The 55560-nt window shown below is 71.8% G+C and carries 54 protein-coding genes, 2 tRNA genes and 1 pseudogene (1 of these 57 only partly in view); 35 read left to right on the plus strand and 22 right to left on the minus strand.

Annotated features, from left to right (window positions below; translation table 11 throughout):
- From EDM22_RS19550 to EDM22_RS10155, 4 genes and pseudogenes are all read left to right on the plus strand, one after another.
- Nucleotides 1-332, plus strand: a pseudogene (locus EDM22_RS19550) (ABC transporter ATP-binding protein); the annotation flags it as partial.
- Nucleotides 333-606: 274 nt separating this feature from the next.
- Nucleotides 607-1500 carry a MetQ/NlpA family ABC transporter substrate-binding protein gene (locus tag EDM22_RS10145; RefSeq protein ID WP_122936941.1) on the plus strand — a complete coding sequence of 298 codons (894 nt, stop codon included), beginning with the start codon at nt 607-609 and terminating at the stop codon, nt 1498-1500.
- A 139-nt stretch (nt 1501-1639) separates the two neighbouring features.
- Nucleotides 1640-2668, plus strand: coding sequence for a methionine ABC transporter ATP-binding protein (locus EDM22_RS10150; protein WP_122936942.1), 1029 nt, complete (start codon nt 1640-1642; stop codon nt 2666-2668).
- The gene (locus tag EDM22_RS10155; protein ID WP_122936943.1) at nt 2668-3327 is read left to right on the plus strand and encodes a methionine ABC transporter permease; all 660 of its coding nucleotides are present in this window, start codon (nt 2668-2670) and stop codon (nt 3325-3327) included. The genes EDM22_RS10150 and EDM22_RS10155 overlap by 1 nt, the downstream gene beginning before the upstream one ends.
- Nucleotides 3328-3516: 189 nt before the next feature.
- Here the strand turns inward: EDM22_RS10155 and EDM22_RS10160 are convergent, their stop codons facing one another.
- Nucleotides 3517-4008, minus strand: coding sequence for a MarR family winged helix-turn-helix transcriptional regulator (locus tag EDM22_RS10160; protein WP_122936944.1), 492 nt, complete (start codon nt 4006-4008; stop codon nt 3517-3519).
- A 129-nt stretch (nt 4009-4137) separates the two neighbouring features.
- Between EDM22_RS10160 and EDM22_RS10165 the strand changes: the two genes are divergently transcribed.
- From EDM22_RS10165 to EDM22_RS10185, 5 genes are all read left to right on the plus strand, one after another.
- Nucleotides 4138-4209: transfer RNA gene (locus tag EDM22_RS10165), tRNA-Gln, on the plus strand.
- Nucleotide 4210: 1 nt separating this feature from the next.
- Nucleotides 4211-5653, plus strand: a complete 1443-nt coding sequence (gene glmU, locus EDM22_RS10170) for a bifunctional UDP-N-acetylglucosamine diphosphorylase/glucosamine-1-phosphate N-acetyltransferase GlmU (protein WP_122936945.1) — start codon at nt 4211-4213, stop codon at nt 5651-5653.
- 35 nt (nt 5654-5688) lie between these two features.
- The gene (locus EDM22_RS10175; RefSeq protein WP_122936946.1) at nt 5689-6666 is read left to right on the plus strand and encodes a ribose-phosphate diphosphokinase; all 978 of its coding nucleotides are present in this window, start codon (nt 5689-5691) and stop codon (nt 6664-6666) included.
- Nucleotides 6666-8372: a long-chain-fatty-acid--CoA ligase gene (locus tag EDM22_RS10180; RefSeq protein ID WP_122936947.1), complete on the plus strand. Its 1707-nt coding sequence runs from the start codon at nt 6666-6668 to the stop codon at nt 8370-8372. Before EDM22_RS10175 ends, EDM22_RS10180 begins: the two co-directional genes overlap by 1 nt.
- 1 nt (nt 8373) lies before the next feature.
- On the plus strand, nt 8374-8847 hold the full coding sequence (locus EDM22_RS10185; RefSeq protein ID WP_122936948.1) for a hypothetical protein: 474 nt from the start codon (nt 8374-8376) through the stop codon (nt 8845-8847).
- A 30-nt stretch (nt 8848-8877) separates the two neighbouring features.
- Here EDM22_RS10185 and EDM22_RS10190 read toward each other — a convergent pair whose 3' ends face one another.
- Genes EDM22_RS10190 through gndA form a run of 4 tightly spaced genes read right to left on the minus strand, consistent with a single transcriptional unit; the run spans nt 8878 to nt 11497 of the window.
- Nucleotides 8878-9306, minus strand: coding sequence for a hypothetical protein (locus tag EDM22_RS10190; protein WP_122936949.1), 429 nt, complete (start codon nt 9304-9306; stop codon nt 8878-8880).
- Nucleotides 9303-9647, minus strand: coding sequence for a DUF202 domain-containing protein (locus tag EDM22_RS10195; RefSeq protein WP_122936950.1), 345 nt, complete (start codon nt 9645-9647; stop codon nt 9303-9305). The genes EDM22_RS10190 and EDM22_RS10195 overlap by 4 nt, the downstream gene beginning before the upstream one ends.
- An 11-nt stretch (nt 9648-9658) precedes the next feature.
- Nucleotides 9659-10012, minus strand: a complete 354-nt coding sequence (locus EDM22_RS10200) for a YidH family protein (RefSeq protein WP_122936951.1) — start codon at nt 10010-10012, stop codon at nt 9659-9661.
- Nucleotides 10013-10036: 24 nt separating this feature from the next.
- A complete protein-coding gene (gene gndA, locus EDM22_RS10205; RefSeq protein ID WP_122936952.1) occupies nt 10037-11497 on the minus strand; it encodes an NADP-dependent phosphogluconate dehydrogenase in 1461 nt (486 codons plus the stop codon).
- Nucleotides 11498-11846: 349 nt separating this feature from the next.
- On the opposite strand from gndA, the gene EDM22_RS10210 reads away from it, so the two are divergent.
- Nucleotides 11847-12479: a 50S ribosomal protein L25/general stress protein Ctc gene (locus tag EDM22_RS10210; protein ID WP_122936953.1), complete on the plus strand. Its 633-nt coding sequence runs from the start codon at nt 11847-11849 to the stop codon at nt 12477-12479.
- 187 nt (nt 12480-12666) lie between these two features.
- Nucleotides 12667-13296: an aminoacyl-tRNA hydrolase gene (gene pth / locus EDM22_RS10215; protein ID WP_122936954.1), complete on the plus strand. Its 630-nt coding sequence runs from the start codon at nt 12667-12669 to the stop codon at nt 13294-13296.
- Between the two features lie 64 nt (nt 13297-13360).
- Here pth and EDM22_RS10220 read toward each other — a convergent pair whose 3' ends face one another.
- Nucleotides 13361-14107: an RNase H family protein gene (locus EDM22_RS10220; RefSeq protein WP_342768513.1), complete on the minus strand. Its 747-nt coding sequence runs from the start codon at nt 14105-14107 to the stop codon at nt 13361-13363.
- Between the two features lie 132 nt (nt 14108-14239).
- Here EDM22_RS10220 and mfd point away from each other — a divergent pair, with 132 nt between their 5' ends.
- The gene (mfd, locus tag EDM22_RS10225) at nt 14240-17941 is read left to right on the plus strand and encodes a transcription-repair coupling factor (protein WP_122936956.1); all 3702 of its coding nucleotides are present in this window, start codon (nt 14240-14242) and stop codon (nt 17939-17941) included.
- 40 nt (nt 17942-17981) lie between these two features.
- Here the strand turns inward: mfd and nhaB are convergent, their stop codons facing one another.
- Both nhaB and EDM22_RS10235 read right to left on the minus strand, forming a co-directional pair.
- Nucleotides 17982-19520 carry a sodium/proton antiporter NhaB gene (gene nhaB, locus EDM22_RS10230; protein ID WP_122936957.1) on the minus strand — a complete coding sequence of 513 codons (1539 nt, stop codon included), beginning with the start codon at nt 19518-19520 and terminating at the stop codon, nt 17982-17984.
- Between the two features lie 8 nt (nt 19521-19528).
- On the minus strand, nt 19529-20728 hold the full coding sequence (locus EDM22_RS10235; RefSeq protein WP_122936958.1) for a Na+/H+ antiporter NhaA: 1200 nt from the start codon (nt 20726-20728) through the stop codon (nt 19529-19531).
- Between the two features lie 193 nt (nt 20729-20921).
- On the opposite strand from EDM22_RS10235, the gene EDM22_RS10240 reads away from it, so the two are divergent.
- From EDM22_RS10240 to EDM22_RS10285, 10 genes are all read left to right on the plus strand, one after another.
- Nucleotides 20922-21719, plus strand: coding sequence for a nucleoside triphosphate pyrophosphohydrolase (locus EDM22_RS10240; protein ID WP_342768515.1), 798 nt, complete (start codon nt 20922-20924; stop codon nt 21717-21719).
- Nucleotides 21720-21766: 47 nt separating this feature from the next.
- Entirely contained in the window at nt 21767-22210 is a 444-nt protein-coding gene (locus EDM22_RS10245; RefSeq protein WP_122936959.1) for a DUF6841 family protein, read from the plus strand.
- A gap of 127 nt (nt 22211-22337) precedes the next feature.
- Entirely contained in the window at nt 22338-23615 is a 1278-nt protein-coding gene (hisS, locus tag EDM22_RS10250; RefSeq protein WP_122936990.1) for a histidine--tRNA ligase, read from the plus strand.
- 52 nt (nt 23616-23667) lie between these two features.
- Nucleotides 23668-24765 carry a glycosyltransferase family 2 protein gene (locus EDM22_RS10255; RefSeq protein ID WP_170964083.1) on the plus strand — a complete coding sequence of 366 codons (1098 nt, stop codon included), beginning with the start codon at nt 23668-23670 and terminating at the stop codon, nt 24763-24765.
- Between the two features lie 61 nt (nt 24766-24826).
- Nucleotides 24827-26107 carry a phosphopyruvate hydratase gene (gene eno / locus EDM22_RS10260; protein WP_122936961.1) on the plus strand — a complete coding sequence of 427 codons (1281 nt, stop codon included), beginning with the start codon at nt 24827-24829 and terminating at the stop codon, nt 26105-26107.
- Nucleotides 26108-26182: 75 nt separating this feature from the next.
- Nucleotides 26183-26773, plus strand: a complete 591-nt coding sequence (locus tag EDM22_RS10265) for an FtsB family cell division protein (protein WP_122936962.1) — start codon at nt 26183-26185, stop codon at nt 26771-26773.
- Nucleotides 26770-27312, plus strand: a complete 543-nt coding sequence (locus tag EDM22_RS10270; RefSeq protein ID WP_122936963.1) for a DUF501 domain-containing protein — start codon at nt 26770-26772, stop codon at nt 27310-27312. The genes EDM22_RS10265 and EDM22_RS10270 overlap by 4 nt, the downstream gene beginning before the upstream one ends.
- Complete coding sequence (locus EDM22_RS10275) at nt 27309-28601, plus strand: S8 family serine peptidase (protein WP_342768516.1); 1293 nt, start codon at nt 27309-27311, stop codon at nt 28599-28601. Before EDM22_RS10270 ends, EDM22_RS10275 begins: the two co-directional genes overlap by 4 nt.
- Before the next feature lie 34 nt (nt 28602-28635).
- Nucleotides 28636-30156: an NAD(P)/FAD-dependent oxidoreductase gene (locus tag EDM22_RS10280; RefSeq protein WP_122936964.1), complete on the plus strand. Its 1521-nt coding sequence runs from the start codon at nt 28636-28638 to the stop codon at nt 30154-30156.
- A 36-nt stretch (nt 30157-30192) separates the two neighbouring features.
- Nucleotides 30193-30266, plus strand: a tRNA-Leu gene (locus tag EDM22_RS10285).
- Between the two features lie 15 nt (nt 30267-30281).
- Here the strand turns inward: EDM22_RS10285 and EDM22_RS10290 are convergent.
- The gene (locus tag EDM22_RS10290) at nt 30282-30662 is read right to left on the minus strand and encodes a nuclear transport factor 2 family protein (protein ID WP_122936965.1); all 381 of its coding nucleotides are present in this window, start codon (nt 30660-30662) and stop codon (nt 30282-30284) included.
- A gap of 95 nt (nt 30663-30757) precedes the next feature.
- Nucleotides 30758-31690 (minus strand): Ppx/GppA phosphatase family protein, encoded by a 933-nt coding sequence (locus EDM22_RS10295; protein WP_122936966.1) that lies wholly within the window; start codon nt 31688-31690, stop codon nt 30758-30760.
- Between the two features lie 144 nt (nt 31691-31834).
- Here EDM22_RS10295 and EDM22_RS10300 point away from each other — a divergent pair, with 144 nt between their 5' ends.
- Genes EDM22_RS10300 through EDM22_RS10315 form a run of 4 tightly spaced genes read left to right on the plus strand, consistent with a single transcriptional unit; the run spans nt 31835 to nt 36268 of the window.
- Nucleotides 31835-32431 carry a TetR/AcrR family transcriptional regulator gene (locus EDM22_RS10300; protein WP_170964084.1) on the plus strand — a complete coding sequence of 199 codons (597 nt, stop codon included), beginning with the start codon at nt 31835-31837 and terminating at the stop codon, nt 32429-32431.
- Nucleotides 32428-33711, plus strand: coding sequence for an MFS transporter (locus tag EDM22_RS10305; protein WP_245989312.1), 1284 nt, complete (start codon nt 32428-32430; stop codon nt 33709-33711). Before EDM22_RS10300 ends, EDM22_RS10305 begins: the two co-directional genes overlap by 4 nt.
- On the plus strand, nt 33708-34958 hold the full coding sequence (locus EDM22_RS10310) for an alanine racemase (RefSeq protein ID WP_122936968.1): 1251 nt from the start codon (nt 33708-33710) through the stop codon (nt 34956-34958). The genes EDM22_RS10305 and EDM22_RS10310 overlap by 4 nt, the downstream gene beginning before the upstream one ends.
- Nucleotides 34955-36268, plus strand: coding sequence for a D-arabinono-1,4-lactone oxidase (locus tag EDM22_RS10315; RefSeq protein ID WP_122936969.1), 1314 nt, complete (start codon nt 34955-34957; stop codon nt 36266-36268). The genes EDM22_RS10310 and EDM22_RS10315 overlap by 4 nt, the downstream gene beginning before the upstream one ends.
- Nucleotides 36269-36287: 19 nt before the next feature.
- On the opposite strand, the gene EDM22_RS10320 is transcribed toward EDM22_RS10315, so the two are convergent.
- From EDM22_RS10320 to EDM22_RS10330, 3 genes are all read right to left on the minus strand, one after another.
- Entirely contained in the window at nt 36288-37022 is a 735-nt protein-coding gene (locus EDM22_RS10320; protein WP_122936970.1) for an ABC transporter permease, read from the minus strand.
- Nucleotides 37019-37837 (minus strand): ABC transporter ATP-binding protein, encoded by an 819-nt coding sequence (locus EDM22_RS10325; protein ID WP_122936993.1) that lies wholly within the window; start codon nt 37835-37837, stop codon nt 37019-37021. Before EDM22_RS10325 ends, EDM22_RS10320 begins: the two co-directional genes overlap by 4 nt.
- Nucleotides 37838-38044: 207 nt before the next feature.
- A complete protein-coding gene (locus EDM22_RS10330) occupies nt 38045-38902 on the minus strand; it encodes a trypsin-like serine protease (RefSeq protein WP_122936971.1) in 858 nt (285 codons plus the stop codon).
- 229 nt (nt 38903-39131) lie between these two features.
- Between EDM22_RS10330 and EDM22_RS10335 the strand changes: the two genes are divergently transcribed.
- Together EDM22_RS10335 and EDM22_RS10340 are read left to right on the plus strand one after the other, a co-directional pair.
- Nucleotides 39132-39698, plus strand: coding sequence for a LemA family protein (locus EDM22_RS10335; protein WP_122936972.1), 567 nt, complete (start codon nt 39132-39134; stop codon nt 39696-39698).
- 79 nt (nt 39699-39777) lie between these two features.
- A complete protein-coding gene (locus EDM22_RS10340) occupies nt 39778-40653 on the plus strand; it encodes a M48 family metalloprotease (protein ID WP_122936973.1) in 876 nt (291 codons plus the stop codon).
- A gap of 91 nt (nt 40654-40744) precedes the next feature.
- Here EDM22_RS10340 and EDM22_RS10345 read toward each other — a convergent pair whose 3' ends face one another.
- The gene (locus tag EDM22_RS10345) at nt 40745-41959 is read right to left on the minus strand and encodes a winged helix-turn-helix domain-containing protein (protein WP_122936974.1); all 1215 of its coding nucleotides are present in this window, start codon (nt 41957-41959) and stop codon (nt 40745-40747) included.
- A gap of 62 nt (nt 41960-42021) precedes the next feature.
- Here EDM22_RS10345 and EDM22_RS10350 point away from each other — a divergent pair, with 62 nt between their 5' ends.
- Nucleotides 42022-43248 (plus strand): AI-2E family transporter, encoded by a 1227-nt coding sequence (locus tag EDM22_RS10350; protein WP_122936975.1) that lies wholly within the window; start codon nt 42022-42024, stop codon nt 43246-43248.
- A gap of 2 nt (nt 43249-43250) precedes the next feature.
- A complete protein-coding gene (gene ilvA, locus EDM22_RS10355) occupies nt 43251-44585 on the plus strand; it encodes a threonine ammonia-lyase (RefSeq protein ID WP_122936976.1) in 1335 nt (444 codons plus the stop codon).
- 117 nt (nt 44586-44702) lie between these two features.
- On the opposite strand, the gene greA is transcribed toward ilvA, so the two are convergent.
- Nucleotides 44703-45194: a transcription elongation factor GreA gene (gene greA, locus EDM22_RS10360; RefSeq protein WP_122936977.1), complete on the minus strand. Its 492-nt coding sequence runs from the start codon at nt 45192-45194 to the stop codon at nt 44703-44705.
- 59 nt (nt 45195-45253) lie between these two features.
- Nucleotides 45254-45760, minus strand: coding sequence for a DUF4307 domain-containing protein (locus tag EDM22_RS10365; protein WP_170964085.1), 507 nt, complete (start codon nt 45758-45760; stop codon nt 45254-45256).
- 121 nt (nt 45761-45881) lie between these two features.
- Between EDM22_RS10365 and EDM22_RS10370 the strand changes: the two genes are divergently transcribed.
- Nucleotides 45882-46190: a hypothetical protein gene (locus EDM22_RS10370; protein WP_245989313.1), complete on the plus strand. Its 309-nt coding sequence runs from the start codon at nt 45882-45884 to the stop codon at nt 46188-46190.
- Between the two features lie 95 nt (nt 46191-46285).
- On the opposite strand, the gene trhA is transcribed toward EDM22_RS10370, so the two are convergent.
- Nucleotides 46286-47092 (minus strand): PAQR family membrane homeostasis protein TrhA, encoded by an 807-nt coding sequence (gene trhA / locus EDM22_RS10375; protein WP_122936979.1) that lies wholly within the window; start codon nt 47090-47092, stop codon nt 46286-46288.
- A 74-nt stretch (nt 47093-47166) separates the two neighbouring features.
- Here trhA and EDM22_RS10380 point away from each other — a divergent pair, with 74 nt between their 5' ends.
- The 3 genes from EDM22_RS10380 (at nt 47167) to phoH2 (ending at nt 50775) form a co-directional block, all read left to right on the plus strand.
- Nucleotides 47167-47952 (plus strand): isoprenyl transferase, encoded by a 786-nt coding sequence (locus EDM22_RS10380; protein ID WP_122936980.1) that lies wholly within the window; start codon nt 47167-47169, stop codon nt 47950-47952.
- Nucleotides 47953-48015: 63 nt separating this feature from the next.
- Entirely contained in the window at nt 48016-49134 is a 1119-nt protein-coding gene (locus EDM22_RS10385) for an aminotransferase class V-fold PLP-dependent enzyme (RefSeq protein ID WP_122936981.1), read from the plus strand.
- A gap of 309 nt (nt 49135-49443) precedes the next feature.
- Nucleotides 49444-50775: an RNA 5'-3' helicase PhoH2 gene (gene phoH2, locus EDM22_RS10390; RefSeq protein ID WP_245989317.1), complete on the plus strand. Its 1332-nt coding sequence runs from the start codon at nt 49444-49446 to the stop codon at nt 50773-50775.
- A 401-nt stretch (nt 50776-51176) separates the two neighbouring features.
- Here phoH2 and EDM22_RS10395 read toward each other — a convergent pair whose 3' ends face one another.
- From EDM22_RS10395 to xseA, 5 genes are read right to left on the minus strand one after another with little or no spacing between them, the layout of a single operon-like run.
- Nucleotides 51177-52583 (minus strand): class II fumarate hydratase, encoded by a 1407-nt coding sequence (locus tag EDM22_RS10395; protein WP_122936982.1) that lies wholly within the window; start codon nt 52581-52583, stop codon nt 51177-51179.
- A 55-nt stretch (nt 52584-52638) separates the two neighbouring features.
- Nucleotides 52639-53295, minus strand: a complete 657-nt coding sequence (locus tag EDM22_RS10400) for a carbonic anhydrase (protein WP_122936983.1) — start codon at nt 53293-53295, stop codon at nt 52639-52641.
- A gap of 10 nt (nt 53296-53305) precedes the next feature.
- Complete coding sequence (locus EDM22_RS10405) at nt 53306-53947, minus strand: DUF4245 domain-containing protein (protein ID WP_122936984.1); 642 nt, start codon at nt 53945-53947, stop codon at nt 53306-53308.
- Nucleotides 53947-54219: an exodeoxyribonuclease VII small subunit gene (locus EDM22_RS10410; protein WP_122936985.1), complete on the minus strand. Its 273-nt coding sequence runs from the start codon at nt 54217-54219 to the stop codon at nt 53947-53949. Before EDM22_RS10410 ends, EDM22_RS10405 begins: the two co-directional genes overlap by 1 nt.
- Before the next feature lie 9 nt (nt 54220-54228).
- On the minus strand, nt 54229-55452 hold the full coding sequence (gene xseA / locus EDM22_RS10415; protein ID WP_122936986.1) for an exodeoxyribonuclease VII large subunit: 1224 nt from the start codon (nt 55450-55452) through the stop codon (nt 54229-54231).
- A gap of 87 nt (nt 55453-55539) precedes the next feature.
- Between xseA and EDM22_RS10420 the strand changes: the two genes are divergently transcribed.
- Nucleotides 55540-55560, plus strand: the 5' end (the start) of a protein-coding gene (locus tag EDM22_RS10420; protein WP_122936996.1) for a 4-hydroxy-3-methylbut-2-enyl diphosphate reductase. 1023 nt of this gene lie beyond the right edge of the window; 21 of the gene's 1044 nt are visible here — the first part of the coding sequence; its start codon is at nt 55540-55542; the stop codon falls past the right edge of the window.

Here is a 55560-nt window from a genome sequence, read left to right on the forward strand (position 1 = left end):
CGGCAGCGGCGGGCGCCAGCGCCGGCGGGGGAGCAGGCGCGGGCGCCAGCGGGGGCGCCGTCGCGGGGTCGAACGCGGGCGGCGGCGCCGCGGCATCCGCTGCCCTGACCGGCGCTGAGCGTCGCGCGGCCGAGAAGGAGATCGCGTCGATCGACCGCCGGCTCGAGAAGCTCGCCGCGCAGATCGCCGTGCAGCACGAGAAGCTGGCGCTGCACGACCAGGGCGATTACGTGGGGCTCGGAGTGCTCGGCGACGAGCTCGCGGCTCTCGAGTCCGCGGTGGCCGACCTCGAGACGCGCTGGATCGAGGTTTCCGAGCAGCTCGAGGGATAGCCGCCCGGGATCTCCGACCGGCCGCCCGGGATCGCCGACCGGGCCTCGAGACGCGCTGTGTCGAAGGTCGTGAGCTGGATGCGGCTTGGTCCCGCAGGATCTGTGACCGAGTGTGTCGCCGGGGTCAGGTGAGCGAAGATCCTTCGCATACGGTGGAGATGCGTCCGCGATCGCGGCAACGAAGCCCCCACCGCCACCAGCGGTGGGGTTCGTCATGTCGGGCACCACGCCACCAGCATTCGATCGCGCGCGTCCACGCGAAAGGGAACACAGCATGTCCAGCACCACCACCAAGCTCCTCGCCGCACTCGCTGCGGCACCGCTCGTGCTCGCGCTCGCGGCCTGCGCCCCGGGCGCGGCCGGTGAGGAGGCATCCGACGATGTCGTGACCATCGGGGTCGTCGGCAAGAGCGACCCGCAGTGGCCGGCCTTCGAGCAGGCTGCGGCCGACGCCGGCATCACGGTCGAGCTCGTCGACTTCGCCGACTACACGCAGCCCAACCCGGCGCTCACCGAGGGCGAGCTCGACCTCAACCAGTTCCAGCACATCGTCTACCTCGCCGACTACAACGTGTCGGCCGACGAGGACCTCACGCCGATCGGCGCGACGGCGATCTACCCGCTGGGCCTGTACTCCACGAAGTACGACTCGGTGAAGGACATCCAGGCGGGCGACACCGTCGCCGTGCCCGACGACCCTTCGAACCTCGCGCGCGCACTGCTCGTGCTGCAGTCGGCCGGCCTCATCGAGCTCGACGGCGGCGGCTCGATCTTCTCCACCGTCGCGGACATCGACGAGGCGAAGTCGAAGGTGAAGGTCACCCCGCTCGAGGCGTCGCTCACCGCGACCTCGCTGCCGGATGTCGCGGCCGCGATCATCAACAACGACTTCGTCGAGGACGCGGGCCTCACCTTCGCCGATGCGATCGCGAAGGACGACCCGTCCGACCCGAACGCGCTGCCGTACGTGAACATCTTCGCGGCCCGCGCCGAGGACAAGGACGACGCGACCTACCGGAAGCTCGTCGAGATCTTCCAGACCGACCCCGAGGTGCAGGCGGGCCTGCTCGAGTCGTCGGGCGGCACCGCGGTGGCGCTCACGACCCCGGTGTCCGAGCTCGAGGAGTCGCTCGCGACCGTCGAGGCGGACACGAAGGCGCAGGGCTGATCCCGACCAACGCATCGACGCGCCACGTGTGCGGGTCGAGGAGCCGGCTCCGCCGGAGTCTCGTGGCCGTTCCCTCGGTCTCGAGACGGCCCGACGGCCTCCTCGACCCGCGCGGGCGCGTCGCCGAAGGAGCATCCCCATGGCCCTCGTGAGTCTCGCGAACGTCACCAAGTCGTATCCCTCGCCCGACCGGAAGGGCCCACCGCTCGTCGCCGTCGACGACGTGTCGCTGGACATCGAGGCAGGCGAGGTCACCGGCATCATCGGCTACTCGGGCGCGGGCAAGTCCACGCTCGTGCGGCTCGTCAACGCCCTCGAACCGGCGACGAGCGGGTCGATCCGCATCGACGGCCGTGAGATCACCGGGCTGGCCGAGCGCGAGCTCCGCGACATCCGGCTCGGAATCGGCATGATCTTCCAGCAGTTCAACCTGTTCGACGCGAAGACCGTGCGGGCGAACGTGGCCTACCCGCTCAAGGTCGCCGGCTGGTCGAAGGCCGCGATCGCGGAGCGCGTCGACGAGTTGCTCGACTTCGTCGGCCTCGCCGACAAGGCGCGCAGCCACCCCGACCAGCTCTCGGGCGGCCAGAAGCAGCGGGTGGGCATCGCCCGGGCGCTCGCGACGCGTCCGGCGATCCTGCTCGCCGACGAGGCCACGAGCGCGCTCGACCCGGAGACCACGCACGAGGTGCTCACGCTCCTCAAGCGCGTGAACGAGGAGCACGGCGTCACGATGATCGTCATCACGCACGAGATGGACGTGATCCAGTCGATCGCGACCCGGGTCGCCGTCATGGACGGCGGGCGGGTGATCGAGCACGGGCCCGTGTTCGACGTGTTCTCCGACCCGCGGCATCCGTCGTCGCAGAAGTTCGTGGGGACCGTCGTGAAGGGCATCCCGTCGGCCGCCGAGCTCGCGGTGCTGCGCGAGCGGCACGAGGGCCGGATCGTCACGTTCTCGTTCCGCGACGGCGACGCCTCCCAGGCGCGGGTCTTCGTCGAGCTCGCCGAGGCGGGCCTCGAGTTCGAGCTCGTCTACGGGGGCATCAACGACGTCCGCGGCCGTGCCTTCGGTCACCTCACCCTCGCCATCCGAGGGGCGGATGCCGCGGTCGACGCCGCGCTCGCGACGATCGGCACGCACGCAACCGTGACGGAGGCCAGCTGATGGAGGCCCTCTTCGACCTCGCCCCCGAGTTCTGGCAGGCGGCCGGCGAGACGCTCTACATGGTCGCCCTCACGATGGTGTTCGGCGGCGCGGGCGGCTTCCTGCTCGGCACCGGGCTCTACGCCACGCGTGCGGGCGGACTGCTGCCCAACGCGGGCGCGTACAACGTGCTCAACGTGCTCATCAACTTCTTCCGCCCGATCCCGTTCATCATCTTCATCGCGGCCGTGCAGCCGCTCACGCGCGCCGTGATCGGCACGGGCATCGGCACGAACGCCGCGATCTTCGCCCTCTCGCTCGCGGCGGCGTTCGCGATCGGGCGCATCGTGGAGCAGAACCTGCTCACCGTGCGTCCGGGCGTGATCGAGGCGGCCCGGTCGATGGGGGCGGGGCCCTGGCGCATCCTGCGCACGGTCGTCGTGCCCGAGGCGCTCGGACCGCTCATCCTCGGCTACACGTTCATCGTCGTCGCAGTGATCGACATGACCGCGATGGCCGGGTTCATCGGCGGCGGCGGCCTCGGCTACTTCGCGCAGCTCTACGGGTACCGCCAGTTCGAGCCCGTCGTCACGTGGGCCGCGGTGCTGCTCATCGTGGTGTTCGTGCAGGTCGTGCAGTACGCGGGCAACTGGTTGGCCCGCACGGTGCTGCGGCGGTGATGCGGGGGCGCCTCGCGCTCGACAGCGGCGCGCATCGCGTCGGTGATGTGGACTGTCGAGGGTGAGGTGCTCTGTTCAGAACGGGGCCGACGAGCCCGCGAGCCCGATGTGGCTCAGCGTGCGAGGCTCGGCGCCGTGAACGCCGTGGCGCTGCAGGAATCCGCGGCGGATCGCGGCCCCAGCGACGCCCTACGCGAACCCGAGCGAGAGCTTCCGCAGCAGCGCCGCGAGCCGGCGCTGCTCGGCCGCCGGAAGGCCCTTCAGGAGCTCGGCCTCGGCGTCGACGAGGCGCGTGATCGCGGCATCCACGCGGGTGAGGCCGGCGGCGCTCATCTCCACCAGCACGCCGCGGCCGTCGTGCGGGTCGGTCTGCCGCGTCACGAGGCCGCGCGCGACGAGGCGGTCGATGCGGTTCGTCATCGTGCCGCTCGACACGAGCGTCTGCGTGAGCAGCGCCTTGGGGGAGAGGCGGTAGGGGCTGCCCGCGCGACGAAGCGCCGACAGCACGTCGAACTCCCACGACTCGAGCTCTGAGCGCTCGAAGGCCTGCCGGCGGGCCCGGTCGAGCAGCTTCGAGAGGCGGGCGACGCGCGAGAACACCTGCAGCGGCGCGAAGTCGAGGTCGGGCCGCTCGCGCTCCCAGTCGTCGACGATCCGGTCGACCTCGTCAGCATCCGCCATGCCGCCAGTATCCCATCGGCCCGCTCCCGTCGAGGGGCCCGTCCCGTTGACCGGCCCGTCCCGGTGGGTTCGGGCGGGCGGATGCCGCGTGGCAGACTTGGTGTCGCGTTCGGCGGACCGTCGGCGCGGTCCGCCATGGTGTAACGGCAGCACGACAGCCTTTGGAGCTGTGAGGACCAGGTTCGAATCCTGGTGGCGGAGCATGGACAACAACCTCGCCATCATCGTGCTCGCCGCCGGCCAGGGCACCCGCATGAAGTCAGCTGTTCCGAAGGTGCTGCATCCGCTCGCGGGTGCGCCGATCATCGCGCACGTGCTCGCCACCGCGCGGGCGCTCGACGCGGCGCACGTCGTCGCGGTGGTGCGCCACGAACGCGATCTCGTCGCCGAGGCGATCGAGGCCGAGCTCCCCGGCACGATCATCGTCGACCAGGACGAGGTGCCGGGCACCGGCCGCGCCGTCGAGCAGGCCGTCGTCGCCCTGCCCGACGACTTCGAGGGCGAGGTGCTCGTGCTGAACGGCGACGTGCCGCTCCTCAACGCCTCCACGCTCACCGAGATGCTCGAGCGGCACCGCGCCGACGGCCTCGCCGGCTCGGTGCTCTCCGCTCGCTTCGACGACCCCACGGGGTACGGCCGGATCGTGCGCAATGCCGAGGGCGCCTTCGACCGCATCGTCGAGCAGAAGGACGCCACCGACGACGAGCTCGCGATCGACGAGGTGAACGCGGGCGTCTACGCGTTCGGCGTGAACGCGCTGCGCGACCAGCTCGCGAACCTCACGACCGAGAACTCCCAGGGCGAGAAGTACCTCACCGACGTCATCGCGCACCTGCGCGCGGCGGGCTCGGAGGTCAAGGCGCGACCGGTCTCCGAGCCGTGGCTCGTCGCCGGCATCAACGACCGCGCGCAGCTCTCCGAGACGGCGGCCCGCCTCAACGCGCTCATCGTGCGCGGCTGGCAGCTGAACGGCGTGTCGATCGAGGACCCGGCGACGACGTGGATCGACCTCGCCGTGCGCATCGAGCCCGACGTCACGATCCGCCCGGGCACGCAGCTCAAGGGCGCCACCGCGATCGCGACGGGCGCCGTCGTCGGCCCCGACACGACGCTCGTCGACTGCGAGATCGGCGCGAACGCCGTGGTGAAGCGCACGGATGCCACGCTCGCCGTGATCGGCGAAGGCGCCTCGGTGGGCCCGTTCGCCTACCTCCGGCCCGGCACGCTGCTCGGCGCCGACGGCAAGATCGGCACGTTCGTCGAGACGAAGAACGCCCGGATCGGCGACAGCTCCAAGGTGCCCCACCTGTCGTACGTGGGCGATGCGACGATCGGCGAGGGCTCGAACATCGGCGCCGGCTCGATCTTCGCCAACTACGACGGCGTGAACAAGCACAGCTCGATCATCGGGTCGCAGGTGCGCACGGGGTCGCACGGCGTGTTCGTCGCGCCGATTAGGATTGGGGACGGCGCGTACACCGGCGCCGGAACGGTCGTCCGCAAGGACGTGCCCGCCGGCGCCCTGGCCGTGAACGTGGCACCGCAACGCAACATCGAGGGATGGGTCCTGACGCACCGAGCGGGCACCGCGGCCGCCGATGCGGCCCGGGCCTCCGTCGAGGCCGAGACTCCGGCCGAGGACTGAGACACACGCCGAATCCGGTGGAGAGGACAGCACACATGTCGCAAATCGAGACCACCGGATCGAAGCGCCTCGTGCTCGTGTCGGGCCGCGCGCACCCCGCGCTCGCGACCGAGATCGCGCACGAGCTGGGCGCCGACCTCGTGCCGACCGACGCGCGCACCTTCGCCAACGGCGAGATCTACGCGCGCTATGACGAGAGCGTGCGCGGCTCCGACGCGTTCGTCATCCAGTCGCACACCGCGCCGATCAACGAGTGGCTCATGGAGCAGCTCATCATGGTCGATGCGCTCAAGCGCGCCTCCGCCAAGCGCATCACCGTCGTCTCGCCGTTCTACCCCTACGCCCGGCAGGACAAGAAGGGCCGCGGCCGCGAGCCCATCTCGGCTCGCCTCGTCGCCGACCTCTACAAGGCGGCCGGCGCCGACCGCATCATGTCGGTCGACCTGCACGCGGCGCAGATCCAGGGCTTCTTCGACGGCCCGGTCGACCACCTCTTCGCGATGCCGGTGCTGCTCGAGCACTTCCGCTCGATCCTCGACCCCGAGACGCTCACCGTCGTCTCACCCGACATGGGCCGCGTGCGCGTCGCCGACATCTGGAGCGACAAGCTCGACGCGCCCCTCGCGATCATCCACAAGCGCCGCGACCCGCTCGTGCCGAACCAGGTGTCGGTGCACGAGATCGTCGGCGACGTGAACGGGCGGGTCTGCCTCCTCGTCGACGACCTCATCGACACGGGCCGCACGATCGTGAAGGCCGCCGAGGCGCTCAAGAAGAACGGCGCCATCGGCGTCGTCGTCGCGGCCACTCACGCCGTGTTCTCGAACCCCGCCGTCGAGATCCTGCAGAGCCCGGTGATCGACAAGGTCGTCGTGACCGACACGCTGCCGGTGCCCGAGGAGAAGCGCTGGGATCGCCTCACGGTGCTCCCCATCGCCCCGCTGCTCGCCCGCGCGATCCACGAGGTCTTCGAGGACGGCTCGGTGACGAGCATGTTCGACGGGGCCGCCTGATGACGGATGCCCCGGGGCGTCCCTGGCTCGCGAGCTACGCGCCGGGCGTTCCGCACGAGCTCCCCGACGTCGAGGGCTCGCTGTACGACCTGATCCGCTCCTCGGTCGACCAGTACGGCGACCACGTCGCCCTCGAGTTCTTCGACAAGACCACCACCTACGCGGAGCTCGGCGCCGACATCGAGCGGGCGGCCGAGGGGCTGCGCCTCATGGGCGTGCAGCCGGGCGACCCCGTCGCCATCGTGCTGCCGAACTGCCCCCAGCACATCGTGGCGTTCTACGCCGTGCTGCGGCTCGGGGCGATCGTGGTGGAGCACAACCCGCTCTACACGCCGCGGGAGCTCCGCCACCAGTTCGAAGACCACGGCGCCCGCGTAGTGATCGCGTGGGACAAGGTCGTCGAGACCATCCAGGCGTTCCCCGACGACGTGCGCGTGGCGCACATCGTCTCGGTCGACGTGACGCGGGCGATGCCGTTCCTCACTCGTGCGATGCTGCGGCTGCCCGTGGCCAAGGCCCGCGAGTCGCGGGAGGCGCTCACCACGAAGGTGCGCGGCACCACCCCGTGGGGCGAGCTCGTGGCATCCGCCCCCATCGACCCGCACATCACGTCGCCGGGCGTCGACGACGTCGCCCTCATCCAGTACACGAGCGGCACGACGGGCAGCCCCAAGGGCGCGACCCTCACGCACCGCAACCTGCTCGCGAATGCGGCGCAGTCGCGGGCGTGGGTGCCCGAGATCGAGCGCGGCACGGCCGTGGTGTACGCGGTGCTGCCGATGTTCCACGCGTACGGGCTCACGCTCTGCCTCACCTTCGCGATGAGCATGGGCGCCCGGCTCGTGCTGTTCCCGAAGTTCGACCCCGAGCTCGTGCTCAAGGTCGTCCGCAAGCGCCCGCCCACGTTCCTGCCGGCCGTGCCGCCCATCTACGACCGGCTCACCAAGGCGGCGGCGGCCGCGGGCGTGCCCCTGCGCGGCATCCGTATCGCCATCTCGGGCGCCATGCCGCTCTCGGCCGAGGTCGTCGAGCCCTGGGAGGCCGCGACCGGCGGCTACCTCGTCGAGGGCTACGGGCTGTCGGAGTGCTCGCCCGTGCTCATGGCGAACCCCGTCGCGCCGAACCGCAAGGCCGGCACCGTGGGCCTGCCGCTGCCGGGCACCGAGTGCCGGGTCGTCGATCCCGACGAGCCCACGCGCGACGTCGCACCGGGCACCGAGGGCGAGCTCGTCGTGCGGGGCCCGCAGGTGTTCCAGGGCTACTGGAAGAAGCCCGAGGAGACCGCGGCGGTCTTCGTCGAGGACCCCGCCGGCGGTGCCCCGTGGTTCCGCACGGGCGACATCGTCTCGATCGACGCCGAGGGCTTCGTGCGCATCGTCGACCGCATCAAGGAACTCATCATCACGGGCGGCTTCAACGTCGCGCCGAGCGAGGTCGAGGAGGCGCTGCGGCACCACCCCGACGTCGTCGACGCGGCGGTCGTCGGGCTGCCCGACGAGCGCTCGGGCGAGCAGGTCGTCGCGGTCGTCGTGCTGCGGGAGGGCGCGACGCTCGACGCGGAGGGCATCCGCGCGGTCGCCCGCGAGCACCTCACGGCCTACAAGGTGCCCAAGCGCGTCGTCGCGGCCGACGACCTGCCCCGGTCGCTCATCGGCAAGGTCATCCGTCGCGAGGTGCGCACGGGGCTCCTGAACGCCGAGTCCTGACGTGGCCCCGGGCTTCCTCTCCGACGACACGGCTCGGGCGCTCGCGGCGCTCGTCCGGCTCGAGCAGGCGACGGATGCCGCTCCGCTCGCGCGGTTGCGCGGCATCCGCGAGCTCGCCGCGACCCTCGAGGCCGATCCCGCGGCCCTCGTCGCCGTGCGTGCGGCGCTCGCCGACGGCGCCGGATGGGACGACGTCGCCGAGGCGGCCGGCCTCAGCGCCTCGGCCGCGAAGTACCGCTGGGCGGGCGACGACGACGAGATCGCCGAGCGACACGAGGCGAGCCGGCGCCGCAAGCGCGAGCGGCCGTCGAGCGTCCCCACCGACCTGCCAGGGCTGTCGGTCGCGGAGGCGGCCGCGAAGTTCGGCGTGACCGCGCAGGCGATCTACCAGCGGGTGAATCGCGGGCTGCTCGAGGCGCGCACCGTCGAGCTGCCCGATGGGCGGAAGTACAAGCGGGTGTTCCCCGAGGAGTGAGCTCGGGGACGTGAGCCTCCGGCGTGGACGTCAGGTGTCGCGCTGGCCCGGAAGGGTCGTGCGCGGCAGTGCGGGCATCGGCCCGAGGTTGCCGAGGTACGCGTCGCCGCCCTGTCCGCGCACGTCGTAGCAGAGCCAGCCGGGGCCGCCCTGGGCGAAGAGGTCGAACGCGACACGCGAGGCCGTGGCATCCGCGTCGAAATCGGACACGTAGATCGCGCAGGCGCGCTCGGCCGCCGACCTCGCCACGCTGAACGCGGAGAGCACGAGGGGCAGCACCATCGCGCCGAGCGCGACGAGCACGGTGAGCCGCAGGATGCGCCGCCGCCGCTCGCCGAAGACGGGGCCCTCGTCGAGGGGGCCGTCGTCGATCGGCCCACCGTCGGGCCCACCGTCGATGGGCCTGCCGTCGATGGGTCCTTCGACGGAGTCGAACGGGTCGGACGCCGCGCTGCTCATGCCCCACCCCCGTTGGTCGCCATGACTGAGACGATACCCGCGATGCACGCGAGCAGGGTGGCCGCCGTGAGGCCGGCGAGCGCGCCACGCGGCGGCGTGATCGTGAGCGTGTCGCCCGACAGCTGACGTCGTCGCAGGGTCGCGACGACGATCGCCGCGCCGGCGGTGCCGAAGAGGATCACGCCGACCGAGACGAGCAGCGGCTCCCCTGCGATGAAGCCCGCGCGCACCGACAGCAGTGCGTTCACCGCGAGGGTGAGCGACGTTCGGCTCCATGCGAGCGCCGTGCGTTCGGGCTGGAGGCCCGGATCGCCGGTCGCCGGCACGGAGTGCGCGCTCATCGGGAGTCCGGTCAGGCCACGACGAACAGCACGGCGAGCACCGCTGCGGTGAGGAGGCACACGCCCGCGAGCAGGATCAAGACCCAGCTGAACGGGAGTGGACGGCCGTTGCGGATCGCGATCTCGTTGGCGCGCCACCGCGTGTACGCCACGACGCTCAGCACCGCTGCGGCGACCGCGAGCACGATCGCGAGGATCACGACCGCGAGGCGCGGCTCGAGCCCGCTCGCGAACTGGTGCAGCAGCACGCCGCCCGCGAGGATCGCGAGCGCCGTGCGGATCCACGCGAGGAACGTGCGCTCGTTCGCGAGCGTGAAGCGGTAGTCGGGCTCGTCGCCCTCCTGCCGCCAGGCTGGTTCACGCATCGCCGTCGACCCGTCCTGCCCGCGTCAGTGCGACGAGGGCGTGGTCTCGATCTCGGAGTGGTCGCCCGACCAGAGGGTGTGGAACACGCCGGGCTTGTCGACGCGCCGGTAGGTGTGCGCGCCGAAGAAGTCGCGCTGGCCCTGCACGAGCGAGGCGGGCAGGCGCGGTGCGCGCAGCCCGTCGTAGTACGAGAGCGACGACGAGAACGCCGGGGCGGGGATGCCCGCCTTCGCGGCGATCGCGACCACGTTGCGCCAGGACTCCTGGCTCGCGGCGATCGCGTCGCGGAAGTAGGGTGCCGAGACCAGCACGACGAGGCCCGGGTCCTCGACGTACGCCTCGGTGATGCGGTTGAGGAAGCGCGCACGGATGATGCAGCCCGCACGCCAGATCTTCGCGATCTCTCCCTTGTCGATGTTCCAGCCGAACTGCTCGGCGCCCGCGACGATCTCGTCGAAGCCCTGCGAGTAGGCGATGATCTTCGACGCGTAGAGCGCGCGCCGCACGTCCTCGACGAACGCGTCGTGGTCGGCCGGGTCGACCGACCACGGCTGGGCGGGGCCGGGCAGGCCGGCGGCGGCCTCGCGCTGGGCGCGCTTGGAGGAGAGGCTGCGCGCGAACACGGCCTCGGCGATGCCCGAGGTCGGCACGCCGAGCTCGAGGGCGTTCTGCACGGTCCAGGCGCCGGTGCCCTTGGCGCCCGCCTCGTCGAGGATGACGTCAACGAGCGGCTCGCCGGTCGCGGCATCCGTCTGGCGCAGCACCTCTGCGGTGATCTCGATGAGGTAGCTCTCGAGCTCGCCGGTGTTCCACTCGGCGAAGATGTCGGCGATCTCGGCGGGCGACTTGCCCGTGCCCTGGCGGATGAGGTCGTAGGCCTCGGCGATGAGCTGCATGTCGGCGTACTCGATGCCGTTGTGCACCATCTTCACGAAATGGCCGGCGCCGTCGGTGCCGACGTGGGTGACGCACGGCTCGCCGTCGGCGACCGCGGCGATCGACGCGAGGATCGGGCCGAGCGTCTCGTAGGCCTCGGCGGTGCCGCCGGGCATGATCGAGGGGCCGTTCAGCGCGCCCTCCTCGCCGCCCGAGATGCCGGTGCCCACGAAGTGGATGCCGGTCGTGGAGATCTCGGCCTCGCGGCGGATGGTGTCGTGGAAGTTCGCGTTGCCGCCGTCGACGATGATGTCGCCCGGCTCGAAGCGCTTCACGAGCTCGGAGATGACGGCGTCGGTGCCCTTGCCCGCCTGCACCATGATGATCGCGGTGCGAGGCTTGGCGAGCGACGCGACGAACTCGTCGTAGGCCTCGGCGGCGACGAAGCCCGCCTCGGGGTGCTCGGAGACGAGCGTCTGCGTGCGCTCGGGGGAGCGGTTGAACACGGCGACCGTGTTGCCCTCGCGGCTCGCGAGGTTGCGGGCGAGGTTCGACCCCATGACCGCGAGTCCCACGACGCCGATGTTTGCAGTTCCGTTTTCAGGCACGAAGCTCTCCTCGAGAAGTTCAGGGGGTCGCCTCCAGCGTACTGTGAGCCCGGCTCACCGTTGCGCCCTGTTGCGGTGAGCGGTTGCGGTGAGCCGTTGCGGTACGCGCTGCCGCGCGCGGGGCGACGCGGCTCCTGCGACCGCGAAGCCGTGAGGCTGGTAGACTGACCCACTGAACTTCGGCGAGGGATGTCGCGGGGCTCGGTCTTCCGGGTGCGACATCCGTGATCGACGCGGTGGAAGCAGGCTTCACGGCTGTTCCTCACGCTACAGCGCAACCCATTGCCGTGCGTTCGAGTTGACATTTCAGATACCGATCTGGGCCGAGAGCCCGCAAGGAGCCATCACCATGGACGAAGACAACAAGGTCGTCGCCGACGCGCGCGAGTCGTTCGGCAAGGGCGCTGCGCGCAAGATCCGCGCCGCCGGCAAGATCCCCGCGGTGGTCTACGGCCACGGCACCGACCCCCAGCACATCACCCTCCCGGCCCACCAGGTCGGCCTGCTCATCCGCAAGGCGAACGCCGTGCTCGACCTGCAGATCGCGGGCAAGAGCCAGCTCGCGCTCGTCAAGGACGTGCAGAAGGACCCCGTGCACCAGATCATCGAGCACCTCGACCTCATCGTCATCCGCCGCGGTGAGAAGGTCCAGGTCGAGGTCCCCGTGCACCTCGAGGGCGAGTCGTACTCGGGCACCATCGCCGACCTCGACGCCAAGACCCTCCTGCTCGAGGTCGAGGCCACCCACATCCCCGAGTCGATCGTCGTGTCGGTCGAGGGCCTCGAGGAGGGCACCCAGATCCACGCGAAGGACGTCGAGCTGCCCAAGGGCGCGACGCTCGTGAGCGACGACGAGACGCTCGTCGTGCTCGTGCACGTGCCCCAGAAGGTCGACCTCGGTGAGGAGGCGGCCGAGGCCGCCGCCGCCGAGGCCGCCGCAGAGGCTCCCGCCGAGGCGCCCTCGGAGGAGTCGGCCGAGTAGGTCGTTCCGCGGAGGGCCCGCGGCGCCGCATCCGGGTACGCTCGGGATGCGGGCCGCGGGCCCTTCGCCGTCTCGGTCGCACGATCCGGCACACGCACGACAGCGATCACGCGCGCGACATCCGCACACGCGAACAGCGATCGCACGCACGACATCCAGTACACGCACGACGCGCTCGGGAGGGCCGATGGGATTCCTCGACCGGTTCCGGCGCCCCCGGAAGGACGAGACCGTGGCCGAGAACACCTGGCTCGTGGTCGGCCTCGGCAACCCCGGCGCCCAGTACGCGGGCAACCGCCACAACGTGGGCCAGATGGTGGCCGACGAGCTCGCCGGCCGGCTCGGCACGAGCTTCAAGACCCACAAGACGCCGTCGCGCGTCGCCGAGGGCTTCCTGCGACCGGGCGGGCCGAAGCTCATCCTCGCGAAGCCCAACAGCTACATGAACACCTCGGGCGGCCCCGTGTCGGCGCTCCTCAAGTTCTACTCGGTCCCCGTCGACCGCCTCATCGTGGTGCACGACGAACTGGACATCCCCTTCGACACCGTTCGGCTGAAGCGCGGTGGCGGCCACGGCGGCCACAACGGCCTCCGCGACATCCAGAAGGCCGCGGGCTCGCCCGACTTCACGCGCGTGCGCGTGGGCATCGGGCGCCCACCGGGCCGCCAGGACGCGGCCGACTTCGTGCTCAAGGACTTCGCCGGCGCCGAGCGCCAGGCGCTGCCGAGCCTGCTGTCGGATGCCGCGGACGCCGTCGAGGCGATCGCGAGCGACGGCCTCGTGGCCGCCCAGCAGCGGTTCCACTCGCCGGCGTAGGCGCACGAGACCTGCGGCCGACACGCTCCGCGCGAGCGGCCTCGGTTGCGCGTGCGGTCCGATCTCAGATGAGGCCGCGCAGGAACTCCTCCGGCGTCGCGCCGGCTGCGCGTGCGCGCTCGAGGAGCCGGGTGTGCTCGCCGTCGGTGAGCTCGAGCGTCATCGTGAGCCACTCGGCGGCCGGGTCCTCGAAGTCGAAGAGCGCGGCGTCGGCGGGGCTGCGGTCGTCACGGTCGATGCGCGCGGCGGATGCGGAGGCGGCGGATGCGGAGGCGGCGGATGCGGTGCCCGCTGCCGGCGCGGCGAGCGCAGCGGCATCCGGCAGCGCGAGGCCACCCTGAACGAGGACGTCGCGCGTCCACCCCGGACCGACGGGGACCTCGAGCCGGCTGCGGAACGCCTCGGCGACCGCGCGCGCCCGCGTGTCGGCCGCTTCGTTGAGCGGGTGGCCGATGTGGCCGCGCACCCACTCGAAGCGGTAGCGGCGGCCGGCGATGACGGCGTCGAGCTCCTGGATGAGCTCGAGGTTGAGCACGGGCGAGCCGTCGGCCTTGCGCCAGCCCTTGCGCTTCCAGCCCGCCATCCACTTCGTGACGGTGTTGATCACGTACTGGCTGTCGCACTGCACGTGCAGCTCGTCGTCGAGGTGCGCGGTCGCGCGGAAGAGCTCGAGCACCGCCGTGAGCTCGCCCTGGTTGTTGGTGGCGTGCGGCCAGCCGCCTGCGGCCCAGCAGTCGTCGTCGACGTACCAGGCCCAGCCGGCGGGGCCGGGGTTGCCGAGTGCGGATCCGTCGGCTGCGGCTGTGATCACGATGATGCCTCCAGGGTGGTCGGGTCGGTGGCCATGCTATCCGGCGCCGCCGACCACGCAGGGCTCCACGGATGCCGCAGGCCCCACGCTCGCGCCGGGCCCGCTGTCAGGGGCCCCGCGTAGACTCGTACGGTGATCCTGCAGGGCTTGAACGCGGCGCTTTCGCGCGCCTCCACGATCGACCGAGCCCTCGCAGAGGCCCGGCGCAACGCCGACTTCTCGGCGCCGGCGGGGCTCGACGTCCCGCTCCTCGCCGCGCTCCTCACCCGCCGCGTCGAGGCGGGCCTGCCCGCCGCCCTCTTCGTCGTCACCGCGACGAGCCGCGAGGGGGAGTCGGTGCGGGCCTCGCTCGCGCCGTACCTCGACGGCGCCGAGATCCTCGAATTCCCTGCTTGGGAGACGCTGCCGCACGAGCGCCTGAGCCCGAGCGCCGAGACCGTCGGGCGCCGGCTGCACGCGCTGCGGCGCATGCACGACTGGGCTGCGGCGGGGTCGCGGCATCCGCTCGTCGTGGTCGCCTCGGTGCGTTCTGCGCTGCAGCCGCTCGCCGACAACCTCGCGGGCCTCGCGCCCATCGAGCTCGTGAAGGGAGGCCGCGGGCACGACCTCTCCGCGATCGCGGCGCAGCTCGTCGACCTCGCGTACAGCCGGGTCGACATGGTGTCGCGGCGCGGCGAGTTCGCGGTGCGCGGCGGCATCCTCGACGTCTTCCCGCCCACGGCCGATCACCCCGTGCGGGTCGAGTTCTTCGGCGACGAGGTCGACGAGCTGCGCGCATTCTCAGTGGCCGACCAGCGGTCGCTGCCGCAGGTCGTCGAGCGCGTCTCCCTCGCGCCGAGCCGCGAGCTGCTGCTCACCGAGCCGGTGCGCCAGCGCGCCCGCGAGATGGTGCACGAGTTCCCGAGCCTGTCGGGCATGCTCGAGCGCATCGCCGAGGGCATCCCCGTCGAGGGCATGGAGTCGCTCGCGCCGGCGCTGCTCGAACGGCTCGTTCCCGTCACCCACTACCTGCCCGCGGGGGCGGCCGTCGCCGTGCTCGCGCCCGAGCGCGTCGCGTCGCGCGCCGTCAGCCTCGGCGAGACCAACCGCGAGTTCCTCTCGGCGGCGTGGACCGCGGCGACCGCGGGCGCCGAGGCGCCCATCGACCTCGCCGCGGGCGACTTCCTCACGATGCGCGACCTGCGCGAGTCCGCGCTGTTCAGCGCGCCCGGCGAGCCCGACGCCCAGCGTGTGTGGTGGACGTTCTCGAGCTTCGACCAGGGCGACGCCGCCGAGGTCGTCTCGGCTGCGGGCGGCGCCGCAGGGGGTGCAGCGGCAGCGGTCGCAGGCGCGCCGGGCCCGGATGCCGCGTACGTCCGCGTCGCCGCGAACGCGATGCCGAGCTTCCAGGGCAACGTCGAGGGCGCGATCGCGCACGCCGCCGAACGCCTCGCCGAGGGATGGAGCGTCGTCGTGGCATCCGCAGGGCACGGCCTCGTCGAGCGCGCCCGCGACGTGCTCGCCGAGCACGGCCTCGCCGCGCGCATCGTCGACGCGGTGCCCGCGACGCTCGAGCCGGGAGTCGCGTTCCTCGTGCAGGCCGAGGCCGCGCGCGGGTTCGAGGTGCCCGAGGCCAAGGTCGCGCTCATCTCCGAGGCCGAGTTCTACGGCCGCTCCGCGGGCTACGACCCGCGCCAGGGCAAGAAGCTCGCGAGCCGCCGTCGCAACGTCGTCGACCCGCTGCAGCTCAAGGCCGGCGACTACGTCGTGCACCAGACGCACGGCATCGGCCGGTTCGTCGAGATGGTGCAGCGCCAGGTCGCCACGGGCTCGAGGCCCACGGGGCCGAGCCGCACGGCCGGCATCGCGCAGGCGCCGACCGCCGTGCGCGAGTACCTCGTGCTCGAGTACGCGCCGTCGAAGCGCGGGCAGCCGGGCGACAAGCTGTTCGTGCCCACGGACCAGCTCGACCTCCTCAGCCGCTACGTCGGCGGCGAGGCACCGTCGCTCTCGAGGATGGGCGGCAGCGACTGGGCGCAGGCGAAGAGCAAGGCCCGCAGGGCGGTGCGCGACATCGCCGTCGAGCTCGTGAAGCTCTACTCGGCCCGCATGGCGGCGAAGGGGCATGCCTTCGGCCCCGACACCCCGTGGCAGCACGAGCTCGAGGAGGCGTTCCCCTTCGCCGAGACGCCCGACCAGCTGCAGACGATCGACGAGGTCAAGGCCGACATGGAGCGGCCCATCCCCATGGACCGCCTGCTCGCCGGCGACGTGGGCTTCGGCAAGACCGAGGTCGCCGTGCGCGCCGCGTTCAAGGCCATTCAAGACGGCAAGCAGGTGGCGATGCTCGTGCCCACCACCCTGCTCGTGCGGCAGCACCTCGAGACCTTCAACGAGCGCTTCGCGGGCTTCCCCGTGCACGTGCGCGCGCTCTCGCGGTTCCAGACCGACAAGGAGGTGCGCGAGACGGTCGCGGGGCTCGCCGACGGCACGATCGACATGGTCATCGGCACGCACCGCATCCTCACCGAGCAGATCCGGTTCAAGGACGTCGGGCTCCTCATCATCGACGAGGAGCAGCGGTTCGGCGTCGAGCACAAGGACGCGCTCAAGAAGCTCAAGACCAACGTCGACATCCTCGCGATGAGCGCCACGCCGATCCCCCGCACGCTCGAGATGGCGGTCACCGGCATCCGAGAGATGTCGACCCTCGCGACGCCGCCCGAGGACCGCCACCCGATCCTCACGTTCGTCGGCCCCTACTCCGACCAGCAGGTGGCGGCCGCGATCCGCCGCGAAATGCTCCGCGAGGGGCAGGTCTTCTTCGTGCACAACCGCGTCTCGTCGATCAACCGCGTCGCCGCGCAGATCTCCGAGCTCGTGCCCGAGGCGCGCATCGCCGTTGCGCACGGCCAGCTCAACGAGCACGTGCTCGAGCAGATCGTCGTCGACTTCTGGGAGCGCAAGTTCGACGTGCTCGTCTCGACGACGATCATCGAGACCGGCCTCGACATCACCAACGCGAACACGATCATCATCGACCGCGCCGACAAGTACGGGCTCTCGCAGCTGCACCAGCTGCGCGGCCGCGTGGGCCGCGGTCGCGAGCGCGCCTACGCCTACTTCCTGTGGGATCCGCTGAAGCCGCTCTCCGAGACCGCCCACGACCGGCTCGACACCATCGCGGCGAACAACGAGCTCGGCAGCGGCATGCAGGTGGCCCTGAAAGACCTGGAGATCCGCGGCGCAGGCAACCTGCTCGGCGCCGAGCAGGCCGGGCACATCGCCGGCGTCGGCTTCGACCTCTACCTGCGCATGATCGGCGAGGCGGTGTCGGCGTTCCGCGGCGACGTGGCCGAAGGACAGACCGAGCTGCGGCTCGAGCTGCCCGTCGACGCGCACATCCCCGAAGAGTACGTCGACAGCGAGCGCCTGCGGCTCGAGGCCTACCAGAAGCTCTCGGCCGCGAGCGGTCCCGCCGCACGGGACGAGCAGATCGACCAGGTGCTCGAGGAGCTCGTCGACCGCTACGGCGAACCGCCCGAGGCGGTCGTGAACCTCATCGCGATCTCGCGGCTGCGCCGCCACGCGCAGCGCGCGGGCCTCTCCGACGTCATCGCCACGGGCTCGAAGCTGCGCATCGCCCCCGCGAACATCCCCGACTCCCGGCGCGTGCGGCTCGAGCGCATGTACCCGGGCGCCCGGCACTTCGCCCAGAACGACGTCATCCTCGTGCCGTTCCCCGTGGTGAACGGCGAGCTCCCGGGCGACGCCGACCTCATCGACTGGGTGTCGCGGCTCGTCACGGCGATCTTCCCACTGCCGGAGGCCGCCGAGGCATCCGCCACCGCCTGAGCCACCGGCGAGCGGATGCCGCGGCCGCCGCGCCGTCCGATCAGAGCAGGAACGCAGCGGCGAACAGGCCCGTCGTCGTCATCGTGATCGTGTACGGCAGCGCCATCCACAGCATCCGCACGTAGCCGAGCCGGATGAGCGGCGCGAGTGCGGAGGTGAGGAGGAACAGGAACGCGGCTTGGCCGTTGGGCGTCGCGATGCTCGGGATGTTCGTGCCCGCATTCACGACGATCGCGAGGGAGTCGAACTGCTCGCGCGTGATCGTCCCTGCGTCGAAGGCGTCGGCGATCTCGGTGATGTACACGGTCGCGACGAAGACGTTGTCGCTGATGGCGGAGAGCGCGCCCGCCGCGACGAACAGGAGCGTGCCCTGCTGCGGTCCGTCCTGAGCGAGCACGAAGTCGATCACGGGCGTGAACAGGCCCTGGTCGTGGATGATGGCGACGATCACGAAGAATGTCACCAGCAGGGCGGTGAACGGAAGCGCATCCTGGAAGGCGCGCCCGAGCGCGTGCTCGTCGATCACGCCGGTGAACGCCGTCACGACGATGATCACCATGAGGCCGACGAGCCCGACCTCCGCGAGCTGGAACGCGAGCGCGAGCACGAGGGCCACGCCGGTCAGGGCCTGGACGGCGAGCCTCGCCCGTCGGCGCGGACTGCGATTCGCCGACTCCCGGCGTTCCCACCGCTCCATGACCTCGCGCACGGACGCCGGCAGCTCCACGCCGTACCCGAACCACCCGGTCTTCTCGAGGAGGACCGTGGTGAGCACGCCCGCGAGGAGCACGGGCAGCGAGACGGGCAGCATCCGCACGAAGAACTCGCCGAACCCCCAGCCGAGGAGCTTGCCGATGAGGAGGTTCTGCGGCTCGCCGACCAGGGTGGCGAGTCCGCCGATGGCCGTGCCGACGGCGGCGTGCATCATCATGTTGCGCAGGAAGCCCCGGAACCGATCGAGGTCGCCCGTGAGCGGGTCGTGCACGAGCTCGTCGTCGGCGTGGTCGTGGTCGTCGTCGATGCCGCGATCCGACGCGAATCGGTGGTACACCGAGTACAGCCCCGTCGCGACGGCGATGATCACGGCGACCACCGTGAGCGCGTCGAGGAACGCCGAGAGCAGCGCGGCGGCGCCGACGAACGTGAGCGAGAGCAGGAGCTTCGACCGCACCGCGACGAGCAGCTTCGTGAACACCAGCAGCAGCAGGTCGCGCATGAAGTAGATGCCCGCGACCATGAAGATCAGCAGCAGGATGACGGAGAAGTTCTCCGCCGTCTGGCGGTACACGCTCTCGGCGCTCGTCATGCCGAGCAGGACTCCCTCGATCGCGAGCAGGCCCCCGGGCTGCAGCGGGTAGCACTTCAGCGCCATCGCGAGCGCGAAGATGAACTCCGCGACGAACAACCACCCCGTGACGAACGGGCCGAGGGCGAGGAGGCTGAGCGGATTGACGACGAGGAATGCGGCGATCGTCGCCTTGTACCAGGCGGGCGCGTCACCGAGGAAGTTCCGCCTCGTGGCGCCCCAATAGACCCGAAGCCTCGCGATGCCGGTCGATCCGTGCTGTGTCGTGTCCATGGGGCGCCTCAGTGCGCGAAGGCGCCACCGGCACCGGGCCGCTCGCCGAGCCGCCGGTATCGCCGTGACTGCAGTGTGAGCGCGACGATCGACACGACGATCGCCAGACCGGATCCGAGGAGCACGGCGAGCGTGCCCTGGTCGATGACTCCCGGCAGGTCGGCGAATGCCAGCTCGTTCATGAGCAGCGACACCGTGAATCCGATGCCGCCCAGGGCGCCGACGACTGCGAGGTCGCGAAGGGTGAGCGGCGTACCGGAGCTGCGACGGACGACGAGCCCGCCGAGCCCGCCCGCGAGCAGGATGCCGATGAGCTTCCCGACGGGAAGCGCGAGGGCGATGCCCCAGAACGCCGGGTCGAGCTCGCTCGGGCTCACCTGCGGAATGGGCACCATGGCCGCGGTGAACGCGAAGAGCGGGAGGATGACGCCGTTCGAGACGGGCTCGAGGGCGTGCGCGGCGCGCCCGCCCGGCCGCCGCGCCATGACGAGGCCGAGGGCCACGCCGGCGATCGTGGCGTGCACGCCCGACTGGTAGACGAAGTACCAGGCCACGATCCACAGCGCGACGAGCGCGACGGTGATCGGCCATTGCGGCCGCCGCGACAGGATCCACGCCGAGCGCGGCTTGAGGACGCGGCTCACGACGCCGAACAGCACGATCGCGATCGCCGCGAATCCGAGCGACGCGAAGTCGGCGTCGGTCGTGAAGAAGAACGCGATGATGAGGATGGCGATGAGGTCGTCGAGCACCGCGAGGGCCAGCAGGAACACCCGCACGCGGGTGGGGATGAAACGGCCGAAGACCGCGAGCACGCCCAAGGCGAAGGCGATGTCGGTGGCGGTCGGGATCGGCCAGCCCTCTGCCGTCTCGGTGCCGGCCGTGAAGGCGAGGAAGATCGCCGCCGGAACGACGACGCCGCCCACCGCTGCGATCGCGGGGAGGAGCGCCTTGGAGAGCGAATTGAGCTCGCCGACCACGAGCTCCCGCTTGAGTTCGACGGCGACGATGAAGAAGAAGACCGCGAGCAGCCCGTCGCTGATCCAGTGCCCCGCCGAGAGGTCGAGGCCGAGCCAGGGCAGGTCGAGGTGCGCGTTCTTCACCTCGATGAGCCCCCGTCCGAACGACAGGTTCGCGACGAGGAGGCCGAGCACGGCGGCGGTGAGGAGGAGCGCGGCGGACCAGCGCTCGGAGCGGAGGAAGTTCATGGGACTCCAGTTCGGCAGTCTCGACATTCCGCATGCGGCGGGGCGAGGCAACGGTCGTGTCGGCGGTGCACCCGCCGGCCGACCAGACTTCCCGGCTCTCCGCGGTCAATCCTAGCGAGCGCCCTGCACCGGGCGCCTACCATTGCTGCAACGGCGGCCACCCGGGCTCGTCGGCACCGTGGAGGGAGCGAACGTGGGCGACATCCGAACGGGAGCCGAGGCGCCGTCGGCTGCGGTGCCGCCGCCCGCTGCTGCGCCGCCCGCTGCCGCAGTGCCGTCGGCCGCCGTGCCGCTGCCCGGCGCCGACGCGGCCACCCGCCTCGACGAGCTCATCGCGACGGTCGCGTTCCTGCGCGCCCCCGGCGGGTGCCCGTGGGACGCCGAGCAGACCCACGAGAGCCTTGTGCAGTACCTCGTCGAGGAGAGCTGGGAGCTCATCGACGCGATTGAGTCCGGCGACCGCGACGAGATGATCGAGGAGCTCGGCGACGTGCTCTACCAGGTGCTCTTCCACGCCGACCTGGCCGCGCACACCGACGGGGAGCGCTTCGACATCCAGGACGTCGCCGCGCACATGACGCGCAAGATGGTGTCGCGGCACCCGCATGTCTTCGGCGGCGACCGCGAGGCCTCGAGCGCCGACGACGTCGTCGCGTTCTGGGACGACCTCAAGGCCGACGAGAAGCCCCACCGCACGAGCGTGCTCGACGGCATCCCGCGCGGCATGCCCGCGCTCGCGCTCGCGCAGAAGGTGCTCGGCAAGGCCGAGAAGGTGGGCGTCGTGCGGGCGATCGAGCCATCGGATGCCGCAGCCGAGACCGAGGTGGCCGCGAACCTGTTCGCCGACGAGTCCGAGCTCGGTGCCGCGCTGCTCGCGACGGTCGCGGCCGCGCGAGCGCAGGGACTCGACGCCGAGCGCGCGTTGCGGCACGCCGTGCGCGGGCTCGAGGACGAGGTGCGCGCGGCCGAGGCTGCGGCCGCGCAGGACTGAGCGCGGCGGGGTCGCGGATGCCGCGCGGCGGGCGTACCGTCGGCTGCATGGCCATCACCGATGAACGCCTCGCCGCCTTCTTCGCGACCTATGCCGACGCCCTCCGCGACTTCGACGCGGAGGCGATCGCCCGGCTGTGGGGCCTGCCCGGCATGATCGTCACCGACGAGTTCGCCGGCGCGCTCGAGAGCCGCGCCGACATGGCCGCAGGCCTGGCCTCGTCGTTCCCGCTCTACAAGCTGCTCGGACTCGCCTCCGCGGTGCCCGAGCTCCGCACCGCGAACGACCTCACCGACCGGATCGCCCTCGTCGGGGTGCGCTGGTCGTACCGCGACGAGGCAGCCGAGGAGATCGTGACGACCGACTACGAGTACCTCGTGCGCGACGACGCCGACGGCCTGCACGTCTACGTGGCGGTGGGGATCGACGAGGCGGAGGCGCTCGCGCGGGCGGCCGCGGAACGCGGCGTCGACCTCGACCTGTTCGGCTGACGCGCAGGGTGCCGACGCGCGGGGCCCCGTCGCGCGGGGTGCTGCCGGGCGGCGCGTCGCCGGTGCGAGCGGCCGCAACCGCGGCCCGCGCCATGGGCCGCTCGCGTGTGCTGGAAGAATGGACGGCATGGCCGCATCCGTCACCCCTCCGCGCGGCATGCGCGACTTCCTCCCCGCCGAGAAGGCCCGGCGCGAGCACGCCCTCGGCGTGATCCGCGGCGTCTACGCGGCACACGGCTTCGACGAGATCGAGACGCCCGTGATGGAGGATTCGCACCGGCTGCACGCCGGCCTCGGCGGCGACAACGAGAAGCTCGCGTTCGCGGTGATGAAGCGCGGCCTGACCGCCGACGACCTGGCCGGGGCCGCGGCATCCGGCGATGCCCTCTCGCTCGCCGACCTCGGGCTGCGCTACGACCTCACGGTGCCGCTCGCGCGGTTCTACGCGACCCACCGTGCCGCGCTGCCGCCCGTGTTCCGAGCGATCCAGATCGCGCCGGTGTGGCGCGCCGAGCGCCCGCAGAAGGGCCGCTACCGCCAGTTCGTGCAGTGCGACATCGACATCATCGGCGAGGCCGGACCCCTCGCCGAGCTCGAGCTGCTCACCGCCACGGCCGCGACGCTCGACGCGCTCGGCCTCGCCGGCTGCGTCATCCGCATCAACGACCGGCGCATCCTCTCGGCGATCCTCGCCTCGTGGGGCGTGCCCGAGGAGCTGCGCGAGCGCGCGCTCATCACGATCGACAAGCTCGACAAGATCGGCACCGCCGGCGTCGCGGCCGAGCTGCGGGAGCACGGCATCGTCGGCTCAGGCGCAAGCGTGCCGGATGTCGCGGCCGAGCTCGAGGCGCTCATGGCCGCCGACTGGCACCTGCTCGACGGCGTCGTCGCGCCGCCCGCCTGGCTCGACCAGGCGGCCTACGCCGACCTGCTCGCGCTGCGCGCCGCCCTCCCCGGCGCCGCGATCGAGTTCGACCCCACCCTCGTGCGCGGGATGGGCTACTACACGGGCACGATCTTCGAGATCGCCCACCCCGACCTCGGCTACTCGCTCGGCGGCGGCGGCCGGTACGACCACATGATCGGGCGCTTCCTCGGGCAGGAGGTGCCCGCGTGCGGGTTCTCCATCGGCTTCGAGCGCATCGTCGACCTGCTCGAGATGCGCGACGGCGCGCGCCCCCGCGCGGTCGTGCTCGTCTACGATGCGGATGTCGCGCCCGCGACGCTGCTCGGCCTCAAGCACGAGCTCGTGGCATCCGGCGCTCGCGTGCGCTTCGAGCGCCGCGTCAAGAACCTGCGGGCACTGCTCGACCGCGTGACCGCCGACGGCTTCGACGTCTTCGCGAACGTCACGGCCGACACGACGGATGCCTCGTCGCTCGCGTTCCGCGAGCTCGGGAACTGACCCCCGTCGTCCGGGGTGCCGTGACCCGCGTCCGTCGTGCCATGCTCGTCGCATGACCTCGGACGCGGCGACCCCCGATCACGCGCGCGACGCCGGCCCGCTCATCACGGTCGTGATCCCGCTGCACGATCGCGGACGCTACATCGCCGAGACCCTGCAGGGCGTGCTCGCGCAGGGATTCCGCCGACTCGAGGTCATCGTCGTCGACGACGCCTCGACCGACGACGGGCCCGAGGTGGTGCAGGGCTTCCTCTCGGACCCGAGGCTCACGCTCGTGCTGCGGACGCACGGGGGCGTCGCGGCGGCGCGCAACGCCGGGGCGGCGCTCGCGGCGGACTCGAGCGAGTACCTGCTGTTCATGGACGACGACGACGTCGCCGCTCCCGACCTCCTCGAGTCCCTCCTCGCGGCGCTCCAGGCGCATCCCGAGGCGTGCGGGGCGTTCGCGCGCGCCGAGTTCATCGACTCCGACGGCGGGCCGGTGCACCCGGGCGCATTCCGCGACCAGATGATCGGGCGCGAACGGCTCGGCCTCGCCGACGGAGCGACGTCCGGTCCCTACCGGGGCCTCGACCAGGTGTTCCTCGCCACGCCCGTCGTGCCGATGGGCACCCTGCTCGTGCGGCGCGCGGCGTTCGAGGCGACGGGCGGCTTCGACCCGACGTTCGTCGTCGGGCAGGACTGGGAGTTCACGATCCGGCTCGTGCGTCAGGCGCCGCTCGTGCTCGTCGACCGCGCGCTCGTGGCGTACCGGCGGCACAGCGGGAACGCCTCCGCCAACCGCGTCCGCGACATCCAGACCGCCCGTCGCGTGTGGGCGACGGCGTACCACTCGCCCGACAACTCCCGGGAGGACGCCGCCCTCCTCGCCTCCGTCTGGCGCAGACACCAGCGGCGCACCGCGGTGCGCAAGGTCGCACAGGGGCGCGCGATGCTGCGGCAACGGCACGTCGTCTCGGGGCTCGGTCGCATCGCCGACGGCATGGCGCACCGACTGCTCCGGCGGCCGCCGCGGATCTGGAGGCGTCCGGTGCCCGGCTCGAGCCGCCCGGCGACCCAGACCACCATCGCCATCCGGCGCGGACCCCTCGGCGCCCGGTCCGACCGCCCGCGCGACATACGCGAGACGGCCTCGGATACAGGGTCCTAGACTGTCCTGCGGGCCACGACGGAGTCGTCCAACGCACACCCCCATCACAGAGGAGTTCACTGTGGCATTCATCGAAGCTGTCGGCGCTCGCGAGATCCTGGACTCGCGCGGCAACCCCACCGTCGAGGTCGAGGTGCTGCTCGACGACGGCACCCTCGCCCGTGCGGCCGTCCCCTCGGGTGCCTCCACCGGCGCCTTCGAGGCGTACGAGCTGCGCGACGGCGACAAGGACCGCTACCTCGGCAAGGGCGTGCAGAAGGCCGTCGACGCCGTGCTCGACGAGCTCGGCCCGGCCATCGAAGACCTGGATGCGGCCGACCAGCGCCTCGTCGACGCCGCCCTCATCGAGGCCGACGGCACCGAGAACAAGGGCCGCCTCGGCGCGAACGCCATCCTCGGCGTGAGCCTCGCGGTCGCCAAGGCCGGCGCCGAGTCGGCCGACCTCCCGCTCTTCCGCTACCTCGGCGGACCGAACGCGCACGTGCTGCCCGTGCCGATGATGAACATCATCAACGGCGGTGCGCACGCCGACACCGGCGTCGACATCCAGGAGTTCATGGTGCTGCCCATCGGCGCGCCGACCTACTCCGAGGGCCTCCGTTGGGGCGTCGAGACGTACCACGCGCTCAAGAGCCTCCTCAAGTCGAAGGGCCTCTCGACGGGCCTCGGCGACGAGGGCGGCTTCGCGCCCGACCTCGCGAACAACCGCGCGGCGCTCGACCTGATCTCCGAGGCGATCGGCAAGGCCGGTTTCACGCTCGGAACCGACATCGCCCTCGGGCTCGACGTCGCGGCGACCGAGTTCTTCGAGAACGGCGTCTACCGCTTCGAGGGCCAGGACCGCACCGCCGCCGAGATGAGCGCGTACTACGGCGAGCTCGCTGCGGCCTACCCGCTCATCTCGATCGAGGACCCGCTGGCCGAGGACGACTGGGACGGCTGGGCCACGCTCACCGAGCAGCTCGGCTCGAAGCTGCAGCTCGTCGGCGACGACCTCTTCGTCACGAACCCCAAGCGCCTCGCCGACGGCATCGCGAAGCGCACCGGCAACTCGATCCTCGTGAAGGTCAACCAGATCGGCACGCTCACCGAGACGCTCGATGCGGTGAAGATGGCGCAGCGCGCCGGCTACACCGCCGTGCTCTCGCACCGCTCCGGCGAGACCGAGGACACGACGATCGCCGACCTCGCCGTCGCGACGGACTGCGGCCAGATCAAGACGGGCGCGCCCGCCCGTTCCGAGCGCGTGGCCAAGTACAATCAGCTTCTGAGGATCGAAGAAGAGCTCGGTGAGGCCGCGGTGTATGCCGGTCGCACGGCGTTCCCGCGCTACACGGCGTAGCATTCCGCAGCGTTGCGATGGGGGTGGCCGAGTGGCCGCCCCCATCGTCGTTCCCGGGCCGCGTGAGGAGGGGCGATGACCGCATCACGGCGTCCCTCGCGCCCCGTCGCCTCCACGACGCCGAAGCAGGCGCGTGCGCCCAGGCAGTCCCGCCCGCCCAGGCAGGCGGGCGCCCGCCAGCCGATCGCGGCGATCGCGGCGGGGTGGCTCGGCGGCATCCGCTTCTCGGGGTTCTCGATCATCATGATGGGCGTGCTCGTGCTCGCCGTCGTCGCCCTCGCGCCGAGCATCGCCGCGTACGCGGCGCAGCGCCAGCAGATCGCCGAGATCCGGGCGGCCGTCTCGGCCCAGGAGGCCGAGGTCCAGCGCCTCAAGGACGAGCGGGAGCGCTGGAACGACGAGACGTTCATCGTCACCCAGGCGCGCGAGCGCCTCTACTACGTCATGCCGGGCGAGGTGAGCTACCTCGTCATCGACGATCGCTCGGCGGTCGCGAAGGCGGATGCCGCGACCGGCGTCTCGGCCGAGGTCACCGAATCGAAGGGCGATTGGATGCGCACCCTGCTCCGCTCCGTGATGACCGCGGGGCTCGCGCCGAGCGCCGCGCCGGCCGCGACCGACGCGCCGGCCGCCACCGACGCGCCCGCCACGGAGGGAGCGCAGTGACCCGCCCGCCGTTCGACCCCGTGAGCGAGCGCGACATCCGCATCGTCTCGGCCCAGCTCGGCCGCCCGGCGCGCGACGTCGTCGGCATCCCGGCGCGCTGCGCGTGCGGCGCGCCCACCGTGGTGGCCACCGCCCCGCGCCTGGGCGACGGCACCCCGTTCCCCACGTTCTACTACCTGACCCACCCGGTGGCCACCGCGTCGATGTCGTTCCTCGAGGCGGCGCAGCTCATGGTCGAGTGCACCGAGCTGCTCGAAGGCGACCCCCAGGTGGCCGCGGCGTACGCCCGTGCCCACCGCGACTACCTCGCCGACCGCGAGTCCTTCGGCGTCGTGCCCGAGATCGCCGGCATCTCCGCGGGCGGCATGCCCACGCGCGTGAAGTGCCTGCACGCGCTCGCCGCGCACGCGCTCTCGGCCGGCCCGGGCGCGAACCCGATCGGCGACATCGCGCTCGAGCGCTCGTCGTGGTCGCCGAACGTGTGCCAGTGCCCCGACTACGGCGTCGACGACGACGCGGGAGCAGAGGCATCCGGATGACGCGCCCCGCGCCGCGAGCCTCGCGACGCGCACGCCTCGCCCGCATGCTGGGCGCCGGCGCAGTCACCGCAGTGCTGGTCCTCGGCGGGGCGCAGCCCGCGCACGCCGACACCGTGCGCGACCTCGAGTACTGGCTCACCGACTACGGGTTCACGACGGCCTGGACCACCTCGAAGGGCGACGGCGTGACCGTCGCGGTGATCGACACGGGCGTCAACGGCAACGTCGCCGAGCTCCGCGGCGCGGTCGTCGGCGGCACGGATGTCTCGGGGCTCGGCAGTCCCGACGGGCAGACGCCGGTCGGCGACGAGAGCGAGCACGGCACCCTCGTGGCGTCGCTGCTGGCCGGACGCGGCACGGGCGAGGGGAGCGGCGTGCTCGGCGTGGCGCCCGAGGCCGACCTGCTCACCGCATCCGTCGCCTTCGGACAGGACACGGGCTCCGAGAAGTCGAACGACGACCAGATCGCCGAGGCCGTGAAGTGGGCGGTCGACAACGGCGCCGACGTCATCAACATGTCGCTCACGCGCAACACCCGCGACTGGCCCGAGAGCTGGGACGAGGCGTTCATGTACGCGTTCCAGCACGACGTCATCGTGGTCGCGGCCGCGGGCAACCGCGGCTCGGGCACGAGCGAGGTCGGCGCTCCGGCCACGATCCCCGGCGTGCTCACGGTGGCGGGCGTCGACCGCGACCAGAACGCGAGCTTCGACGCGAGCTCCCAGGGCATCACCATCTCGGTCGCGGCTCCCTCGGAGGACCTCGTGGGCGTGCTTCCCGACGGCGGGTACGTGCAGTGGTCGGGCACGAGCGCCGCGACGCCCATCGTGTCGGGGCTCGTGGCCCTCGTGCGGGCGGCCTACCCCGACCTCGATGACGCGGAGGTCATCAACCGCGTGGTGCGCACCGCCGACCCGAAGGGCGAGGACGTGCCGAGTCCGCTCTACGGCTACGGCATCATCGACCCGGTCGCGGCGCTCACGGCCGACGTCACGGGGGAGTGGCAGGACCCGGAGGAGGCGCTCGCCGAGTGGATCCGCGTGCACCGGCGCGCCGCGGTGCCCGACGCGGGCACCGGAACCGACGGCGGCGAGGAGCAGATCGTGCCGATCGCCGACCCGCCCGCGCCCCGCTCCGACAGCGCGAAGACGCTGCTGCCGACCCCGTGGACGCTCGCCTATATCACGGTGCCGCTCTCGCTGGTCGCCGGATTTGGTACGCTAGCAGCGCTGTTGGGCATCGGCGCCACTCGGCATACCAGGCGCGCTGCGAGTCGAAGATCGCAGTGATCGCGAGTACCAGAGAACGAGGAGTCCATTCACCGTGCCCAAGATTCTGATCGTCGGCGGTGGCTATGCGGGGTTCTACACGGCGTGGAAGCTCGAGAAGTGGCTGCGCGCCGGCGAGGCCGAGGTGACGGTCGTCGACCCGCTGCCGTACATGACGTACCAGCCGTTCCTCCCCGAGGTCGCTGCCGGCTCGATCGAGCCCCGCCACTCGGTGGTCGCACTGCGCCGTCACCTGAAGAAGACCAACGTCGTCACCGCGAAGGTCACGAACATCGACCACGCGTCGAAGACCGCGACCATCACGCCCGAGCTCGGCGAGCCCTGGCAGTTCGAGTACGACGTCGTCGTGGTCACGGGCGGTGCCGTTTCGCGCACCTTCCCGATCCCCGGCATCGCCGACAACGCGATCGGCCTCAAGACCGTCGAGGAGGCCGTCGCGATCCGCGACCGCGTGCTCACCAACTTCGACAAGGCCGCGAACCTCCCGGCCGGCCCCGAGCGCGACCGCCTGCTCACCTTCGTCGTCGTCGGCGGCGGCTTCGCGGGCATCGAGGTGTTCGCCGAGCTCCGCTCGTTCGCGAGCGCGCTGCTCGAGTACTACCCGCAGTTGAGCTTCGACGACACGCACTTCCACCTCATCGAGGCGATGGGCCGCATCATGCCCGAGGTGTCGCTGCCCACCAGCCACTGGGTCATCAAGCACCTCGCCCAGCGCGGCGCCGAGATCCACCTCGACACGCAGCTCACGAGCGCCGTCGACGGCCGCATCGAGCTCTCGACGGGCGAGACCTTCGAGACCGACCTCATCGTGTGGACCGCCGGCGTCATGGCGAACCCCGCGATCGTGCGCTCGAGCGACCTCCCCGTCGAGGAGCGCGGCCGCATCAAGACGCGCGCCGACCTGCGCGTGGGCGACGACGACGACTTCGTGCCCGACGCCTGGGCCGCCGGTGACATCGCCGCGGTGCCCGACCTCTCGGGCGGCGGTGTCGGCGGCTACTGCGTGCCGAACGCGCAGCACGCCGTGCGCCAGGGCAAGCTCCTCGCGAAGAACATCGTCGCCGTCCTGCGCGGCGAGGAACCCAAGCAGTACTTCCACAAGAACCTCGGCGCGGTCGCCGGCCTCGGCATCGGCCAGGGCGTCTTCCAGTCCGGCAAGATCGCGCTCAAGGGTCTCATCGCCTGGTTCGCGCACCGCGGGTACCACGGCCTTGCGATGCCGAGCTGGGAGCGCAAGTTCCGCGTGTTCTGGGGCTGGTGGAACAACTTCTGGCTCGGCCGCGACATCGTCTCGCTCTCGGCGCTGCAGCAGCCCCGGGCGCAGTTCGAGCTCTTCGCCGCGCGCCCGAAGCCCCCGGCGGAGGCCGCTCCCGCGGGGCCCGTCGCTGCGGCTCCGGCTCGCAAGGCAGTGACGGCGGATGCCGCGAAGCCGGCCCGCGCCGCCGCGAAGCCCAAGGCGGCCCCGGCCAAGAAGGCGCCCGCCGAGCCGGCACCGGCCGACGCGGCGCCCGCCGCGCAGGCCGAGCAGCCCGCCGAGGCGGTCGCCGCCAAGTAGTGTGAACGCGGCACCGGCCCACGTGGCCGGTGCCGCGCTCCCGTAGCCCAATCGGCAGAGGCAGGCGACTTAAACTCGCCTCAGTCTGGGTTCGAATCCCAGCGGGAGCACCGTTGATCTCTGCGTCACTCGAGGATCTTCCAGAACGAGTCCTTCCGGGTGATCCTGCCGTGCTGGTCGAACTCGAGCAGGTCGACCCCGCGCACCTCGATGAACTCGCCCGATGTGCGGGTGCCGGTCAGGGTCCACTCGGACACGCCGAGGCCGTCATCGCAGATCCAGTGGCGATCGTCTCCGTAGTGCACGTCGGGGATGCCCTCGAACCGCGTCGCGAGTCCGGCCCGCACCTGCTCCTTGCCGACGTACCGGTCGCCGCGGGGCGTCGCGCCCCTCGGCAGGTAGAAGACGCAGTCGTCGGCGAAGTAGCCCATGATCGCATCGAGGTCGTGCTCGTTGAACGCCGCCAGGAAGCCTTCGAGCGCCTCGCGCGTGACCCTCTCGCCCATGTCGGCTCCTTTCCACCTGCCGGACGCAGTGCCTGCGCCCGAGTCCGAATCTGCCCCAGCAGGCGTCGGTCGCGGGGGACCTCTGACCCGTGGGCTCAGTCTTCGACGAGCCGGTCGAGGCGGCGCAGGATGAGGCCCTCGCGCAGGGCCCACGGCGAGACCTCGAGCTCCTTCACCTTGAACGCGCGCATCGTCTCGGAGAGCACGATGGCTCCCGCGACGATCTGGAACGTGCGGTCGGCGGTGATGCCGGGCAGGTTGGGTCGCGCGTCGGCAGGGATGCGCGCGAGGCGGGGGATCCAGTCGTCGAGTCCCGACAGTCGCAGGATGCTGCGGTCCTCGGGACCCACTCCCTCCTCGGTGCTCCCCGCGAGCTTCGCGAGCGACCGGATCGTCTTCGACGAGCCCACGACGTGGTCGTACTTGCGAAGGTCGTCGAAGGCGCCGACGGCCTTGGCGAGCACCCTCTTCGCGTGTTCGCGGAGCTTCGCGACCTGCTTGTCGGTGGGCGGATCGTCGGGGAGGAACGCGATCGTCGATCGGCCCGCGCCGAGGGGGAGGGAGCGCGCGACCTCGGGGTACTCGTCGCCGCCCTGGGCGATCTCGAGCGAGCCGCCGCCGATGTCGAAGAGCAGGATGTTGCCGGCCGACCACCCGTACCAACGGCGCACCGCGAGGAACGTGAGGCGGGCCTCTTCCTCGCCGCTCAGCACGCCGAGGTGCACGCCGGCCTCGGCCTCGATGCGCGCGAGCACCTCCTCGCCGTTCGTCGCCTCGCGGATCGCGGAGGTGGCGAAGGCGAGGAACTCCTCGATGCCCTCGTCGCGGGCGACGACGACCGCGTCGCGCACGGCCTCGAGGATGGCCTCGACGCCCTCCTCGGAGATCGACCCGTCGTCGTCGAGGTAGCGCATGAGCCGCAGCACCGACTTGTTCGACGCCGTCGGGATGGGCCGGGCCCCAGGGTGCGCGTCGACCACGAGCAGGTGCACGGTGTTGGAACCGACGTCGAGAACCCCGAGGCGCATGATGCGAGCGTACCGGCTGGCTGGTGCCGCAGGCGGCGAACCTGCATACTGGTGCGACTGGGACGCTTGTCCCACTCCCTCATGACGACGCCGTATGACGCAGTACGACGCCGCACCACGCCGATCGACGCCGAGAGGAGCACCGTGCCCCGCATCCCCGCCGCCGAGCGTCGCGCCGCCCTCGTCGACGCCGCGCTGCGGGTGGTGTCGCGCGAGGGCATCGCGGCCGCGACCACGCGGGCGATCGTCGCCGAGGCGGGCATGTCGCTCGCGAGCTTCCACTATGCGTTCGCGTCACGCGACGAGCTCGTCGACGAGCTCATCGCCACCGTCGTCGCCCGCGAGCAGCAGGCCGTGGTCCCCACGCCCGAACCGGGCCGGAGCCTGCGCGAGCTCCTCGAGTCCGGCATCATCGCCTACTTCGAGCACCTCAAGTCCGATCCGGACCACGAGCAGGCGATGCTCGAGCTCACCCAGTACGCGCTGCGCTCGCCGGAGCGGCATCCGCTCGCTGCCGCGCAGTACGCGCGCTATGCCGAGCTCGCCCGGAACTCGCTCGAGCTCGCGGCGGAGCTGACCGGCGCACGGTGGCGCACGCCCGTCGCCGAAGTCGCCCGCGTGCTCGTCGCGTTCACCGACGGACTCACGATCACCTGGCTCGTCGACCGCGACGACGCCGGAGCCCTGGCGGTCGCGCGCGCGGCCGCCGACGCCCTCTCGAGAATGGCCGACCTCCCATGACGAACCTCGATGCCGCGGGTCCCCCCGCCGCGGCTCCGATGACGGCCGCGCTCGCCGAGCCCGTGCGACGCGTGGGCGCCGGCTGGATCGCGGCGTTCGCGACCGCCTGGTTCGGCATCTGGATGGCCCAGCTCACGCCCGTGCAGCTCCTGCTGCCCGCGCAGATCGACGCCGAGTTGCATCCCGACGACTGGGTCGACAGCGTGGTGGCGTTCGGCATCGTCTCGGGGATCGCGTCGCTCTTCGTGATCGTCGCGTATCCGCTCACCGGCGCACTCTCCGACCGCACGACCTCTCGCTTCGGCCGTCGTCGGCCCTGGATCGCCGGCGGTGCGCTCGTCTTCGCGCTCGCGCTCGTCGTGCTCGGCTTCCAGACCGAACTGTGGGCGATCGGCGTCGCCTGGGTCGCGGCCACCGTGGGTTTCTGCATCATGACCGCGGCGCTCACGGCCACGATCTCCGACCAGGTGCCGGTGGGCCAGCGCGGCTTCGTGTCGGGGTGGATGTCGGCGCCCCAGGCGGTGGGCATCATCGTGGGCCTCGTGCTCGTGACCACCGTGGTCACGGGCGCAGCAGCCGGTTACGGGCTCGTCGCCCTCGTGCTCGTCGTGCTGGCCGTGCCCTTCCTGTTGCGGCCCGACGTGCCCCTCGCCCCGGGCGAGCGCGCGCGGGTCACCGCGAAGCACGTCGTGGCGAGCCTCTGGATCAGCCCTCGCGAGCACCCCGACTTCGCGTGGACGCTCACGAGCCGCGTGCTCGTCTCGGTCGGCAACGCGCTCGGCACGAGCCTGCTGCTCTACTTCCTCATGTTCGGGCTCGGCGACGCGCAGGCCGAGGACGACCTCATCGTGCTCACGCTCATCTACATGGTCTTCGTGATCGCCGCCTCCCTGGGCCTCGGCCGGCTCTCCGACCGCCTCGGCCGGCGGCGCGTCTTCGTGCTCGTCGCCTCGCTGCTGCAGGCCGTCGCGGCGCTCCTGCTCGCGTTCGTGCCCGACCTGACCGCGGCGATGGTCGCCGCGGGCCTGCTCGGACTCGGCTACGGCTGCTTCCTCTCGGTCGACCAGGCGCTCGCGACGCAGGTGCTCCCCGACGCGGCCGCACGCGGCAAGGACCTCGGCATCATGAACATCGCCTCGGCGGTGCCGCAGTCGATCGCCCCGCTGTTCGGTGCGCTCGCCGTCGCGGCGAGCGGCTCGTTCACCCCGGTGTTCCTGCTCAGCGGGCTCTGCGCGTTCGCGGGCGCGCTCGCCGTGCTCCGGGTGCGGAGCGTGCGATGACGGCCCTCGACCTGCGGTTCACCGGCGTCCCGGTGGCGGATGCCGCGACCTGGCTCGATCCCGCGACGCACTGGCCCGCGCTCACCGAGGCGACGCGGCACCTCGACGCCCCGGTCGGCGCGCTGCACGCGGGCGCACTGCGGCACAACGCGGCCGACATGGTGCGCCGCGCCGACGGCACCCCGATCCGGGTGGCGACGAAGTCGATCCGGGTGCGCGAGGTCACCGAGGCACTCCTGCGGATGCCGGGCTACCGCGGCGTCCTCGCCTACACGCTCGCCGAGGCGATCTGGCTCGCGTCGACGATCGACGACATCGTGGTGGGCTATCCCACGGCGGAGGCCGGCGGCATCCGTCGCCTCGCCACCGACCCCGAGCTCGCTCGCCGCATCACGCTCATGGTGGACTCGCCGGCCCAGCTCGACGTGGTCGACGCGGTGCTGGCCCCGTCGCAGCGCGAGGAGCTCCGGGTGTGCCTCGAGCTCGACGCGTCCTGGAACGCACCCGTGCTCGGCCACCTCGGCGTGCGGCGCTCCCCGGTGCACGCGCCCGAGGACGCCGGGGCGCTCGCCGCCTACATCGCGGGCCGAGCCGGATTCCGCCTCGTCGGCGTCATGTCGTACGAAGCGCAGATCGCCGGCGTCGCCAACCGGCCGCCCGGCCGCCCGGTCGACGGCGCCGTGAACCGCTGGATGCAGTCGCGCTCGATGCCCGAACTGCTCGAGCGCCGTGCCCGCGCCGTCGCCGCCGTGCGCCGGCACGCCGACCTCGAGTTCGTCAACGGGGGTGGCACGGGCTCGCTCGAGGCCACCTCCGCCGATCCGTCGGTGACCGAGATCGCCGCGGGGTCGGGCATCCTCGCCGGGCACCTCTTCGACGGCTACGCGCACTTCACCCCGGCGCCCGCAGCGGCCTTCGCGCTCGACGTCGTGCGCCGCCCGAGCGCACGGCACGCGACGATCCTCGGCGGCGGCTGGGTCGCCTCGGGACCGCCGGGCGCCGACCGACTGCCGCGCATCGTCTGGCCCGAACGCCTGCGGATGCTGCCGCGCGAGGCCGCGGGCGAGGTGCAGACGCCCGTCGAGGGCGATGACGCCGCCAGGCTGCGGCCGGGCGACCGCGTGTGGCTCCGGCACACGAAATCAGGTGAGCTCGCGGAGCACCTGAACGAGTTCGCGGTCGTCGACGGCGGCGCCGTCGTCGGCATGCTGCCGACGTATCGAGGCGAGGGGAAGGCGTTCCTGTGACGGCGACGGGCGAGGTCTGGCGGAACTGGGGCCGCACGGAGCGGGTCCAGCCGCTGCGCGTGGAGCGGCCAGCGACCGCGGAGGCGGTGCAGCGAGCCGTCCGGGCCGCCGCCGGCACCCACCTGCGGGTCAAGCCCGTCGGATCGGGCCACAGCTTCACGGGCATCGCGGTCGCGCCCGACGTGCAGCTCGACGTGGCCGACCTGTCGGGCATCGTCGACGCCGACACCAGGGCCCGGCTCGTCACCGTCGGCGCCGGCACACCGTTGCACCGGATGCCGCGGCTCCTCGAGCCGCTCGGCCTCGCGATGGCGAACCTCGGCGACATCGACCGGCAGACGATCGCCGGCGCGACCTCGACGGGCACCCACGGCACGGGACTCGCGTTCGGCGGCCTCGCGACGCAGATCGCGGGCGTCACCCTCGTGACCGGCACCGGCGAGCTGCTCACGGTCGACGACGAGCACCGGCCCGAGCTGCTCCCCGCGGTACGGCTCGGCCTCGGCGCGCTCGGCGTGCTCACCTCGGTCACCCTTCGACTCGTGCCGAGGTTCGCACTGCACGCAGTGGAGCACCAGGAGCCGCTCGAGCAGGTGCTCGCCGAGTGGCAGGAGCGCGTGGGCGCCGCCGACCACTTCGAGTTCTACTGGTTCCCGCACACCGGCACGGCCCTCACCAAGACGAACACGCGCCTGCCGGCCGACACGCCGCTGCATCCGCTCGGCCGGGTCTCGCGGTGGATCGACGACGAGCTGCTCGCGAACGGGGCCTACCGCGCGATCTGCGCGATCGGCTCGGTCGTGCCCGCGACCGTGCCGCGCTTCGCCCGGCTCGTCGAGCGGCTCACCGGCAGGCGCGACTTCACGGATGCCTCGACGCGCGTGTTCACGACGAACCGCACGGTGCGCTTCCGCGAGATGGAGATCGCGATCCCGCTCGCGTCGGTGCCGGAGGCGTTCGCGGAGGTGCGCGAGCTCATCGAGCGGCGGCGCTGGCGCATCAGCTTCCCGATCGAGGTGCGCGCCGCGGCATCCGACGACAACTGGCTCTCGACCGCCTACGGTCGCGAGACCGGGTACATCGCGGTGCACCGCTACGTGCGCGAGGACCCGGCCGAGTACTTCGCCGCCGTCGAGGAGATCCTCATGGCGCACGGCGGACGCCCGCACTGGGGCAAGATGCACACGCAGACGGCCGAGACGCTGCGCCCGAGCTACCCGAGGTTCGACGACTTCCTGCGCGTCCGCGACGAGCTCGACCCCGAGCGGCGCTTCGCGAACCCGTACCTCGAGCGGGTGCTCGGGGCCTGAACTGGTCGGCGCTGGAGCGTCACGGCGTGCGTCGCCGGAGCGTGATCGACCCGAGCACGATCGAGCCGACGATCCACGCGACGACCACGAGGAGCTTCGACGCGATCCACGCCGCATCCTCGCTGTCGTCGGCGACGGCGGTGAGCGCCTCGATCGCATAGGTGAGCGGGAGCCATCCGCTGATCGCCTCGAGCCCCTCGGGCAGCTGGTCGGTCGGCAGGAAGATGCCGCCGAGCAGGATCTGCGGGAACACGAGCAGCGGCATGAACTGCACCACCTGGAACTCGGTGCGGGCGAACGCGCTCGCGAGCAGGCCCAGCGCCGTGCCGAGGAGCGCGTCGGCGACGGTGACCGCGAAGAGCAGCCAGATCGATCCCGAGATCTCCAGACCGCAGACCCAGACCGCGAACGACACGGCGATCGCCGTCTGGAACACCGCCAGGAGCCCGAACGCGAACGCATAGCCGAGGATGAAGTCGCCCTTGCCGAGCGGCAGCGAGAACAGGCGCTCGAGCGTGCCGCTGCGTCGCTCCCGCAGCGTCGCGATGCTCGTGACGAGGAACATCACGACGAACGGGAACAGGGCGAGCATCGCCGGGCCGATGTCGGCGAAGACGTCGGTGTCGGTGAACATCCACGCCACGAGGCCGATGAGCAGGCTCGGCACGACGAGCAGGAGGCCGATCGTGCGGGGATCGTGGCGGATCTGCGTGAGCACGCGCCCCGCGGTGGCGAAGGTGCGGGTGAGGGTCACGGCGCGACCCCCGTTCCGGCGCTGCCGGCGGGCGGTGCCTCGCCGGGCGGTGGTGCGCCGCCGCCGAGCGGACGCAGGTCGGGCCGGCCGTGCTCGATGAGCGAGAGGAACGCGTCCTCGATGTCGTCGGTGCCCGTGGCCTCGAGCACGCCGGGCACGGTGTCGTCGGCGAGCAGCTCGCCGTTGCGCATCAGCAGCAGCCGGTCGCAGCGCTTCGCCTCGTCCATGACGTGGCTCGAGACGAGCAGGGTCGCGCCTTCGGCCGCGAGGGCGTGGAACAGCGACCACAGCTCCACCCGCAGCACCGGGTCGAGGCCCACCGTGGGCTCGTCGAGTACGAGCACCTCCGGCTGGCCGAGGAGCGCGGCGGCGAGGGAGACCCGGCCGCGCTGCCCGCCCGAGAGCGAGCCGGCGAGGCGCCCGGCGTACTCCCCGAGGTGCACGCGCCCGATCACCCGGTCGACGTCGGCCGACGGCGCGCCGAGCACCCGGGCGAAGTACGCGAGGTTCTGGCGCACGGTGAGGTCGTCGTAGACGCTCGCCTGCTGGGTCACGTAGGCCACCCGGCGTCGCAGCGGCGCGGAGCCCGCGGGGAGTCCGAGCACCGTGATCGTGCCCGAATCCACGACCTGCACGCCCACGATCGAGCGCATGAGCGTGGTCTTGCCGCTGCCGCTCGGCCCGAGGAGGCCGATGACCCGCCCGCTCGGAACGTCGAGCGAGAGCCCATGCAGCACCTTGACGTGCGCCCGCCGCACATGCAGGTCGCGGACCACGATCGCGTCGGTACCCGGACCGCCCGCATGTTTCGCCATGTGCGCATTCTTCGCCCGCAGCGCTCCGCACGGCAAGGGCCGGAATGCCCGGGCGCCGTCGCGACAGGCCGGAACCGCGACGGCCGGAACGGCGACGGCCGGAACGGCGACGGCCCGGAACGGCGACGGGGCGGGCGCCGCGGCGTGCGGCACCCGCCCCGTGGCGGTCGCGGCGAGCGGATGCCGCGGCATCCGCTCGCCCGATGGTCAGAGCCCGAACGTGTCGAGCCACTCCTCCACGACCGGGATGTCGACGCGCTGGTACCCGTCGAGGTAGCGGCAGTTCGACGTGTAGCCGTAGCTCGTGACGCCGACGAGCTCGTCGTCGAGCAGGAGCGGCCCGCCGGAGTCGCCGAAGCAGGTGCCGCCGGTTCCCCAGGGGTCCTTCTCGTTGCCGTTCGTCTGGATGACCTGCGGCGTGATCTTCTGCGCGGGCATGTCGACGTAGCGGCGCACGATCGGGTAGCTCTGCGGCGTGGGCTTCTGCGCCCCCGTGTCGGCCTGGCGCACCTCGGTGCCGTACCCGACCGCGCGGAACAGCGTGTCCTTGTATGCCTTCTGCGGGATGAGGTCGGCGGTGCCGGTCTCGGCGATGGCGGGGTATCCGTCGGCGCTGTGCGAGGCGACCGGCTCGTCGAGCACGATCACGCCGACGTCGTTCCAGTTCTTCAGGTCGGTGAAGTCGGAGTAGTCGGGGTGGGTGTGTGCGGTGCCAGAGAGGTAGCCGGCCGCGGCGAGCTCGGCCGAGGTGTAGCCGGCGGCGGGGTCGGCCGCGACCGGCAGCACCGAGGGCGGCGCGTCGTCGATGAACGTGTCGAACGTGACGAGCGTCTTGCCGAGGGTGCCGAACGTGCAGTGCGCGGCGGTGATCACGACCGTCGGCGACACGAGCGTGGCGCTGCAGCGGTATCGGCCCGTTCCGTCGTAGAAGGCGATGAGGCCGACGTCGGGGTGCTGGTCGCCGTCGATGGCACCACCGGTGCTGGCCTGTGCGGGTGCGGCGGCGAACGCGAGTCCGGCGACGGTGAACACCGCGGCGGCTGCGGCGAGGAGTCTCTTGCGCATAGCTCTCTTTCGGGTCGTCGATGAGGCAGGGATTCACGAGTCTGCCCGGTCGCAGCCCGATCGCGCCAGAGCAACGCCGATCCCGCGCAGGAATCCTGCACGGTACGGGCAAGCGACGCATGAACGGATCGTGAGGATTCTCCGAGTCTCATGGGAAGCCCATGATCGCCGCCTGACCGATCGGTAGGATGGGGAGAACCAGTCGCCGCCACCACAAGGAGCGCCCGCCATGGAATGGCTCATCCCGGTCCTCATCGTCGTCGTGCTCGCACTGGTGGTGGGTATCTACCTGTGGGCCACCTACAACTCGCTCGTCACGCTGAACGTGCGCGTCGACGAGGCGTGGAGCGACATCACGGTGCAGCTGAAGCGTCGAGCCGACCTCATCCCGAACCTCATCGAGGCGGTCAAGGGCTACGCGTCGCATGAGAAGGCGGTCTTCGAGAACGTCACCAAGGCGCGCGCCGAGACGCTGCAGGCGCAGGGCCCGGCCGAGGCGGGCGCGGCCGAGAACCACATGCAGCAGGCGCTGAAGTCGATCTTCGCCGTCGCCGAGGCGTACCCCCAGCTGCAGGCCAGCCAGAACTTCCTGCAACTGCAAGCCGAGCTCGTCGACACCGAAGACAAGATCCAGGCGTCGCGCCGCTTCTACAACGGCGGCGTGCGCGAGCTCAACACGAAGATCAAGGTCTTCCCCAACACGCTCTTCGTGCGCGGCCTCGGCTTCCACGAGCGCGAGTTCTTCGAGGTCACCGAGCCGGCGGCCATCGCGGAACCCCCTCGCGTCCAGTTTTGATGGGCGCCGACAGGCACCCGTCAAGGTCGAGTAGCACCGTGCGAAGCGCGGAGCGTATCGAGACCCCCCGGGAACGCTGATGTACCGAGCGATCGCCAGGAACAAGCGCAACACCGTCTTCACGATCCTCCTCTTCCTCGCCATCATCGGCGGGCTGGGTTGGCTCGCCGCCTACATCTACGGCGACCTCACGATCGTCGTCGTGACGCTCGTGATCGCGACGGCGTACGCCGTCTTCCAGTACTTCACCGCCGACCGCCAGGCGCTGGCGATGTCGGGGGCGATCGAGGTGCGCAGCAAGGCCGAGCACCCGCGCCTCTGGCGCACGGTCGAGAACCTCTCGATCACCACCGGCACGCCCATGCCGAAGGTGTACGTCATCTCCGACCCGGCGCCGAACGCCTTCGCGACGGGCCGCGACCCGCAGCACGCCGTCGTCGCCGCGACCACCGGGCTGCTCGAGATCATGGACGACTCCGAGCTCGAGGGCGTCATGGCGCACGAGCTCGGCCACGTGCGCAACTACGACATCCGGCTCTCGATGGTGGTCTTCGGACTCGTCGTCGCGGTGGGCTTCATCTCCGACATGCTCGTGCGCATGACCTTCTTCGGACGGAACAACAACAACGGCAATCCGATCGTGATCGTCTTCGGCCTCGTCGCGATGCTCGTCGCGCCGCTCGTCGCGAGCCTCGTGCAGCTCGCCATCTCCCGGCAGCGGGAGTACCTGGCCGACGCGACGAGCGCGATGACCACGCGGCATCCCGAGGCCCTCGCCCGGGCACTCGTCAAGCTCGAGGAGTACGGCCGCCCGATGCGGCGGCAGAACTCCTCGATGGCGCACCTGTGGATCGCCGATCCGCTCAAGCCCGGCGCCGTCGCCCGTCTCTTCGCGACCCACCCGCCGATCGCCGAGCGCGTGCGCCGGCTGGAGGAGATGGGCGGCTCGTTCTAGCCGAGCGGATGCTGCGTCGAGCGGTGCTGCGACCCTCCAGCCGAGCGGATGTCGCGGCGACGCGTCGGGCGATGGGGCGCCCTCAGCCCGCTCAGGCCACCGACCGCAGCTCCGCGGCGAGGGCGGGGGAGAGGTCGCCCCGGCCCGTGACCGCGACCTCGCCGAGTCCCTGCCACGCGGCCGCCCGCGCGAGCACCGGCGCGAGTCGGGCGGCGGTGTCGGTCGGCGCACTCGGCTCGCTCCACGCCGACTGCACGCGCAGCACCCCGGCCTTGCGGTCGCTCTTGAGATCGACCCTGCCGACCACGCGATCGTCGAGGAGCACGGGCAGCGAGTAGTAGCCGAACTTGCGCTCGGGCTCGGGCGTGTAGATCTCGATGCGGTAGTGGAAGTCGAAGAGCCGTTCGGTGCGCGGCCGGAACCACACGACCGGATCGAACGGCGAGAGCACGGCCGCCGCCTCCATTCGGCGCGGACGGCGGGCGTCGCGGTGCAGCCACGCGGGCGTGGGGCGGCTGCCCGTCGTCCACCCCGGCACGGTCACGGGGATCAGCACGCCGTCGTCGACGAGGTCGGCGACGGCGGCGCGCACGGGCCCGCGCAGCATGCGCCAGTAGTCGGCGAGGTCGGCCTCGGTGGCGATGCCGAGCGCGGATGACGCGCGCGCGACGAGCGCGCGCACCGAGTCGGCCTCGCTCGGCGCCGCGTCGAGCAGCGCCGCGGGCAGTGCCTGCTCGGGCAGGGCGTACACCCGCTCGAACCGGCGCCGTTCGACGCAGACGACCTCGCCCGTGCGGAACATCCACTCGAGCGTGCGCTTCACGTCGGACCAGCCCCACCACGAGGAACCGCCGCGTTCATTGGAGTCGTGCTCGATCGCCGAGGCCTGCATGGGGCCGTTGTGCGAGAGCTCGCCGCGCAGCCAGTCGGCGAGACTGCGGTTCTCGGTGAGCCAACCGCCCCAGTCGCTGCCCTGGCGCCGGTGCTCCTCGCGGCGGAACTCGAAGAGCGGCCACAGCTCACGCGGGATGTACGCCGCCTGGTGCGCCCAGTACTCGACCATTCGGCCGCGCCGGCCGGTGGTGATGCGGTCGAGGGCGGCTCGGTCGTATGCCCCGACCCGACTGAAGGCGGGCAGGTAGTGGCTGCGTTCGAAGACGTTCACCGAGTCGATCTGGAGCAGCCCCAGCCGGTCGACCACGCCGGCCACCGCCCGGGTGCCCGGGACCTCGGGCAGTGGGCGCCCGAAGCCCTGGGCGGCGAGTGCGATGCGGCGGGCGAGAGCGGGGCTGACGACGTCGACCATGGTCCTCCGACCCTATCCGCGGCCGGTGACATCGGCCGCAGGTGCCCGCCTAGACTGGGACGATGACCGAGTCGACGGGTGCACAGCGCGGTCGGAGCCGGAGACTCCGCGGGCGCTCGCCCGCGGCCGTGACGCCGCCCACGTCTCCTGAAGCGCCGCGCGACGCGGCCCAGAGCATCCCCTACGGCATGCGGCTCGCGGCGGCGTGGTCGTGGCGGCTCCTGCTCATCGGCGCGCTCCTCGCCGTCGTCGTGTTCCTCATCGTGCAGCTGCGGCTCGTCGTCATCCCCATCCTCGTCGCGGTGCTGGTGGGAGCGATCCTCGTGCCGTTCTCCGGGTTCCTGCAGCGCCATCGGTGGCCGCGGTGGACCGCGGTGACCGTGGCCATGCTCACCCTGCTCGTGGTCGTCGCCGGGCTCCTCACCCTGGGCATCACCCAGATCGTGCGCGGGTCGAGCGACCTCGCCGCGCAGAGCCTCGTCGCGTGGGACGAGTTCCGCACCTGGCTCCTCGAGGGCCCGTTCCACGTCACCGACAGCCAGCTCAACGACTTCGTCGACAGCGTGATCACGTCGGCCCAGAACGACGGCGGCACGCTGCTCACCGGCGCCCTCTCGGTGGGTTCGACGCTCGGGCACTTCCTCGCGGGCATGCTCCTCACGCTGTTCGCGACGCTCTTCATCCTCATCGACGGCCGCGGCATCTGGAACTGGATCGTCGGCATCCTGCCCACGCGGGCGCGGGCCGCCGTCGACGACGCGGGCAAGGCGGGCTGGGCGACGCTGCAGAACTTCGCGCGCGTGCAGATCCTCGTCGCGACGATCGACGCGGTGGGCATCGGACTCGGCGCCCTCATCCTCGGCGTCCCGCTCGCCGTGCCCATCGCCATCCTCGTGTTCCTCGGCTCGTTCGTGCCGATCGTCGGCGCGGTGGTCACGGGCGCGCTCGCGGTCTTCATCGCCCTCGTCTACAACGGCTGGGTCATCGCGGTCATCATGCTCGGCATCGTGCTGCTCGTGCAGCAGGTCGAGGGGCACATCCTCCAGCCGCTCATCATGGGCACCGCGGTGAAGGTGCACCCGCTCGGCGTCGTCGTCGCGGTCACGGCCGGGTCGCTGCTCGCCGGCATCCCCGGCGCACTCTTCGCCGTGCCCCTCGCGGCGGTCATCAACGTCATGGTGCTCTCGGTGGCGAGCGGCTCCTGGAAGGCGGAGTCGCCACCCGACCCCGCCGAGGCGCACTCGCCGCTGTGGCGCACGGTTCCACAACGACCCGGATTCGGACGGTGAGCATGAGGCAGTCGATCGGCACGACGCAGGGCGGCGAGGTCGCCGGGGCCGGGAGTGCGCACGCGACCTCCGTTCGCGTGCACGGCTCGGGTGCCGGCGCCGGCATCGTCGTGCCGGGGCCGCGCCTCGCCGACTTCGAGCGCGCCCAGCAGACCGTCGCACGGGTCGCCCGCCGCACGCCCATGGAGTCGTCGCGCTTCCTCGCCGAGCTCGTGGGCGCGCCCGTCTACCTCAAGTGCGAGAACCTGCAGCGCACGGGGTCCTACAAGATCCGCGGCGCGTTCAACCGCATCTCCGCGCTCTCGGCCGAGGAGCGCGAGCGCGGGGTCGTGGCGGCCTCGGCCGGCAACCACGCGCAGGGCGTGGCGTTCGCCGCGCGCGAGCTCGGCATCCGGGCCACGATCTTCATGCCCATCGGCGTCGCGCTGCCGAAGCTCGAGGCGACCCGCGCCTACGGCGCCGACGTGGTGCTGCGCGGCGATTCGGTGGGCGAGACGATGGAGGCGGCCGCGGCCTTCGCCGCCGAGACCGGCGCGGTGCTCATCCCGCCCTTCGACCACGCCGACGTCATCGCGGGCCAGGGCACGGTGGGGCTCGAGATCCTCGAGCAGGTGCCCGACGCCACCACGATCATCGTGCCGATCGGCGGCGGGGGCCTCGCCGCGGGCATCGCCAGCGCCGCGAAGCAGCGCGCCGCCGCGCTCGGCCGCACCATCCGCGTCATCGGCGTGCAGGCCGCGAACGCCGCGCCCTACGTGCCGTCGCTCGAGGCGGGCGAGCCCACCCGCGTCCCCGTCGTGCCCACCATCGCCGACGGCATCGCCGTGTACGTGCCGGGCTCGCTCAACTTCGAGATCATCCGCGAGGTGATCGACGAGGTCGTCACCGTCACCGAGGACGACATCGCCCGTGCGCTGCTCGTGCTGCTCGAGCGGGCGAAGCTCGTCGTGGAGCCCGCGGGCGCCGTCGGCGTCGCCGCGCTCATGACCGGCGCCGTGCGGCCCGACGGGCCCACCGTCGTCGTGCTCTCGGGCGGCAACATCGATCCACTGCTCATGCAGCGCGTGATCGCGCACGGCCTCGCGGCATCCGACCGGTACCTCACCCTGCGCATCGGCCTGCCCGACCGCCCGGGCCAGCTCGCACGCATCGCCGAGCTGCTTGCCGAGGCGCACGCGAACGTCATCGAGGTGCTGCACACCCGGCACGGCTCCGGCATGCAGATCTCCGAGGTCGCCCTGCAGCTCTCGGTCGAGACCCGCGGCCCGGCCCACCGTGCCGAGGTCGTCGAGGTGCTGCGACGCGCGGGCTACGAGCCCGAGCTCGTCGAAGAATAGGCCAGCGGATGCCGCGGCGCTGCGCCGTCGCATCCGGAACCGCGGCGTGGCATCCGGCACTGCAGACGACGACGGCCCCTCCGCGGAGGGGCCGTCGCGACGTGCGTGCGGGACCGACTAGTTGCCGCTCCAGGTCTCGACGCTGACGACCTCGACGGCGATCTCGCGACCGTTGGGCGTCGTGTAGCTCGTCTTCTCGCCGACCTTGAGGCCGAGGATTGCGGCGCCGAGGGGGCTCTGCTCGCTGAACACGTCGAGCTCGGAGTCGCCGGCGATCTCGCGGCTGCCGATGAGGAACGTCTCCTCGTCGCCCGCGATGATCGCGGTGATGACCGTGCCGGACTCGACGACGCCGCTCGAGGTGGGCGCGTCGCCGACCTCGGCGTGGCGCAGCAGCTCGGTCAGCTGGCGGATGCGCGCCTCCTGCTTGCCCTGCTCGTCCTTCGCGGCGTGGTAGCCGCCGTTCTCCTTGAGGTCGCCCTCTTCGCGCGCGGCCTCGATGCGCTTCGCGATCTCCTCGCGGCCGTGCGTGGAGAGGTGCTCGAGCTCGGCGGCGAGCCGGTCGTAGGCCTCCTGGGTGAGCCAGGTGACGGTGGCCTCCTGTGCCATGGTGCACACTCCCGTGATAGACGTGTCGCCCCGGCGTCTGCCAGGGCGAATGACCCAGTCTAGGTGAGCCAGCAGTGGGAAATCAAACCGGTATTGGCCGGCTGGGCAATCCGGACGCGCTCGGTGAAGGTGCGCAGCGGGCGGTCGGACGCGGGGATCTCCACGACCTTCCAGCCCACCACGGTGAAGTCCTCGTTGAAGGCCTCCACGATGCACGCGGTCTCGTTGCCCGACGGCACGGAGAGCCGCCACGTGACCTCGACGGCGCGCTCGTCGTTGAGCACGCGGTGGCTGAGGTCGGTGGCCTCGACGAGGGGCTTGCTGCCGTCGAGCCCCGCCCACACGACCCACGCGACGAGCACCACGGCGAACGCCGCGGCGGCGCCGACGATGAGCCAGCGGTCGCGGCGGCGATGCGCGCGGCCTCGCCCGTAGCGGTCGGCCACGAGGCCCTCGCGGGGCGCATCGGGGTCGTCGGGGCGGCCCGGGGCGGCCCGGTCGGCGGTGTCGGATGCCGCCACCGCGGCGTCCTCGACGGCCGCGTCTGCGGGTTCGCGTGGGGGCACCGCCGACTCCTTCCCGGTGTCGATCGATTAGGCTTGGATCCAGCCTAACCCGCCCCCGTGAAGGGATCCTGATGCTCCTCGCGCCCACCGCGCCCGCCCGTCCGACGAGCGGCGTGCGCCGGTGAACGCGGCCGTGCTCGCGACCGTGCTGCTCGCCGCCGAGGAGGAGTTCAACCCCGACGACGTGACCCCCGGCGTGTGGGGCTTCGTCATCACCTTCCTCATCATGGCGGCCGTGCTGCTGCTCGTGCTCGACATGGTGCGCCGCATCCGGCGGGTCAACTACCGGGCGGAGGTGCGTGAGCAGCTCGAGGCCGAGCAGGCGGCCGAGGCGGCCGGCGGAAGCCCGGCAGGGGCGGGCGACGCATCGAACGGATCCGCTGCGGGCGAGGCCGGCGCCGCGGCATCCGATCGCCCGAAGCCCGAATAGGGCGGCCCGACAGGGCGCACCCGCACGGCGCGCGCTGCGCCGCCACCTCGCCTGCGCCGGCGCGCGACGGGCGGGTCGACTCGAGGACGGCGGGGTCAGCCCACGTGGTACGCGGGGTTCATCACGATGATGAGCGTCGCCGTCCAGTGGCACAGGAACGCGAGCACCGTCGCAGTGTGGAAGATCTCGTGGAAGCCGAACCGCCCGGGCCACGGGTTCGGCCGCTTCATGCCGTAGACCACGGCGCCGGCCGTGTAGAGCAGGCCGCCCACGACGATGAGCACCATCATGGGCACGCTCACTGCAATGAGGTCACCGAGGTACATGACGGCGGCCCAGCCGAGCAGGATGTAGATCGCCACGTACATCCAGCGCGGCGCGCCGATCCAGAAGACGCGGAAGGCGATGCCGACGATGGCGCCGGCCCAGACGAGGCCGAGCAGCAGCCACCCCTTCGACGGCGGCAGGGCGAGGATCGCGAGCGGCGTGTAGGTGCCCGCGATGAGCAGGAAGATGTTCGCGTGGTCGATGCGCTTGAGGAGCACCTTGGTGCGCGGCGCCCAGTTGAAGCGGTGGTAGAGGGCGGAGTTGCCGAAGAGCAGCATCGACGTGAGCGTGAACACCGCCGCCGCCCACTTGGCCGGCGCGCCCTGCGCGAGGCTGACGAGCACGATGCCGCCGACGATCGTGACCGGGAACGTGCCGGCGTGCAGCCAGCCGCGCCAGGTCGGCTTGACGTCCTCGGGCGCCTGCGCTGACGCGTCGATGAGCGGGAGGTTCGGAAGGTCGGGACCCTCGCGGTCGTCGACGGCGACGGCGGCGTCGGCGTCGCTCAACTCGGAAACCGGATGCCGCAGGTGCTCGGCGACATCCTCGGGCTCGGACCCGCTCGTCTGGCTCATGTGCCCAGCGTAGGGCCCGCTCGGTCACGGGATGCTGTGAGGTGCGCGGCCCTCGCGCGGGGTAGCGTAGTGCCGTGCAAACGAGCGATCACCATCTCGGTCGCGGCATCCTCTACCGCCTGTACCAGAACCGGCTGCGCCGTGAACTCGAGGGCGCGGAGCTCCCGCACCACGTCGCGATGATCATCGACGGCAATCGCCGCTGGGCGAAGCAACTGGGCTACGAGACGGCGGCGCACGGCCATCGCGCGGGCGCGGCGAAGATGCGCGAGTTCCTCGAGTGGTGCGACGACCTCGGCATCACGATCGTCACCCTCTACCTGCTCTCGAGCGACAACCTGGGCAACCGCGACCCCGACGAGCTCTCGGAGCTCATCGAGATCATCGCCGACCTGGCCGAGGAGCTCAGCCACTACCGCGACTGGCGGGTGCAGCACGTCGGATCGGATGCCGGCCTGCCCGAGCCGCTCGTCGCCGCCCTCGACGCCGCCGAGCACCGCACGGCCGACAAGCGCGGCATGCACGTGAACCTCGCAGTGGGCTATGGCGGACGCAAGGAGATCACCGACGCGATGCGGTCGATCGTCGCCGCCCATCACGCAGAGGGCCGAAGCCTCGAGGACCTCGCCGAGCGGCTCACCCCCGACCTCATCGGCGAGCACCTCTACACGGGCGGGCAGCCCGACCCCGACCTGGTGATCCGCACCTCGGGCGAGCAGCGCCTGAGCGACTTCATGCTCTGGCAGTCCGCGCACAGCGAGTTCTACTTCGTGGAGGCGCTCGGCCCCGACCTCCGTCAGGTCGACTTCCTGCGCGCGGTGCGCGACTACACGAAGCGGCATCGCCGGTACGGGGGCTGACCCGGGCGCGCGCCGGGAGCGCGGGGTCTGCCATGATATGCCTCGGAGAGAGGGGCACACCGAGTGACCATCGACGACTTCAACGCCGGATTCACCGAGGAGCCCGGCTACCTCGACTACGGTCGGGTCGGACCGCTCGCGACGTCGGCGGCCGAGGAGGCCCTGGCATTCACGCAGCTGCTGCAGCGCGCGCGCCACGGCAGCCTCGACGTGCTCCGCGAACAGGACCAGCGGGTGCGCGACGCCGCGGCCGTGCTGACCGGGCTTCCGGCCGACTCGATCGTGTTCCAGCCGAACACGTCGCAGGGCCTCATGCACGCGATGTTCGGGCTCACGGGCAGCGTGCTGCTCGCACCCGGCGAGTTCCCCAGCCTCCCGATCGCCGCCGTGCGCGCAAGCGAGGCGCTGCACTCGGTGCAGCCGGTGTGGCTCGAGACCGACCACGGCAAGGTGACCCCCGGGCAGATCCGCGACCAACTCGAGGCGAACGTCGGGGCCGTCGCGGTGAGCCTCGTCGACTCGCGCACGGGCTACCTGTGCGACATCGAGGGCATCCGGCAGGTGATCGGCGACCGGCTGCTCATCGTCGACGCGATCCAGGGCTTCGGGGTCGTCGACGCCCCGTGGGATGCCGCGGACGTCATCCTCACCGGCGGCCAGAAGTGGTGTCGTGCCGGGTGGGGCACGGGCCTCATGGCGCTGTCCGACCGCGCCCTCGACCGCCTCACGCCCGTGTTCTCGGGGTTCACCGGCACCGAGGAGGACGAGCCGTGGGACGAGGTGCCGCCGCCGGCATCCGATGCCCGTGCGTTCCGGGTCTCGAATCCCGACCCGATCGCCGAGGCGCGCCTCGCCGCGGCCCTGGAGGAGATCGCCGAGGTCGGCGTCGAGACGATCAACTCCGCGATCGCCGAGAACGTGAGCCGCGTCATCGAACTCGCCGACGAGTTCGCGATCGCCGTCACCTCGTCGCGCGATGAGCGCGAGCGGGCCGGGCTCGTCGTGCTGGAACCCCCGACCGAGCAGGTCACCCTGCTGTCGGCGTCGCTGTTCAACCACGGCGTCACCGCGACGACGCGGATGGGGAGCGTGCGGCTGAGCGTGCACTCGGCGCTGTCGGAGGAGACGCTCGAGATGCTGCGCGGCGCGTTCGTGTCGTACGGGACCGCGGCGTCGTACTGACGCGCACGCCGGCGCCGGCGCCGAGGCGGGCGCCGACGTCGGCGCCGAGTCGGCGCGTCTCGATGTGAGCCCGCGGTTGCGGGTGTGTGAACGAGCGGTTTCGCACCGCGTGTCGGATCGACGGATGTCGGCCGTCGGTCGTAGCGTCGAGGCATCGGGCAAGGAGCCCGATCGAGTCGGCTCGTGAACCGCTCGTGGGAGGATCGCCGGCCGGCGCGTGAGCCGAGCGGAACGCTCGGGGCAGGAGCGGTCGTGGCCTCAGTCGAAACCCCCAAGTCCGACGGTCAGGTCGAGGCAGGCGCCCGGAAGGTGCAGCAGCCTCGCACGGCGAACCCCGGCGGGGTCGCCCAGTCCGAGCGGACGTACGTGCTCGACACGTCGGTGCTGTTGTCGGATCCGCGGGCGCTGTTCCGCTTCGCCGAGCACGCCGTCGTGCTGCCCGTGGTGGTCATCACCGAGCTCGAGTCGAAGCGGAACGACCCCGAGATCGGCTTCTTCGCGCGCAAGGCGCTGCGCATCCTCGACGAACTGCGCGTCGAGCACGATCGCCTCGACTTCCCGATCCCGGTCGGCGAGGGCGGATCCCTGCGCGTCGAGCTCAACCACTCGAACCAGTCGGTGCTGCCGAGCGGGCTCCAGCTGGGCGACAACGACTCGCGCATCCTCGCGTGCGCCGCCAACCTCGCCAACGACGGCGTCGCCGTGACGATCGTCTCGAAGGACCTGCCGCTGCGCGTCAAGGCGGCCTCGATCGGCATCGACGCCGAGGAGTACCGCGCCGAGCTCGCGCCCGACAGCGGCTGGACCGGCATGGCGGAGCTCTCGCTCGGATCCCACGACATGGCCAAGCTCTACGAGCACGAGACGATGATGACGAGCGAGGTGGAGGGGATGCCGATCAACACCGGCCTCGTCATCCACTCCGAGCGCGGTTCCGCGCTCGGCCGCGTCGTCGGCCCGCGCGAGGTCAAGCTCGTGCGCGGCGATCGGGAACTGTTCGGGGTGCACGGTCGTTCCGCCGAGCAGCGGCTCGCGATCGACCTGCTGCTCGACCCCGAGATCGGCATCCTGTCGCTCGGCGGCCGCGCCGGCACGGGCAAGTCCGCGCTCGCGCTGTGCGCGGGCCTCGAGGCGGTGCTCGAGCGGCAGCAGCACAAGAAGATCATGGTGTTCCGGCCGCTGTACGCCGTCGGCGGGCAGGAGCTCGGCTACCTTCCGGGCGACCAGGGCGAGAAGATGAACCCGTGGGGCCAGGCGGTGTTCGACACCCTCGGCTCCGTCGTCTCCGACAACGTGCTCGAGGAGGTCGTCGACCGCGGCATCCTCGAGGTGCTGCCGCTCACCCACATCCGCGGGCGCTCGCTGCACGACGCGTTCGTGATCGTCGACGAGGCGCAGTCGCTCGAGCGCAACGTGCTCCTCACGGTGCTCAGCCGCATCGGGCAGAACTCGCGGGTGGTGCTCACGCACGACGTCGCGCAGCGCGACAACCTGCGGGTGGGCCGCCACGACGGTGTCGCGAGCGTCATCGAGACGCTCAAGGGCCACGCGCTGTTCGCGCACATCACGCTCACGCGCTCCGAGCGGTCGGCCATCGCGGCGCTCGTGTCGGAGCTGCTCGACGGGGCGGAGCTCGCCTAGCGCCCCGCGCACCGACCACGGTGGCCGCGCGGCCCACGACCTCGCGGCGACGCACGAAGCGCCCCTCCCGAGCGGGAGGGGCGCTTCGCGTCGAGCGGGCGGATGCCGCGGGCGGATGCCGCAGGCGGATGCTGCGGGCGGATGCCGCGGGCGGATGCTGCGGGCGGATGCCGCGGGCCAGTCGACCGGTCGGGGCGGGCTGCCTGTCACGAGAACAGGAACCCGAATGGACCGGCGTGGCGGGCCGTCCTGTTCTCGTCACGCAGTCGGCGTGGCGTCCTGTTCTCGGAACGCCGACGCGTCGGGCACGGCCCTCGGGCGCGGCCGCGCATGCCCGTGAACGTCGAACGCCCGCCTCGAGGAGGCGGGCGTTCGAGGTCGTGGCGGGTGCTGCCGGCGCGCTACGCCTGCGGCGGCCGCGTCATCGAGAGCAGGTCGAGCGCCGTGTCGAGCTGCTGCTCGGTGAGCTCGCCGCGCTCGACGTAGCCGAGGTCGATGACCGCCTCACGCACGGTGCAGCCCTGGGCGACCGAGTGCTTGGCGATCTTCGCGGCGGCCTCGTAGCCGATGAGCTTGTTGAGCGGGGTGACGATCGAGGGCGACATGCCGGCGAGGGCGTTGGCGCGCTCGGTGTTCGGCTCGAGGCCGTCGATCGTCTTGTCGGCGAGCAGGCGCGATGCGCTCGTGAGCAGGCGGATCGACTCGAGCAGCGCGGTGCCCATCACGGGGATCTGCACGTTGAGCTCGAACGAGCCCGAGGCGCCGCCCCACGCGATCGTGGCGTCGTTGCCGATCACCCGCGCTGCGACCATGAGCACGGCCTCGGGGATGACGGGGTTGACCTTGCCCGGCATGATCGACGAGCCCGGCTGCAGGTCGGGGATGTGCAGCTCGCCGAGCCCGGTGTTCGGGCCCGAGCCCATCCAGCGGATGTCGTTGCAGACCTTGGTGAGGCTCACGGCGATGCCGCGCAGCGCGCCGGATGCCTCGACGAGGCCGTCGCGGTTGGCCTGCGCCTCGAAGTGGTCCTCCGCCTCGGTGATCGGCAGCTCGGTCTCGCGCTGCAGCAGCTCGATGACGAGCTGCGGGAAGCCCGCGGGGGTGTTGATGCCCGTGCCGACGGCGGTGCCGCCGAGCGGCACCTCGGCGACGCGGGGGAGTGCCGAGCGGACGCGCTCGATGCCGAGGCGCACTTGGCGCGCGTAGCCGCCGAACTCCTGCCCGAGGGTGACGGGCGTGGCATCCATGAGGTGGGTGCGGCCCGACTTGACGATGCCCGCCCACGCGTCGGCCTTCGCCTCGAGGGCGACGGCGAGGTGGTCGAGCGCGGGGATGAGGTCGTCGATGAGCGCGCCGGTGACCGCGATGTGCACCGAGGTGGGGAACACGTCGTTCGAGGACTGCGACGCGTTGACGTGGTCGTTCGGGTGCACGGGTCGGCCGAGGGTGCGCGAGGCGAGCGTCGCGAGCACCTCGTTCATGTTCATGTTCGACGAGGTGCCCGAGCCGGTCTGGTAGACGTCGAGCGGGAACTCGCCGAAGTGCTTGCCCTCGATGACCTCGTCGGCGGCCCCGGCGATGGCGCCGGCGATCTCGGCGTCGAGCACGCCGAGCCGCTCGTTGGCGATGGCCGCGGACTTCTTGATGCGAGCGAGCGCTGCGATCTGCGCGGGCTCGAGGGTGTCGCCCGAGATCGGGAAGTTCTCGACGGCGCGCTGCGTCTGCGCGCCGTAGAGGGCGGATGCGGGAACCCGCACCTCGCCCATCGTGTCGTGCTCGATGCGATAGTCGGCGGCGATGTCCACCACGTTGTGTTCCCTTTCGGTGTCGGGGGTGCCGGCCCGGCGGATGCCGCTGGGGGCGTCAGATGCGGCCGACGACGATGTCGGTCTCGGCCCGCCCCTCGAAGAGGCGGTAGTTCGCGCCGACGATAGCCAGCGTACCCGCTGCGATCGCGTCGCTGATCATCTCGGAGCTGTCGAGGAGCTCGGCGACGGTGTCGCGCAGGTGCTCGCGGCCGACGTATCCGGCGTCGACGGCCTGAGGCTCGATGGGCCCGTCGCCTCCGCCTGCGACGCGGCGCACGGCGGGAACGATGCGCCCGACGAGGCCGGCGATGTGCGGCGGCAGCGGATCGGGCTCCGGACCGAGCGAGTCGATCGCGGCCCGCACGGCGCCGCACTGGTCGTGCCCGAGCACGAGGATGAGCGGCACGCCCAGCACGCCGACGGCGTACTCGAGCGAGCCGATGACCGAATCGGAGATGACCTGCCCGGCATTGCGCACCACGAACGCGTCACCGAGGCCGACGTCGAAGATGATCTCGGCCGAGAGGCGCGAGTCGCTGCATCCGAAGATCGCGACGAGCGGCCGCTGCTGGCCCGCCAGCGACGTGCGACGCTCGACGTCCTGTCGAGGGTGCAGCGGTGCGCCGGTGATGAAGCGCTCGTTGCCCGCGCGGAGTTCGCGCCAGGTGTCGGCGGGGGTGGAGGGACGGTGCGGCGTGGGCGTGTCGCTCACGGGGCTCCTCTCAGCGCTGTGCGTCGATGGCGGGTGCGAGCGCCGTGGCGAGCGTCTCGAACTCCTCGGTGGTCGCCGTGCCGATGAGCACGAACGTGCTGCTGCCGGCCTCGGTGACGAGGCCGTACCGGGCGTTGCCGACGTCGCCGCTCGCCCGGCGGTTGTCGTACACCGTCCACTGCACGCCGTCGATCGTGACGACGCCCGTGGCGATGGTGCGCGAGAGCTGCTCGGCGACCCACGTGGGGTTCGCGTCGAGCCCCTGGTACATGCCGACGTACTCGTCGCTCGGGGTGAGGTAGCCCACGTACCACGCGGTGACGCCGTCGACCCCGTTCACGCGGAGCTCGGCTGCGTTCGACCTCCAGCCCTCGGGCAGCTCGGGCACGGCGAGCTGCTCGGGCAGGCCGAGCTGCGCCTGCTGCGCGACGGCGGCCACGTCGACGTCGCGATCGATGGGCCCGTTGGTGCGGGGAACGAGCAGCACGATGATGAAGACGATGCCGAGGCTCGCCGCGAGGGCGAGCACGAGGTTCTTGAGGGTCTGGCGCTGGCGGTGCTTGCGCGAGGTCTCGGCCTTGCGCGCGGCGGTCTCCTCGGGTGTCTCGGGGCGGCCGAGCTCGGCGACCACGCGAGGGGGGCGCTGGGCCATCAGCGGACTCCGCCGTCGGCGGCAGGACGGGCGGTGTCGGATGCCGCGCCATCGCGTGCTGCGTCGCGTGCCCCCGCTCGTGCGGCGTCGAGCCGGGCCTTCGCGCCGACGAGCCACTCCTCGCAGCGGGCCGCGAGGGCCTCGCCGCGCTCCCACAGCGCGAGCGACTGCTCGAGCGTCGCGGAGCCCTGCTCGAGTTCGGCGACGACGCGCACGAGCTCGTCGCGCGCCTGCTCGTAGCTCAGCTCGGCGGCATCCGTGGTGGGGGGCATGCCGCCATTCTATTCGGCGTCGCCGACAGGCCCCTGCGACGTCGCTGCGAGCGACCCCTCGGCGAGCGTCACGACGAGCGGAGCGCCCGCGGGCGCTCCGCCGGGCGCGCGCACGACGTGGCCGTCGGCGCCCTGCACGATCGCGTAGCCCCGGTCGAGGGTGGCCTGCGGCGAGAGGGCCCGCAGTTGCGTTCGCAGCTCGGCCGTGCGGGATGCCGCGCGCTCGAGCGTGCGGCCCACGAGTTCGGTGCCGCGCGCGACCCACCGGGTGAGCTCGTCGGCCCGCCGGTCGACGATCCACGAGGCGTCGGCGAGCACCGGACGGGAACGCAGGTGCCCGATGCGGTCGATCTCGCGCGTGAGGATCGACGTGAGCCGCATTCCGAGCCGCGCGCGCAGGTGCTCGATGCGCACGAGCTCCTCGGCGACGTCGGGCACCACGCGCTTCGCGGCATCGGTGGGGGTCGAGGCGCGCAGGTCGGCCACCTCGTCGAGCAACGGCCGGTCGGCCTCGTGGCCGATCGCGCTCACGATGGGAGTGGATGCGGCGGCCGCGGCCCGCACGACGCGCTCATCGCTGAAGCCCAGCAGGTTCTGGAAGTCGCCGCCGCCGCGCGCGACGATGATGACCTCGACGTCGGGGTCGGCGTCGAGCCGCTGGATCGCGGCGACGACCTCGACGGCGGTGCGGTCGCCCTGCACCGCCGCGTACACCGTGCGGAACTCGACCGCGGGCCAGCGCAGCCGCGCGTTGCGCAGCACGTCTTTCTCGGCGTCGGAGTCGCGGCCCGTGACGAGCCCGACGACGCCCGGCAGGAACGGGAGTCGCTTCTTGCGGCTCTCGGCGAAGAGGCCCTCGGCGGAGAGCTGGGCGCGGAGCCGCTCGAGCCGCTCGAGCAGGTCGCCGAGGCCGACGTGCTTGAGGTCGAAGACCTGCATGGTGAGCGAGCCGCCCTTGACCCACCAGCTCGGCTTGATGAGCGCGACGACGTGGTCGCCCTGCTTGAACTGCTCGTCGAGCCGCGCGCGCACCGACGACCACATCGTGAACGAGATCGTGGCGTCGGCCTCGAGGTCCTTCAGCTTGCCGTAGACGTTGCCGCCCGAGACGCCCCACTGGGTGACCTCGCCCTCGACCCACACGGTGCCGAGCCGATCGATGTAGTCGCGGAGCTTGCCCGAGAGGAGGGCGACGGGCCACGGCGCATCACGTGTCGCCGGTGCGTCCGCCATCGAGTCCTCCGAGCCGCTCGTCAGTCTGCGGCCCGTAGGATGGACATCGTGACGAGCTTGACGGATGCCCCGCGAATCGGCCTCGGCATGCCCAGAATCCCGAGCGTG

Source organism: Agromyces tardus (assembly GCF_003710805.1).
GTDB lineage: Bacteria > Actinomycetota > Actinomycetes > Actinomycetales > Microbacteriaceae > Agromyces > Agromyces tardus.

What these genes read in the sequence shown, in the direction of transcription:
- EDM22_RS10145 (WP_122936941.1), top strand. Translation starts at nt 607, where the DNA reads ATGTCCAGCACCACCACCAAGCTCCTCGCCGCACTCGCTGCGGCACCG.
- EDM22_RS10150 (WP_122936942.1), top strand. Translation starts at nt 1,640, where the DNA reads ATGGCCCTCGTGAGTCTCGCGAACGTCACCAAGTCGTATCCCTCGCCC.
- EDM22_RS10155 (WP_122936943.1), top strand. Translation starts at nt 2,668, where the DNA reads ATGGAGGCCCTCTTCGACCTCGCCCCCGAGTTCTGGCAGGCGGCCGGC.
- EDM22_RS10160 (WP_122936944.1), bottom strand. Translation starts at nt 4,008, where the DNA reads ATGGCGGATGCTGACGAGGTCGACCGGATCGTCGACGACTGGGAGCGC.
- glmU (WP_122936945.1), top strand. Translation starts at nt 4,211, where the DNA reads ATGGACAACAACCTCGCCATCATCGTGCTCGCCGCCGGCCAGGGCACC.
- EDM22_RS10175 (WP_122936946.1), top strand. Translation starts at nt 5,689, where the DNA reads ATGTCGCAAATCGAGACCACCGGATCGAAGCGCCTCGTGCTCGTGTCG.
- EDM22_RS10180 (WP_122936947.1), top strand. Translation starts at nt 6,666, where the DNA reads ATGACGGATGCCCCGGGGCGTCCCTGGCTCGCGAGCTACGCGCCGGGC.
- EDM22_RS10190 (WP_122936949.1), bottom strand. Translation starts at nt 9,306, where the DNA reads ATGAGCAGCGCGGCGTCCGACCCGTTCGACTCCGTCGAAGGACCCATC.
- EDM22_RS10195 (WP_122936950.1), bottom strand. Translation starts at nt 9,647, where the DNA reads ATGAGCGCGCACTCCGTGCCGGCGACCGGCGATCCGGGCCTCCAGCCC.
- EDM22_RS10200 (WP_122936951.1), bottom strand. Translation starts at nt 10,012, where the DNA reads ATGCGTGAACCAGCCTGGCGGCAGGAGGGCGACGAGCCCGACTACCGC.
- EDM22_RS10210 (WP_122936953.1), top strand. Translation starts at nt 11,847, where the DNA reads ATGGACGAAGACAACAAGGTCGTCGCCGACGCGCGCGAGTCGTTCGGC.
- pth (WP_122936954.1), top strand. Translation starts at nt 12,667, where the DNA reads ATGGGATTCCTCGACCGGTTCCGGCGCCCCCGGAAGGACGAGACCGTG.
- nhaB (WP_122936957.1), bottom strand. Translation starts at nt 19,520, where the DNA reads ATGGACACGACACAGCACGGATCGACCGGCATCGCGAGGCTTCGGGTC.
- EDM22_RS10235 (WP_122936958.1), bottom strand. Translation starts at nt 20,728, where the DNA reads ATGAACTTCCTCCGCTCCGAGCGCTGGTCCGCCGCGCTCCTCCTCACC.
- EDM22_RS10245 (WP_122936959.1), top strand. Translation starts at nt 21,767, where the DNA reads ATGGCCATCACCGATGAACGCCTCGCCGCCTTCTTCGCGACCTATGCC.
- hisS (WP_122936990.1), top strand. Translation starts at nt 22,338, where the DNA reads ATGGCCGCATCCGTCACCCCTCCGCGCGGCATGCGCGACTTCCTCCCC.
- EDM22_RS10255 (WP_170964083.1), top strand. Translation starts at nt 23,668, where the DNA reads ATGACCTCGGACGCGGCGACCCCCGATCACGCGCGCGACGCCGGCCCG.
- EDM22_RS10265 (WP_122936962.1), top strand. Translation starts at nt 26,183, where the DNA reads ATGACCGCATCACGGCGTCCCTCGCGCCCCGTCGCCTCCACGACGCCG.
- EDM22_RS10275 (WP_342768516.1), top strand. Translation starts at nt 27,309, where the DNA reads ATGACGCGCCCCGCGCCGCGAGCCTCGCGACGCGCACGCCTCGCCCGC.
- EDM22_RS10290 (WP_122936965.1), bottom strand. Translation starts at nt 30,662, where the DNA reads ATGGGCGAGAGGGTCACGCGCGAGGCGCTCGAAGGCTTCCTGGCGGCG.
- EDM22_RS10295 (WP_122936966.1), bottom strand. Translation starts at nt 31,690, where the DNA reads ATGCGCCTCGGGGTTCTCGACGTCGGTTCCAACACCGTGCACCTGCTC.
- EDM22_RS10305 (WP_245989312.1), top strand. Translation starts at nt 32,428, where the DNA reads ATGACGAACCTCGATGCCGCGGGTCCCCCCGCCGCGGCTCCGATGACG.
- EDM22_RS10310 (WP_122936968.1), top strand. Translation starts at nt 33,708, where the DNA reads ATGACGGCCCTCGACCTGCGGTTCACCGGCGTCCCGGTGGCGGATGCC.
- EDM22_RS10325 (WP_122936993.1), bottom strand. Translation starts at nt 37,837, where the DNA reads ATGGCGAAACATGCGGGCGGTCCGGGTACCGACGCGATCGTGGTCCGC.
- EDM22_RS10330 (WP_122936971.1), bottom strand. Translation starts at nt 38,902, where the DNA reads ATGCGCAAGAGACTCCTCGCCGCAGCCGCCGCGGTGTTCACCGTCGCC.
- EDM22_RS10335 (WP_122936972.1), top strand. Translation starts at nt 39,132, where the DNA reads ATGGAATGGCTCATCCCGGTCCTCATCGTCGTCGTGCTCGCACTGGTG.
- EDM22_RS10340 (WP_122936973.1), top strand. Translation starts at nt 39,778, where the DNA reads ATGTACCGAGCGATCGCCAGGAACAAGCGCAACACCGTCTTCACGATC.
- EDM22_RS10345 (WP_122936974.1), bottom strand. Translation starts at nt 41,959, where the DNA reads ATGGTCGACGTCGTCAGCCCCGCTCTCGCCCGCCGCATCGCACTCGCC.
- EDM22_RS10350 (WP_122936975.1), top strand. Translation starts at nt 42,022, where the DNA reads ATGACCGAGTCGACGGGTGCACAGCGCGGTCGGAGCCGGAGACTCCGC.
- ilvA (WP_122936976.1), top strand. Translation starts at nt 43,251, where the DNA reads ATGAGGCAGTCGATCGGCACGACGCAGGGCGGCGAGGTCGCCGGGGCC.
- greA (WP_122936977.1), bottom strand. Translation starts at nt 45,194, where the DNA reads ATGGCACAGGAGGCCACCGTCACCTGGCTCACCCAGGAGGCCTACGAC.
- trhA (WP_122936979.1), bottom strand. Translation starts at nt 47,092, where the DNA reads ATGAGCCAGACGAGCGGGTCCGAGCCCGAGGATGTCGCCGAGCACCTG.
- EDM22_RS10405 (WP_122936984.1), bottom strand. Translation starts at nt 53,947, where the DNA reads ATGGCCCAGCGCCCCCCTCGCGTGGTCGCCGAGCTCGGCCGCCCCGAG.
- EDM22_RS10410 (WP_122936985.1), bottom strand. Translation starts at nt 54,219, where the DNA reads ATGCCCCCCACCACGGATGCCGCCGAGCTGAGCTACGAGCAGGCGCGC.
- xseA (WP_122936986.1), bottom strand. Translation starts at nt 55,452, where the DNA reads ATGGCGGACGCACCGGCGACACGTGATGCGCCGTGGCCCGTCGCCCTC.